At 67.5% G+C, this 57,671-nt stretch carries 50 protein-coding genes and 3 tRNA genes (2 of these 53 running past the window's edge); 29 read left to right on the top strand and 24 right to left on the bottom strand.

Annotated features, from left to right (window positions below):
• Positions 1-674 carry the 3' portion of a YncE family protein gene (locus BM355_RS12440; RefSeq protein WP_218154344.1) on the top strand. Its footprint begins 613 nt before the window's first position, so the window shows 674 of its 1,287 coding nt (coding positions 614-1,287); the start codon falls outside the window, past its left edge; the stop codon is at positions 672-674.
• Between the two features lie 111 nt (positions 675-785).
• Here BM355_RS12440 and BM355_RS12435 read toward each other — a convergent pair.
• Positions 786-869 (bottom strand) — tRNA-Leu (locus BM355_RS12435).
• A 231-nt stretch (positions 870-1,100) separates the two neighbouring features.
• Between BM355_RS12435 and BM355_RS12430 the strand changes: the two genes are divergently transcribed.
• Genes BM355_RS12430 through pknB form a run of 7 tightly spaced genes read left to right on the top strand, consistent with a single transcriptional unit; the run spans position 1,101 to position 10,951 of the window.
• Positions 1,101-1,979, top strand: coding sequence for an FHA domain-containing protein (locus BM355_RS12430; protein WP_091699094.1), 879 nt, complete (start codon positions 1,101-1,103; stop codon positions 1,977-1,979).
• A complete protein-coding gene (locus BM355_RS12425) occupies positions 1,976-2,503 on the top strand; it encodes an FHA domain-containing protein FhaB/FipA (RefSeq protein ID WP_091699092.1) in 528 nt (175 codons plus the stop codon). Before BM355_RS12430 ends, BM355_RS12425 begins: the two co-directional genes overlap by 4 nt.
• A gap of 4 nt (positions 2,504-2,507) precedes the next feature.
• Positions 2,508-4,205, top strand: coding sequence for a PP2C family protein-serine/threonine phosphatase (locus BM355_RS12420; protein ID WP_091699090.1), 1,698 nt, complete (start codon positions 2,508-2,510; stop codon positions 4,203-4,205).
• Positions 4,205-5,623, top strand: coding sequence for an FtsW/RodA/SpoVE family cell cycle protein (locus BM355_RS12415; RefSeq protein WP_091699089.1), 1,419 nt, complete (start codon positions 4,205-4,207; stop codon positions 5,621-5,623). The genes BM355_RS12420 and BM355_RS12415 overlap by 1 nt, the downstream gene beginning before the upstream one ends.
• Entirely contained in the window at positions 5,620-7,068 is a 1,449-nt protein-coding gene (locus BM355_RS12410; RefSeq protein WP_091699087.1) for a peptidoglycan D,D-transpeptidase FtsI family protein, read from the top strand. Before BM355_RS12415 ends, BM355_RS12410 begins: the two co-directional genes overlap by 4 nt.
• Positions 7,065-8,834: a serine/threonine-protein kinase gene (locus tag BM355_RS12405; protein WP_091699085.1), complete on the top strand. Its 1,770-nt coding sequence runs from the start codon at positions 7,065-7,067 to the stop codon at positions 8,832-8,834. Before BM355_RS12410 ends, BM355_RS12405 begins: the two co-directional genes overlap by 4 nt.
• 2 nt (positions 8,835-8,836) lie before the next feature.
• The gene (gene pknB / locus BM355_RS12400; protein ID WP_281247581.1) at positions 8,837-10,951 is read left to right on the top strand and encodes a Stk1 family PASTA domain-containing Ser/Thr kinase; all 2,115 of its coding nucleotides are present in this window, start codon (positions 8,837-8,839) and stop codon (positions 10,949-10,951) included.
• 17 nt (positions 10,952-10,968) lie between these two features.
• Here the strand turns inward: pknB and BM355_RS12395 are convergent, their stop codons facing one another.
• Complete coding sequence (locus BM355_RS12395) at positions 10,969-11,628, bottom strand: anthranilate synthase component II (protein WP_091699083.1); 660 nt, start codon at positions 11,626-11,628, stop codon at positions 10,969-10,971.
• A 123-nt stretch (positions 11,629-11,751) separates the two neighbouring features.
• On the opposite strand from BM355_RS12395, the gene BM355_RS12390 reads away from it, so the two are divergent.
• Positions 11,752-12,030: a cell division protein CrgA gene (locus tag BM355_RS12390; protein ID WP_091699081.1), complete on the top strand. Its 279-nt coding sequence runs from the start codon at positions 11,752-11,754 to the stop codon at positions 12,028-12,030.
• A 275-nt stretch (positions 12,031-12,305) separates the two neighbouring features.
• On the opposite strand, the gene BM355_RS14380 is transcribed toward BM355_RS12390, so the two are convergent.
• Together BM355_RS14380 and BM355_RS12380 are read right to left on the bottom strand one after the other, a co-directional pair.
• Positions 12,306-13,343 (bottom strand): rhomboid family intramembrane serine protease, encoded by a 1,038-nt coding sequence (locus tag BM355_RS14380; RefSeq protein WP_177227953.1) that lies wholly within the window; start codon positions 13,341-13,343, stop codon positions 12,306-12,308.
• 6 nt (positions 13,344-13,349) lie between these two features.
• Positions 13,350-13,895, bottom strand: coding sequence for a peptidylprolyl isomerase (locus BM355_RS12380; protein WP_091699079.1), 546 nt, complete (start codon positions 13,893-13,895; stop codon positions 13,350-13,352).
• A gap of 220 nt (positions 13,896-14,115) precedes the next feature.
• On the opposite strand from BM355_RS12380, the gene BM355_RS12375 reads away from it, so the two are divergent.
• Positions 14,116-14,967, top strand: a complete 852-nt coding sequence (locus BM355_RS12375) for a hypothetical protein (protein WP_143109500.1) — start codon at positions 14,116-14,118, stop codon at positions 14,965-14,967.
• Between the two features lie 86 nt (positions 14,968-15,053).
• Here BM355_RS12375 and BM355_RS12370 read toward each other — a convergent pair whose 3' ends face one another.
• The 11 genes from BM355_RS12370 to dnaA all read right to left on the bottom strand — a co-directional run bounded on the left by BM355_RS12370 (position 15,054) and on the right by dnaA (position 27,187).
• Complete coding sequence (locus BM355_RS12370; protein ID WP_091699075.1) at positions 15,054-15,554, bottom strand: GNAT family N-acetyltransferase; 501 nt, start codon at positions 15,552-15,554, stop codon at positions 15,054-15,056.
• Positions 15,555-15,638: 84 nt separating this feature from the next.
• Positions 15,639-15,711, bottom strand: a tRNA-Ala gene (locus BM355_RS12365).
• A gap of 8 nt (positions 15,712-15,719) precedes the next feature.
• Positions 15,720-15,878, bottom strand: coding sequence for a hypothetical protein (locus tag BM355_RS14375; RefSeq protein ID WP_177227952.1), 159 nt, complete (start codon positions 15,876-15,878; stop codon positions 15,720-15,722).
• A gap of 66 nt (positions 15,879-15,944) precedes the next feature.
• Positions 15,945-16,018, bottom strand: a tRNA-Ile gene (locus BM355_RS12360).
• Between the two features lie 76 nt (positions 16,019-16,094).
• Complete coding sequence (locus tag BM355_RS12355) at positions 16,095-16,604, bottom strand: DUF3566 domain-containing protein (RefSeq protein ID WP_091699073.1); 510 nt, start codon at positions 16,602-16,604, stop codon at positions 16,095-16,097.
• A complete protein-coding gene (gene gyrA / locus BM355_RS12350; RefSeq protein ID WP_425435632.1) occupies positions 16,601-19,348 on the bottom strand; it encodes a DNA gyrase subunit A in 2,748 nt (915 codons plus the stop codon). Before gyrA ends, BM355_RS12355 begins: the two co-directional genes overlap by 4 nt.
• 85 nt (positions 19,349-19,433) lie before the next feature.
• Entirely contained in the window at positions 19,434-21,626 is a 2,193-nt protein-coding gene (gene gyrB, locus BM355_RS12345; RefSeq protein WP_091699144.1) for a DNA topoisomerase (ATP-hydrolyzing) subunit B, read from the bottom strand.
• 354 nt (positions 21,627-21,980) lie between these two features.
• Entirely contained in the window at positions 21,981-22,541 is a 561-nt protein-coding gene (locus tag BM355_RS12340) for a DciA family protein (RefSeq protein WP_091699142.1), read from the bottom strand.
• 89 nt (positions 22,542-22,630) lie between these two features.
• A complete protein-coding gene (gene recF / locus BM355_RS12335; protein WP_091699071.1) occupies positions 22,631-23,854 on the bottom strand; it encodes a DNA replication/repair protein RecF in 1,224 nt (407 codons plus the stop codon).
• A gap of 19 nt (positions 23,855-23,873) precedes the next feature.
• Positions 23,874-24,995 (bottom strand): DNA polymerase III subunit beta, encoded by a 1,122-nt coding sequence (gene dnaN / locus BM355_RS12330; RefSeq protein WP_091699069.1) that lies wholly within the window; start codon positions 24,993-24,995, stop codon positions 23,874-23,876.
• A gap of 689 nt (positions 24,996-25,684) precedes the next feature.
• Positions 25,685-27,187: a chromosomal replication initiator protein DnaA gene (gene dnaA, locus BM355_RS12325; RefSeq protein WP_091699067.1), complete on the bottom strand. Its 1,503-nt coding sequence runs from the start codon at positions 27,185-27,187 to the stop codon at positions 25,685-25,687.
• A 384-nt stretch (positions 27,188-27,571) separates the two neighbouring features.
• On the opposite strand from dnaA, the gene rpmH reads away from it, so the two are divergent.
• The 8 genes from rpmH (at position 27,572) to BM355_RS12285 (ending at position 34,744) form a co-directional block, all read left to right on the top strand.
• Positions 27,572-27,709: a 50S ribosomal protein L34 gene (gene rpmH / locus BM355_RS12320; protein ID WP_091699065.1), complete on the top strand. Its 138-nt coding sequence runs from the start codon at positions 27,572-27,574 to the stop codon at positions 27,707-27,709.
• 47 nt (positions 27,710-27,756) lie between these two features.
• Entirely contained in the window at positions 27,757-28,143 is a 387-nt protein-coding gene (rnpA, locus tag BM355_RS12315) for a ribonuclease P protein component (RefSeq protein ID WP_091699063.1), read from the top strand.
• Between the two features lie 68 nt (positions 28,144-28,211).
• Entirely contained in the window at positions 28,212-28,535 is a 324-nt protein-coding gene (gene yidD, locus BM355_RS12310; protein WP_245760807.1) for a membrane protein insertion efficiency factor YidD, read from the top strand.
• Positions 28,536-28,541: 6 nt separating this feature from the next.
• On the top strand, positions 28,542-29,513 hold the full coding sequence (gene yidC / locus BM355_RS12305) for a membrane protein insertase YidC (RefSeq protein WP_091699060.1): 972 nt from the start codon (positions 28,542-28,544) through the stop codon (positions 29,511-29,513).
• Positions 29,510-30,091, top strand: a complete 582-nt coding sequence (locus tag BM355_RS12300) for a Jag family protein (protein WP_091699057.1) — start codon at positions 29,510-29,512, stop codon at positions 30,089-30,091. The genes yidC and BM355_RS12300 overlap by 4 nt, the downstream gene beginning before the upstream one ends.
• 52 nt (positions 30,092-30,143) lie before the next feature.
• Entirely contained in the window at positions 30,144-30,788 is a 645-nt protein-coding gene (gene rsmG / locus BM355_RS12295; protein ID WP_425435634.1) for a 16S rRNA (guanine(527)-N(7))-methyltransferase RsmG, read from the top strand.
• Positions 30,789-30,955: 167 nt separating this feature from the next.
• Positions 30,956-31,855, top strand: coding sequence for a ParA family protein (locus BM355_RS12290; protein WP_281247582.1), 900 nt, complete (start codon positions 30,956-30,958; stop codon positions 31,853-31,855).
• A gap of 1,725 nt (positions 31,856-33,580) precedes the next feature.
• Positions 33,581-34,744: a ParB/RepB/Spo0J family partition protein gene (locus BM355_RS12285; protein WP_425435633.1), complete on the top strand. Its 1,164-nt coding sequence runs from the start codon at positions 33,581-33,583 to the stop codon at positions 34,742-34,744.
• A gap of 77 nt (positions 34,745-34,821) precedes the next feature.
• Here the strand turns inward: BM355_RS12285 and trxA are convergent, their stop codons facing one another.
• The 5 genes from trxA to BM355_RS12260 form a co-directional block, all read right to left on the bottom strand.
• Positions 34,822-35,145: a thioredoxin gene (gene trxA / locus BM355_RS12280; protein WP_091699053.1), complete on the bottom strand. Its 324-nt coding sequence runs from the start codon at positions 35,143-35,145 to the stop codon at positions 34,822-34,824.
• A 44-nt stretch (positions 35,146-35,189) separates the two neighbouring features.
• On the bottom strand, positions 35,190-36,197 hold the full coding sequence (gene trxB, locus BM355_RS12275; RefSeq protein ID WP_091699051.1) for a thioredoxin-disulfide reductase: 1,008 nt from the start codon (positions 36,195-36,197) through the stop codon (positions 35,190-35,192).
• A gap of 155 nt (positions 36,198-36,352) precedes the next feature.
• Entirely contained in the window at positions 36,353-38,254 is a 1,902-nt protein-coding gene (locus BM355_RS12270) for a hypothetical protein (protein WP_143109499.1), read from the bottom strand.
• 169 nt (positions 38,255-38,423) lie between these two features.
• Positions 38,424-40,199, bottom strand: coding sequence for a murein biosynthesis integral membrane protein MurJ (murJ, locus tag BM355_RS12265; RefSeq protein ID WP_245760803.1), 1,776 nt, complete (start codon positions 40,197-40,199; stop codon positions 38,424-38,426).
• A complete protein-coding gene (locus BM355_RS12260) occupies positions 40,196-40,810 on the bottom strand; it encodes an NUDIX hydrolase (RefSeq protein WP_091699047.1) in 615 nt (204 codons plus the stop codon). Before BM355_RS12260 ends, murJ begins: the two co-directional genes overlap by 4 nt.
• A gap of 99 nt (positions 40,811-40,909) precedes the next feature.
• Between BM355_RS12260 and BM355_RS12255 the strand changes: the two genes are divergently transcribed.
• From BM355_RS12255 to BM355_RS12245, 3 genes are all read left to right on the top strand, one after another.
• Positions 40,910-42,481, top strand: a complete 1,572-nt coding sequence (locus BM355_RS12255; RefSeq protein WP_091699045.1) for a CCA tRNA nucleotidyltransferase — start codon at positions 40,910-40,912, stop codon at positions 42,479-42,481.
• Positions 42,482-42,605: 124 nt separating this feature from the next.
• Positions 42,606-44,444 (top strand): formate--tetrahydrofolate ligase, encoded by a 1,839-nt coding sequence (locus BM355_RS12250; RefSeq protein WP_091699042.1) that lies wholly within the window; start codon positions 42,606-42,608, stop codon positions 44,442-44,444.
• A gap of 314 nt (positions 44,445-44,758) precedes the next feature.
• A complete protein-coding gene (locus tag BM355_RS12245) occupies positions 44,759-45,460 on the top strand; it encodes a hypothetical protein (protein ID WP_143109498.1) in 702 nt (233 codons plus the stop codon).
• Positions 45,461-45,612: 152 nt separating this feature from the next.
• On the opposite strand, the gene BM355_RS12240 is transcribed toward BM355_RS12245, so the two are convergent.
• Complete coding sequence (locus BM355_RS12240; RefSeq protein ID WP_091699037.1) at positions 45,613-46,713, bottom strand: inositol-3-phosphate synthase; 1,101 nt, start codon at positions 46,711-46,713, stop codon at positions 45,613-45,615.
• A gap of 275 nt (positions 46,714-46,988) precedes the next feature.
• Here BM355_RS12240 and BM355_RS12235 point away from each other — a divergent pair, with 275 nt between their 5' ends.
• From BM355_RS12235 to rplI, 6 genes are all read left to right on the top strand, one after another.
• The gene (locus BM355_RS12235; RefSeq protein ID WP_143109497.1) at positions 46,989-48,638 is read left to right on the top strand and encodes a glycosyltransferase family 87 protein; all 1,650 of its coding nucleotides are present in this window, start codon (positions 46,989-46,991) and stop codon (positions 48,636-48,638) included.
• Positions 48,639-48,659: 21 nt separating this feature from the next.
• Positions 48,660-50,117, top strand: a complete 1,458-nt coding sequence (locus tag BM355_RS12230) for a M18 family aminopeptidase (protein ID WP_091699035.1) — start codon at positions 48,660-48,662, stop codon at positions 50,115-50,117.
• Between the two features lie 392 nt (positions 50,118-50,509).
• On the top strand, positions 50,510-50,824 hold the full coding sequence (gene rpsF, locus BM355_RS12225) for a 30S ribosomal protein S6 (RefSeq protein ID WP_091699033.1): 315 nt from the start codon (positions 50,510-50,512) through the stop codon (positions 50,822-50,824).
• Between the two features lie 88 nt (positions 50,825-50,912).
• Positions 50,913-51,485, top strand: a complete 573-nt coding sequence (locus BM355_RS12220) for a single-stranded DNA-binding protein (RefSeq protein WP_091699030.1) — start codon at positions 50,913-50,915, stop codon at positions 51,483-51,485.
• A 188-nt stretch (positions 51,486-51,673) separates the two neighbouring features.
• A complete protein-coding gene (gene rpsR, locus BM355_RS12215) occupies positions 51,674-51,913 on the top strand; it encodes a 30S ribosomal protein S18 (RefSeq protein WP_091699027.1) in 240 nt (79 codons plus the stop codon).
• A gap of 28 nt (positions 51,914-51,941) precedes the next feature.
• Positions 51,942-52,409: a 50S ribosomal protein L9 gene (gene rplI / locus BM355_RS12210; protein WP_091699024.1), complete on the top strand. Its 468-nt coding sequence runs from the start codon at positions 51,942-51,944 to the stop codon at positions 52,407-52,409.
• A 128-nt stretch (positions 52,410-52,537) separates the two neighbouring features.
• Here rplI and BM355_RS12205 read toward each other — a convergent pair whose 3' ends face one another.
• On the bottom strand, positions 52,538-53,527 hold the full coding sequence (locus tag BM355_RS12205; protein WP_091699021.1) for a succinylglutamate desuccinylase/aspartoacylase family protein: 990 nt from the start codon (positions 53,525-53,527) through the stop codon (positions 52,538-52,540).
• A gap of 3 nt (positions 53,528-53,530) precedes the next feature.
• Positions 53,531-54,040 (bottom strand): ATP-dependent zinc protease family protein, encoded by a 510-nt coding sequence (locus BM355_RS12200; protein ID WP_245760802.1) that lies wholly within the window; start codon positions 54,038-54,040, stop codon positions 53,531-53,533.
• Between the two features lie 26 nt (positions 54,041-54,066).
• Here BM355_RS12200 and rimK point away from each other — a divergent pair, with 26 nt between their 5' ends.
• On the top strand, positions 54,067-55,311 hold the full coding sequence (gene rimK, locus BM355_RS12195; protein ID WP_091699017.1) for a 30S ribosomal protein S6--L-glutamate ligase: 1,245 nt from the start codon (positions 54,067-54,069) through the stop codon (positions 55,309-55,311).
• A gap of 3 nt (positions 55,312-55,314) precedes the next feature.
• On the opposite strand, the gene BM355_RS12190 is transcribed toward rimK, so the two are convergent.
• On the bottom strand, positions 55,315-55,752 hold the full coding sequence (locus BM355_RS12190; RefSeq protein ID WP_091699014.1) for a DUF1801 domain-containing protein: 438 nt from the start codon (positions 55,750-55,752) through the stop codon (positions 55,315-55,317).
• Between the two features lie 681 nt (positions 55,753-56,433).
• Between BM355_RS12190 and dnaB the strand changes: the two genes are divergently transcribed.
• Positions 56,434-57,671, top strand: partial view of a replicative DNA helicase gene (gene dnaB / locus BM355_RS12185; protein WP_091699012.1) — the 5' portion only. Its footprint extends 139 nt past the window's final position; the window shows 1,238 of its 1,377 coding nt (coding positions 1-1,238); its start codon is at positions 56,434-56,436; its stop codon lies beyond the right edge, outside the window.

Genomic DNA, 57,671 nt, shown 5'->3' with positions numbered 1-57,671 from the left:
ACGCAGAGCAGGAGGACTGGGACCAGGTCATCCGGGTCGGCCGGGTGCCCAAGTACGTCGCGCTGACCCCGGACGAGTCCCAGCTGCTGGTCTCGAACTGGTGTGACAAGTCCCTGTCCGTGGTGGACACCGAGTCCGCCGAGGAGTCCAAGCGCATCCCGCTGAACTCGATGCCCCGCGGGATCGTAGTGCTGCCGGACAACCGGACGGCCTATGTGACCGCCATGTACGCGGATGAGGTCTACCGCGTGGACCTGGAGACCGGTGAGTCCGAGGTGGCCCTGCGCACCGGGAACCGTCCCCGTCACCTGACCCTCAGCGCGGACGGGGAGACCATGTACCTGGTGGTGACCGGCGCGGACCAGCTGCTGAAGATCGACCCGGACACCGCCGAGGTGCTGGACAGCACCGCCACCGGTGACGAGCCACGCACCATGGACATCTCGGAGGACGGCACGGCCCTGTACGTGGTCAACTACTTCGAGAACACCGTCTCCAAGTTCGACGCCGAGACCCTGGAGGAGCTGGACCGCCAGCCCGCGGGCTACCACCCCATCGGCGTGACCCATGATGCGCTGACCGGTGAGGTGTGGGTCGCCAACTACGGCGGCACCCTGAGCGTCTACGACGACACCGACGGCGCCGGCTCGGACGCGGCGGCCAACCAGGACTGATCGGGACTGAGGGGGCCGGCCCGGACTGACACGGGCCGGCCGCGCACAGCAGAAGGTCCCGGCCGGATGATTCCGACCGGGGCCTTCTGTGATCTCACATCAGATCTCGCGTGCGCGAGGGGGGACTTGAACCCCCACGTCCGTAAGGACACTGGCACCTGAAGCCAGCGCGTCTGCCAATTCCGCCACTCGCGCGAGTTGGTCTGTCTTCCCGGTCGAAAGGCCTGTACGGAATCCTCCGCACCGGTCAGAACAGCGAGAACCATCTTAGAACGACTTCCCCCGAATCCCCAAATCGAGCCCGAGGGGCGTTGCCGCGGCCCAGAACCGATACGTCATCGCAACCTCGAACCCCGCCGTTCTCATCGTTCCCTCAGGGTCCCCCGCGTACTATCGAGACGACATCTGCGGAAAGGAGAACCCCCCGTGGGTCTTCTGGACAACCTCGAACGCGGCCTGGAGCAGGCCATGCGCTCGGCCTTCTCCGCCGGCGGCCAACGCTCGGTGAAGCCGGTGGAGATCGCCAATGCCCTCCGCCTGACCATGGACGACGAGGCCATGGTCCTGGCCGAGGGTCGCACCTTCGTGCCCAACGTCTTCACCATCGGCTTCTCCGCTCAGGACTTCGTCCTGGCCCGCAAGTGGGGATCCACTCTGGCCGAGGAGCTGTGCGACGAGGCCATCCGCCATGCCCGCGAACAGGGCTACACCCTCCAGGGACCCGTGCGCGTGACGTTCGTGGAGGACGAGTCGCTGCGCCCGGGCCGTCTGGACATCGACTCCTCCACGGATCGCGGCGGTCAGGGCACCCGCCCGGCCCCACCCCCGCAGGATCATCACGACGACGGCCGGTCCGCACCCAGCGCGGCTCCGGCCCCAGCCCCCACGCCGCGTCCCTCTCCGCGGCCCGCTCCCACCCCTCCGGCCCGCACGCACCGCCCCCCCAAGCGGCCCGTCGGGACCTCTGCTCCCCTGCAGCCGGTGCTGGAGATCGAGGGACGCAAGTACGCCCTGAACGCCGATTCGATTATCCTGGGGCGTTCGGCCGACGCGGACATCCTGGTGGAGGACACCGGCGTCTCGCGCCGGCACCTGGAGATCATCACGCGGGGCAGCACGGTGACGGCCATGGACCTGGGGTCCACCAACGGCTTCACGGTCAACCACCGCCCGGTGGAGGGATCCACCGTGCTGCGGGACGGGGATCAGATCACCCTGGGACGGGTCACCATGACCTTCCGGATGCTGCCGGCACGCACAGGTTCTCCAGGCACTGACCGTGATGGACGAGGAGGCCGCGCTTGAGCGAGCTCGCTGTGGCCGCACTGCGGCTGGGACTGCTGCTGGTGCTGTGGATTCTGATCATCTCGATCGTCTCCTCCCAGGGCCGGGACCTGATGGTGGGACGCCGCAACAAGGTGCGCCCCCAGGCGGCCGCCGCCCCGGCGGCCCGCCCGGCCAGCTCCACCGCCGCGCCCGTGGCCGAGGCTCCCGGCCAGGCCACCCCCGGCGGCGGTCAGCAGGCGGCCCCGCGTCCACTGCCCCGTCAGCTCGAGGTCACCGAAGGGCCGCTGAGCGGACAGGTGATCGATCTCCACGGCGAGCCCCTGATGCTCGGACGGGCCCAGGAGGCAGACCTGGTGCTGGATGACGACTACGTCTCCGGCCGCCATGCCCGTCTCTTCCCCCAGGGCTCACGCTGGTTCCTGGAGGACCTGGGCTCCACCAACGGCACCTATGTCGGCGGCAGCCAGCTGGCCCGCACGGTCGCCGTGGACCCGGGCACCCCGATCCGGATCGGCAAGACCGTCCTGGTGCTGAGGCCCTGACCCCATGAGCCTCGTCCTCCACTTCGCCGCACGGTCGGATGTGGGCCGAGTCCGTTCCAAGAACGATGACTCCGCCTACGCCGGCCGTCACCTTGCCGTGGTCGCGGACGGGATGGGCGGACATGTGGGGGGCGATGTCGCCAGTGCCTCGACCGTGCTGGACCTGGCACCACTGGACGCCACCGGGTACCCAGACCCCTCCACGGTGCTGCCGGATGAGATCCAGAACGCCAACCTGATCCTGAACGATCTCGTCCACGCCAACCCCAAGCTGGCCGGCATGGGGACCACCTGCACCGCCGTGCTGCTGGCCGGGACCACCCTGCACCTGGCCCACATCGGCGACTCACGCGCCTACCGTCTCCGGGAGGATGAGTTCTCCCAGGTCACCAAGGACCACACCTTCGTCCAGCGCCTGGTGGACGAAGGCCGGCTGCACCCGGACGATGCCGAGTCCCACCCCCACAAGAATGTGCTCATGCGCGTGCTCGGAGACGTGGACGCCTCCCCCGAGCTGGACATCACCGCGCTGGAGGTCACCGCCGGCGAGCGCTGGCTGCTCTGTTCGGACGGCCTGACCGCGGTGGTGCCCCCCACCGTGATCGAGTCCAAACTGCGCCACGGTGGAGATCTGCGGGACGTGGTGGATGAACTGGTCGAGCTGACCCTGGCCGGCGGCGCGCCGGACAACGTCACCATCGTGGCGCTGGAGATCGTGCAGAGCGATCAGGTGGACGCTCTGGAGACGGAACCGTCCTCCGAGGTGCTCTCAGACGAGGCCCTGGCCGCGGCCACTCCGTCACGCACCGGCCCCGTCTCGGCCACCCTGCTGCGCGAGGACCTGCAGTCCCGGCCCCACGAACTGGTGGGCGCCGCCGATCTGGCCACCCAGACCGGGAAGATCCCGATCGTCACGCGGCGCTCCACGGAGAAGCGGGCTGCCGCGCTGCTCACCGGTGGGTCCCCCACCCGCATCACGGGCAGCGGTGGTCCGGCTGGACTGCCTGCCCCGGCGGCTGCCGCCACCGGCGCCGCACCAGGGGTCTCCGCACCGGCTGGGCAGGCCCCGGACCGGGGCCAGGAAGCAGCGACCCAGCACACCGCCCACCGTGCCGATGCACAGGACCTCACCGCGCAGTCCGATCTGGACGCAGAGCGCCGGGGCATCCCCCCGGAGGACCTGACCGGGGCCATCCCCCCACGTCGCCGCCGCTCCGTGTTCCTGCCGGTCTTCACCGCCCTGCTGGCCCTGACCTTCCTGGCCGTGCTCACCTTCGGCTACCTCTGGACGCAGACCCAGTACTACGTGGGCAACAACCGCGGGCAGGTGGCCATCTTCAACGGCGTCTCACAGCAGGTCGGCCCCATCAGCCTCTCCCACCTGGACCATGAGACCGACATCCCCCTGGACCGGCTGCCCGCCTACTCCCGGCAGCGCCTGCTCTCGGGACTGCCTGCCCGGGATCTGGAGCATGCCCAGGAGATCGTCGCCGAACTCGAAGGCTCCCTCACCCCGGAGGCCCCTCCCGTGTCCGACCCCTCCACCCAGCCCTCGCCCTCCCCGAGCGCGACCGCGGCACCCAGCCCGTCGCCGTCGGGAAGCGCCCAGAGCCCGTCCCCGAGCGGAACCCGCCCACCCGCCGCTGAGGTCAACGCCGTGGTGGACGGCGCCGCAGCCGGCGCCCTGGGAGGTCGACGCTGATGCCACAGGTCATCTCTCCCGCCCGCCCTCGGCGCACCACGGAACTGGTCCTGCTCCTGCTGGCCCTGGGCATCGGCCTGGGTGCACACCTGCTCTCAGCGATCGGCATGGACCGTGAGGTCACCGCCGAGTACTGGATCCAGACCGGTGTGCTGGCCATCATGGCCCTGCTCTTCCACCTGGTCCTGCGCCTGAAGGCCCGGTACGCGGACCCCTACATCCTGCCGATCGCGGTCACCCTGAACGGTCTGGGCATCGCCATGATCCACCGGCTGGACCTGGAGAGCGGGGACAACGCCGCTGACCGGCAGCTGCTGTGGACGGTGGTGGCCATGGGGGCCGCCCTGGTGGTGCTCTGGTTCCTGCGCGACCACCGACTGCTGCGCCGGCGCACCTATCTGTTCCTCATCGCCGCCGGCCTGCTCCTGGTGCTGCCCCTGATCCCGGGGCTGGGCATGGAGATCAACGGGGCCCGGATCTGGATCAACCTCGGAGTGGGCTCCTTCCAGCCCGGTGAGGTCGCCAAGATCATGCTGGCCATCTTCTTCGCCGGCTACCTCTCGGCCAACCGCGATCTGATCCTGCTGGCCGGCAAGAAGGTGGGACCGGTGACCTTCCCCCGGTTCCGGGACATGGCACCTCTGGTGATCGCCTGGATCATCTCCATGGGGGTCTTGGTCTTCCAGCGTGACCTGGGTTCGGCGATCCTGTTCTTCGGCCTGTTCATGGCCATGATCTACCTGGCCACCTCCCGGGTCTCATGGATCATCCTGGGGCTGGCCCTGGTGGGCGTGGGCGGACTGATCGCGATCAACACCATCTCCCACGTGGGCCTGCGCGTGAGCGCCTGGCTCAACGCGTTCGACCCCGAGGTCTACAACCGCACCGGCGGCTCCTTCCAGATCGTCCAGGGGCTCTTCGGCCTGGCCTCCGGTGGGCTGCTGGGCACCGGGCTGGGCGAGGGTCGGCCGGACATCGTGGCCTACGCCAACTCGGACATGATCGTGGCCTCCTTCGGCGAGGAGCTGGGCTTCGTGGGTCTGGCGGCCATCATCATGCTCCTGCTGCTGCTGGTCACCCGGATGATGCGGGCCGCCCTGGGCACCCGGGACACCTTCGGCAAGCTGCTGGCCGCCGGACTGGCCTTCACCATGGCCCTGCAGTGCTTCGTGGTGATCGGCGGGGTGACCATGGTGATCCCGCTGACCGGCCTGACCACCCCGTTCATGGCCGCCGGAGGATCCTCACTGCTGGCCAACTGGATCGTGGTGGCCCTGGTGCTGCTGGTCTCCCAGGCCGCCCGGCGCCCGGTGGTGGTCGGCCCCATGGTCAACGCCTCCGGGACCGGATCAGGCCACCAGGACCGGTCCGAGCCCACTTCACTCCCTGCACCCACCACCCCAGGAGGCGAGCGATGAACCAGGCCATCCGCAACACCTGGGCCGTCGTCGTCGCCCTGTTCCTGATCCTGCTGCTGGCCGTGTCCATCATCCAGGTGGTGGCGGCCGATGCTCTGAAGAACAACGACTTCAACTCCCGGCAGCTCTACCAGGAGTTCGGCGCCCCCCGCGGTCCGATCCTGGTGGACGGTGAGCCGATCGCCGAGTCCGTGGAGTCCTCTGACGACTTCAACTACCAGCGCGTCTACCATGACGGCCCGCTCTACTCCGGGCTCACCGGCTTCTACTCGCTGACCTTCGGTGCCACCGGCCTGGAGGAGAAGATGAACCGGTACCTGGCCGGCACCTCGGACGGACAGTTCATCGACCGGGTCGTGGAGCTCTTCTCCGGCACCCCCATGGAGGGTGCCCAGGTGGAGCTGACCATCGACCCACAGATGCAGCAGGTGGCCTATGACGCCCTGCCCGCCGGAGTGCAGGCCTCTGCGGTGATCACCGACCCGGCCACCGGACGGATCCTGGCCATGGCCAGCCGGCCCAGCTATGACACGAACCTGTTGGCCACGCACAGCGGCACCCGCGCTCGGGCCAACATGGAGGAGCTGCAGGGACTGCCCGGACTGAGCCCCTACATCAATCGCCCCACCCAGACCCTGGCCGCTCCCGGGTCCACCTTCAAGCTGATCGACACCGTGGCCATGCTCGAGTCCGGAGAGTACGCACCGGATCAGATGGTGCCCCTGCCCAGCCGCATCATCCTGCCCAACTCCAACACCCCCCTGGGCAACTTCGCCGCCGGCCTGTGCAACCAGCACTCCCAGCAGACCCTGGAGTGGATCTTCGCCCAGTCCTGCAACACGCCGTTCGCCGAGGCCGCCATGGAGCTGGGTCAGGATCGGATCCGGACCACCGCGGAGAACTTCGGATTCAACCAGAGCCTGGAGATCCCCCTGTCCGTGTCCGCATCGCGCTTCCCCGAGGACTTGGACGACGCCGCCCTGGCCCAGTCCTCCATCGGTCAGCGCGACGTGGCGGCCACCGCCCTGCAGATGAACATGGTGGCCGCGGCGATCGCCAACGACGGCACCCTGATGAAGCCGCAGCTCATCGACACCATCCGCGGTGCGGACCTGACCACCCTGGAAGAGCCCCAGCCTGAGGTCTACAAGAACTCCACCAGCCCCGAGGTGGCCGAGCAGATGACCCAGATGATGAAGCAGGTGGTCCAATCCGGCACCGCCTGGCAGGCCCGCTCCGACCAGGTCGAGATCGCCGCGAAGACCGGCACCGCTCAACTGGACCCCGAGTCCGGCAAGGTCAACTCCTGGATCACCGGCTTCGCACCGGCCGATGACCCGCAGGTCGCTGTCACACTGGTGTATCAGAACACGGACTATGAAGACGGTCACATGATGACCTCAGCCAATATGAAGAGGATCGTGGAAGCGGTGGTCGAACAGTGAGGCCGACATCAGGAATCACCCTCGGAGGGCGGTACCAGCTCACCGAGCGCATCGCCATCGGCGGGATGGGCGAGGTCTGGAAGGCCAAGGACCAGGTTCTGGGCCGGACCAATGCGGTGAAGATCCTCAAGGAGGAGTACACCGGGGACACCAACTTCCTGCGCCGTTTCCGCGCCGAGGCCCAGCACACCGCGCTGTTGAACCACCCCGGGGTGGCCAATGTCTACGACTACGGTGAGGAGGACGGCTCCGGATACCTGGTCATGGAGCTGGTCCCCGGACCGCCGCTGTCCTCCATCCTGGAGAAGGAGAAGGTCCTCTCACCGGACCGGACCCTGAACATCATGTCCCAGACGGCCCGGGCGCTGTCCGCCGCCCATGCACAGGGACTGGTGCACCGGGATGTGAAGCCGGGCAACCTGCTGATCACTCCCCAGGGACGGGTGAAGGTCACCGACTTCGGCATCGCCCGCCTGGCGGACCAGGTCCCGCTGACCGCCACCGGTCAGGTCATGGGCACGGCCCAGTACCTGGCCCCCGAACAGGCCACTGGGCAGCAGGCCACCGGCTCCTCGGACATCTACTCCCTGGGCGTGATCGGCTACGAATGCCTGGTGGGACACCGACCGTTCTCCGGTGAGTCCCAGATCGCGATCGCCTTGGCCCAGGTCAACGACCCGCCGCCGCCGCTGCCGGAGTCCATCCCGCAGCCGGTCCGCGCGCTGATCATGTCCATGCTGGCCAAGGACCCGAAGGACCGTCCGGCCAACGCCACCGCCCTGGCCGACGCCGCCGATGCCCTGCGCCGCCAGGACACCTCCAGCGCGGTGGCCGCCGTACCGGGAATGATGGCCTTCCTCACCGGTGGGGCCGCCGCAGGAGCAGACCAGCCCACCGAGGCCGTCACCCAGGTCCATCCGAGCGGCTCCGACGACTACTCGGGCATGACCCAGACCCATGCCACCGAGGTCATCCCCGGCGACGGGGCGTCCGGGGCCGGCGGGACCAGGACATCGGCGCTGCCCGTGGCCAGCGCAGCCTCTGCGGGCGGGGCAGCCCTGGCCGGGGCAGCCGCCGCCGATCAGTCCGGACGCATCACCGCCACCGGCAAGCTCGACCAGGTCGATCAGGCCGGGCGCTCCGAGCATGCCCTGTCCGCCGAGGACATGGACCACCCGGCAGACCTGGACCAGCCCGCACCGCGCCGCCGCAGCCCCTGGACCTGGCCACTGATCGGTCTGCTGCTGCTCATCGCCTTCACCCTGCTGGGCATGTGGCTGCTTCCGCTGCTCGCCGGGGACGAGAGTGAGGATCCGACCACCTCGGCCCCGCCGACCACCTCCTCAGCACCCACCAGCTCCTCGGCGTCCCCCACCTCGGAGGAGCCGACCACCCAGGCCCCCACCACCTCGGCGGCCCCGGCACCGATCACCTCGGCTCCTCCAACCACTCAGGCACCTCCTACTTCAGCACCGCCGGAGACCACCGAGGCCCCCACCACGTCCGCACCGCCGGAGACCACCTCAGCACCGCCGGAGACTACACCCCCTGCAGAGACCACCTCAGCACCGCCGGAGACCACACCCCCTGCAGAGACCACCTCAGCACCGCCGGAGACTTCACCCCCTGCAGAGACCACTGCCCCGCCCACGAACAGCGAGACGGCCAGCGCCGTCGAACCTCCTGCTCCCGTTCAGCCCGGTCAGCCCGGCGAGCCCGGTCAGCCCGGGCCGCCTGGTGAGTCGGCGCCCCCGGAGGTCGGCTGACGGTGTCCGGGCAGCAGCGCATCCTCAACGACCGCTATGAGGTCGGTGAGCTCATCGGTCGGGGTGGCATGGCTGATGTCCATCAGGGACGGGACCTGCGGCTGGGCCGGCGTGTGGCCATCAAGCTCATGCGCCCGGACCTGGCCCGGGATCCCCAGTTCCAGTCCCGCTTCCGCCGGGAGGCCCACTCCTCGGCTGCGCTGAACCATCCGAACATCGTCTCGGTGTTCGACACCGGCGACATCCGACTGGAGGACACCGCCCACCACGGGGTGATGTGCCCCTTCCTGGTGATGGAGTTCGTGGACGGCCAGACCCTGCGTGAGCTGCAGCGCCGCGGTGAGGTCGATCCGGAGTCCGCCGCCCGGTGGATGCGCGGCGTCCTGGAGGCGCTGGACTACAGCCACTCCCAGGGGATCGTGCACCGGGACATCAAGCCCGCCAACATCATGGTGACCCGCGGCGACGTGGTGAAGGTGATGGACTTCGGGATCGCCCGGGCCCTGGCCGACTCCGCCGCCACCATGACCCAGACCCAGGCCGTGGTGGGCACCGCGCAGTACCTCGCTCCCGAACAGGCCCGGGGAGAGAAGGTCGATGCCCGCTCCGACCTGTACTCCGCCGGCTGTGTCCTGTTCGACCTGCTCACCGGCCGACCGCCGTTCCAAGGTGATTCCCCCGTGGCCGTGGCCTATCAGCACGTGCGCGAGGACCCGCCGGTCCCGTCCACGGTGAACTCGCTGGTCACCCCGCAGCTGGACGCCGTGGTGGCCCGAGCCCTGACCAAGGACCCTGCAGACCGGTACCAGAGCGGCCGCGAGTTCTCCCAGGCCCTCCAGCGCGCCTCCGCCGGCCAGGATCCCCACCCGGAAAGGGACGACGACGCGACCACCGCCCTGCCTGCCGCCTCGACGAGCGCAGCGGCCGGTGCCCTGGGCGCAGAAGGCGCGGGAGCCGACGTCGGGACAGGGGGGATCTCCGCGGTCCAGGACCCCTACCCGGACCCTCAGCCCACCCAGGCCCTCCCCGGGCTGGAGGACGAGGAGCCGCCTCCGCGGCTGACCACAGGCCGTCACGAGGTGGTGCCGCCGCCTCCGCTGGAGTACCGCGACCCCCGGTCCCCCTCCACCGACCAGACCCGGGAGGCCGACCAGGACGCCGACCATCCGCTGCGGATGCGGCACGAGGACGACTCCCATCGGCGGCGTGGGGCCGGAGCCAAGGCTGTCGTCGGGGTGCTGGTGGTGCTGCTGGCGATCGGTGCCGTGATCGGCGGCTGGTTCCTGGTCCAGGAGTTGAACCGCCGCAGCGTCGAGGCCAACCAGGTGAGCGTTCCGACCGTGCGTGGACTGACCCAGATGGAGGCTCAGAACGCACTCACCCAGGCCGACCTGCGGCCCATCCTCACCGAGGTGTTCGACGACGAGATCGACCCGGGCCGCGCGGTCGGCACCGACCCTGCTGAGGGTTCCACGGTGACCCGGGACCGCGAGGTCACCCTGCAGATCAGCGGCGGCCCCGAGCAGGTCACCCTTCCGGAAGACCTGGCCGGCCAGTCCGAGGCCACGGTGCGGGACACCCTGGAGGGCCTGGGCCTGACCATCTCCTCGGTGCGGGATGTGGAGTCCTCCACGGTGCCTCGTGACCGTCTGGTGGAGACCTCACCCGCCCTGGGGTCCACGGTCCGCTCCGGATCGGCGGTGGAGCTGCACATGTCCAACGGTCAGGTGTCCGTGCCCTCCCTCACCGGGCTCACCGATGAGGAGGCCCTGGAGGCGGTGCAGGAGGTCGGTCTGCGTCTGAGCGTGGTGCCGGTGACGACGAGCTCCACCGAGGAGGGACGGGTGATCGAACAGGATCCTCCGTCCGGAGACCTGGTGGCCCAGGACTCGAGCATCACCGTCCGGGTGGCTCAAGCCCCGGAGCCGTCCCCGAGCCCCACCCCGAGCAGCCCCTCTCCCACGCCTACGCCCACCCCGACGAGTGAGTCGCCCAGCCCCACGCCGAGCGAGGAGCCCTCTCCGACCCCCAGTGAGGATCCCTCCTCATCAGCTGAGCCGACCGTCTCCGTGGAACCCAGCCCCGAGCCCTCCAACCCGGGCACGCCCTCGGACTGACTGCCCAGCGGCTGAGGTCAGCCCACCAGTGGGGAGAGCTGGGCGGCGCGCGCCGAGGCGCCGGCCATCCCCAAGGACTCCAGCCAGTTGCCGAGCATGCGGTAGCCGCCCTCGGTCAGCACCGACTCCGGGTGGAACTGCACACCCCACAGCGGTGCGGTGCGGTGCGCCACCCCCATGACCACGCCGCCGTCGGTCTCCGCCGTGATCTCCAGCTCCGACGGCAGGGTGGAGCGCACCGCGGCCAAGGAGTGGTAGCGCGTGGCCGTGAACGGATCGGACACTCCGGCGAACATGGTGTGGCCGTGATGCCGCAGGCTCGAGGTCTTGCCGTGCATCAGCTCCTCGGCGTGGGTCACCGTGGCGCCGAAGGCCTCGGCGATCGCCTGATGGCCCAGACACACCCCGTACAGCGGCATGCCGTGTGCGGCCGCCCAATGGACCATCGGCACGCACACACCTGCCTCACCGGGAGCACCCGGACCGGGAGAGAGCAGCACGCCGTCCCGCTCGGCTGCCAGTTCCTGGGCCTCCTCCAGCGTGACGGCGTCATTGCGGACCACCAGGGTGTCCGCGCCCAGCTCACGCAGGTAGCCGACCAGGGTGTAGACGAAGCTGTCGTAGTTGTCGATCACCAGGATGCGGGCGGCGGCTGAGGTGGCGGAGGAGTCGATCATGGCGTCGAGCCTATCGCTCCGCGGACCTCGCCGAGCCTGATGGACCGCCGGGGACATGGTGGGCCAGGACACAGCCGATAGACTGGTGCGGACATCCGCGCCCCTTCTCAGAACAGGAATCCCGTGCCCGAATCCTCCTCTCGCAAGTCCGGCAAGAACCACGTGGAGGCTGCGCGCGCCGAGCGCCGGGCGGACCGCCGGTCCGAGGACCTGGGCCCCGAGCCGCTGCCCACCTGGTACAAGGTGGTCATGTTCGGCCTGATGATCGTGGGCCTGATCTGGATCTGCGTCTACTACATCACCATGGGCGTCTGGCCCCTCCCACAGGCCGGCGGCTGGAACATCCTGATCGGATTCGGATTCGCCATGATCGGGTTCCTGATGACCACGCGCTGGCGCTGACCCGCTGTCCCCACAGCTGTGGACATCTTCACCAGGGCATCCCATCCCTTGCTGACCTGGGCAGATTCATTTTCACGGACAGCACGATCGGAATGACAGCGGTGTAGTTCATCCACACTGTGGACAACTCCTGTGGATAACTTCCGTGTGAATCACACGGGTGTCATTCCGTCCACACCTGTGGACAGAGGTGGGGACAACGACGACGGCCCCGCACCTGCACGGGGCAGGCACAGGGCCGTCGGGGTCAGCTCGGGGGCGGGTGCGCCCCGTCGTCAACCCAGGATCGCCAGCGGCGTGAGCCGGGCGGCGCCGATGGCGGTGAGCACCGCCAGGACCACCACGATCCCGGCGATCGCCGCCCACTGCAGCACCACGCCGCGGTCCACGCGGGAGGATCCCGGTCCGCCCGCCGGGCGACCACGGGGGATGAGCGTCATGGCGGCGGCCACGGCGGCACCGGTCACCAGGCCGCCGATGTGTCCCTGCCAGGAGATGTTCGACCCCATGAACGAGATGACCAGGTTCACCACGATCAGCGCCACGATCGAACTGACCTGGCCACCCGTGGCGCGCAGCACCATGAACAGCGCCGCGAAGAGCCCGTAGACGGCACCCGAGGCCCCGACGACCGGCACGGTCGGTTCGGAGAGCCACAGCACGGCCACCGATCCGCCCAGTGCTGAGACCAGATACAGCGTCAGGAACCGCACCCTGCCCAACGCCGGCTCCAGGGCCTGGCCGATCATCCACAGGGTGAACATGTTGAACAGGATGTGCATCGGCGTGCCCAGCGAATGCAGGAACGCCGAAGTGAGCATCCGGTATGGCTCCATCTCCAACGCCGAGGTGTGGGCGCCGGCGTACCAGAACTGCTGGGTGATGCCGTAGCGGTCCGAAGAGGTCATCCACTGCAGCACGTACACCACGGCACAGATCGCAATGATCGCGTAGGTCAGCCAGGGGGTGTCCGCTCCGCTGCGGCGGGCCAGCCCGGGCATGGCACGCCGTGCCGGCTGGCGGCCTGCCGGAACCGCTGTCCCCTGGCCCCATGCCGGACCGGAGGCATCCTGTCCCGGGTGACCGGCCGTCGTCGGGCTCTGGAGAGGCTGTCCCCAGGGATCCGTGGCGGTGGCCGACTGCACACAGTCCACACAGTGCACCCCGACGGCGGCCCGGCGCTGGCATTCAGGGCAGGCCGGTCGCGCACAGCGCTGACAGCGGACAAAGGACGGGCGGTCCGGATGACGGGGGCAGACCGGCAGCTGCTGGCCTGCGGCGTCATCCGAACCGCCCGGGGTGAAGAAGGACACGGAGGGTCAGACTTCCTTGATCTCGATGGTCTCGATCACGACGTCCTCCAGCGGCTTGTCCCGCATGTCGGTGGCGACGGCGTTCAGCGCGTCCACGACCTTCTGGGAGTCGGCGTCCTTCACCTCACCGAAGATGGTGTGCTTGCCCTGCAGCCAGGTGGTGGGCACGGAGGTGATGAAGAACTGGGAGCCGTTGGTGCCGCGGCCCATCTGCTTGCCGGCGTTGGCCATGGCCAGCTTGTAGGGAGCGGTGAAGTCCAGGTCCGGGTTGATCTCGTCGTCGAACTGGTAGCCGGGGCCGCCGATGCCCTGGCCCAGGGGATCGCCGCCCTGGATCATGAAGTCCTTGATGATGCGGTGGAAGATCGTGCCGTCGTAGAGCGGGGTCCCGGACTGGGTCTCGCCGGTCTGCGGGTGCACCCAGTCGCGCTTGCCGGTGGCCAGATCGATGAAGTTCTGGACGGTCTTGGGCGCGTGGTTGCCGTAGAGCTCCACCTGGATGTCGCCCTGGTTGGTCTTGATCGTCGCCTGATGAGTCGCAATGGCAGTCATGGGGTTCATTGTTCCATCCACTGAGTGGGACGCGGCGGCTCTGGGACAGGAAAGTCGGCGATCTTCGCGCAGGGCCGAATCACGCGTTCAGCCGAATCAGCCCCCTGCCCGTGCGCGAGAGGGCTACTTCACCGTAGGCTGAGAGGCGAACTGGTCCCCGTCGACGAGCAGTCGATCGCCCTGGAGGCCAGTAGACCCGCGTCTAATCATGGAGGATCAGATGGGCAAGAACCGCACCCCCGTTGTGGAGGACCGCCTGAGCGCCGGAGCCGACACCCTCATGCGTTGGGCCGCGCCGAAGTTCGAGAACATGCTCGCCTGGGCCGAGAAGGGCGCAGGCGAGGGCAAGGCTCGCGCGAAGATCGCCGCCAGCCAGGCCACTCACCAGATGGAGGACACCGTGGACAAAGTCACCCCCCAGATCCAGTCAGGCCTCGCCGCCGCCGGCACCGCACTCGCCGGTGCTGCCAACCGCGTCGTGAACAACGTGGACCAGGCCCGTCACCAGGTCCAGGACGACTACCTCCCCGCCGCCTCGAGCCGTCTGGCCGATCTGGCCGGACAGGCCAACAAGGGCATCCACCACGCCAAGGTGAACCCCGCGGTCGAGGACATCCTGGTGAAGCTGACCGGGGACAAGAAGGCCGTGAAGAAGCTGCGCAAGGCCGGTGAGAACTACACCAAGGTCGCGCAGAAGCAGCTCAAGAAGCACGGCAAGAAGAACTCCAGCGGCAAGGGCTGGCTGGTGGCCGGCATCGTCGCCGCCGCCGGTGCCGCAGCCGTCGCTGTGTGGCAGCTGACCAAGCCGGTCGAGGATCCGTGGAAGAACCCGGCTCCGAAGCCGCTGACCCCCACCGGTCAGGCTCCCCAGCCCGTCACCACCGGTGCCGCTGGCGCTCCCGTGACTGCACCGAAGCCCGCTCCGGTCGCCGGCACCCCCGCCGCCGCTCCGTCCGCAGGTGCGGCTGGCACCGCCGCCACTCCGGCTCCGGCCGCCGCCGGTGGCAACGCCATCGTGGACACCGCCGAGGAGAAGGTCCAGGGCGCCCCGGCCCCGAAGTCGGCCAACTGAGGACCCCGCTCAGCCGTCTGGGCTGAATGACCACGAAGGCCCGTCGTCCGTTCTGGACGGCGGGCCTTCGCGCATCGGGAAGGACCTCATCCATCCAGCAGGAGCCGGAGCGGGATCTGGCGCGGTTCCTGGAATCCCAGACTGCGGTACAGGTGCTCTGCGGAGCTGCTGGCCAACAGGTCCACCACCTCCGCACCCGCCGAGCCCAGCCAGTCGATCAGGTCCTGGGTGATCTTCCTGCCCACGCCCTGTCCCCGGGCGGAGGGCGCAACCACCAGATTCTGCACGACTCCCATCCGCCCGGTGGGGAAACCGGGTCCGGGCAGGCCCTGGACGAGGCTGGCCCGGCCCCAGCCGAACAGTTCGTCTTCAGGTCCCCGAGCGACGCAGTACCGGTGCTCAGGAGAGTCCAGTTGACTCTGGATCACCCGGCCAGCGGCGTCCTGCCATCCCGTCTCCCCGGCCGGCTCCGGGTGGGAGGCAGCGCCCTGACGCGCCAGATCGGGGAAGAGCTGGACGCGCAGTCGGAGCATGGTGGGCACATCCTCGAAACTGGCCGGTCCAAGGGTGAAGGGGCTGCTCGGCATGCTCGAAGTCTACGGATGACTGACCACCACGAGCTGGGATGCAGAAGAGCCCGGTCCATGGTGGACCGGGCTCTTCCTTCTCGGTGGAGGCAAGGGGACTCGAACCCCTAACCCCCTGCTTGCAAAGCAGGTGCGCTACCAATTGCGCCATGCCCCCGAGGGTGTTCAGTTGTCCTGGTCTGTCCGGGTGGTTCCGGATGTAGCCAGAGAGTCTGTGGCCGAACCCCAGACCTGCTTGCCCTGTTCGTTCTCGCGCCAGGCGCGGACTCCCAGGACCGTGACCACACCGGCTGCCAGAGCCGCGAACCGAATGATCGGCTTCATGTCCTGCCTTCCCCGGACCGGCCGGTTGGACTCAGGTCCGAGGACCCGTGCGTGGACTGTGTGGAGTGGGCGTACCAAGACTTGAACTTGGGACCTCTTCGTTATCAGCGAAGCGCTCTAACCGCCTGAGCTATACGCCCTCGATCGGAACCAGCGGGGCCGGAACCGATGATCAACGTTACCCCACCCTTCCGGGTGGAGCAAAATCGAGTCAGATCAGTCGTCGGTCAGGGTGACGCCGATGCCGCCGACCAGGGTCGAGGAGATGTTGTAGAGGACCGCGGCCAGCATGCTGAGCGCGGTCAGCAGCACGACATTGACCACGGCGATGATGGTGGCCACGGAGGCGACCTGTCCGAGTGAGACCAGCTGCTGGACGGTCAGTGCCCCGCCCTCGCTGCCCAGCACCTGTGCCATCAGGTCGTTGACCCGGCCGAAGATCCCGGTGAGATCCATGGTGGTCCACAGCACCACCGCACCCACGACGGTCACGATGCCGAGGGCCACGGACAGCAGGAACGCCATCTTCAGGACCGACCAGGGATCGATCTTGGAGACGAGCAGACGGGCCTTGCGCACCTTGGCCTTGGGGGCCGGACGCACCAGGCCCTTCTGCTGCGGACGCTGACCGGCGGGGCGCTGCTGAGTGCCCTGCGGGGTGGAACCTGCCGGCTTGCTGCCGGTGGGGCGCTGGCCCGCAGGCCGGGACGTTCCGGATGTGCTCACTGCTGTCCTCCGTCAAGGTCCGCGTCCTGATCACCTGAAGCGGTGTCCTGATCGGCGGAGTCGGTGGGGTTCTCGGTCATCGGGGCGTCGTCGGCAACAGCGACGGCGTCCGTCTCAGCCTCCAAGACTACGTCACCCTCTGACTCGCCTTCAGTGGCTCCGCCGTTGGTCAGGTACTTCTCATTGTTCAGGGTGACGGCCACGATCCGATCACCCTTGTCCGGCTTGGCGAAGATCACGCCCATGGTGTCACGGCCCTTGGCAGGAACCCCGGTCACCGCAGAGCGCACGACCTTGCCTGACTCCATGACCACCAGCACCTCGTCGTTCTCCTCGACCACCAGGCCGCCGACCAGGCTGCCCCTGTCCTCCACGAACCGTCCGACCTTGATGCCCAGGCCGCCGCGATTCTGGACCCGGTACTGGTCCACGTGGGTGCGCTTGGCGTAACCACCGTCGGTGACGATGAAGACGTAGGAGTCCTCCTTGACCACATCAGCGGTCAGCAGGTCGTCTCCGTCGCGGAACTTCATGCCGGTCACACCGGAGGTGGCGCGGCCCATGGGACGCAGTGCCTCGTTGGTGGCGTGGAAGCGCAGCGACTGCCCCTGCCGCGAGATCAGGATCATGTCGTCCTCTTCCGAGACCAGCTGGGCCGAGACGAGCTCATCCCCCTCACGGAGCTTGATGGCGATCACGCCGGCGGAGCGGTTGGTGTCATAGTCCTGCAGCGGGGTCTTCTTCACCAGGCCATCACGCGTGGCCAGCACCAGATAGGGAGCCCGGCCGTAGTCGTCGAGCTGCTGGACCTCGGCGATCCGTTCGTCGGGCTGGAAGGCCAGGATGTTGGCCACGTGCTGGCCCTTGGCGTCCCGTCCGGCTTCGAGCAGTTCGTAGGTCTTGATCCGGTAGACCCGGCCCAGGTTCGTGAAGAACAGGATCCAGTGGTGCGTGGACGTGGTGAAGAAGTGCTCCACCACATCGTCCCCGCGCAGGGAGGCCCCACGCACACCCTTGCCGCCGCGGTTCTGAGCCCGGTAGTTGTCGATCCGGGTGCGCTTGACGTAGCCGCCGCGGGTGATGGTGACCACCATCTCCTCTTCGGGGATCAGGTCCTCGATCGACATGTCGCCGTCGTAGCCGTAGAGGATCTCCGTGCGCCGATCGTCGCCGTGCTTCTCCACGATCTCGCGCAGCTCCTCGGAGATGACCTCACGCTGGCGGATCGGGGAGGCCAGGATCTCGTTGTACTCGGCGATGCGCTTCTGCAGCTCGTCGTACTCGTCCTGGATGGCCTGACGCTCCAGGGCGGCCAGGTGACGCAGCTGCATGTTCAGGATGGCCCGGGCCTGGTCATCGTCGATGTCCAGGAGTGTCTTCAGGGCCTCGCGCGCGGTCTCGGCGCTGGAGGAGGCGCGGATCGTGGCGATGACCTCGTCGAGCATGTCCAGGGCCTTGAGCAGACCCAGCAGGATGTGGGCTCGCTCCTCGGCCTTGCGCTTGCGGAACTCGGTCCGGCGCACGATCACGTCGATCTGATGCATCACCCAGTGGTGGATGAAGCCGTCCAAGGACAGGGTCCGAGGCACACCGTCCACCAGGGCCAGCATGTTGGCGGAGAAGTTCTCCTGCAGCTGGGTGTGCTTGTAGAGGTTGTTCAGGACCACCTTGGCCACGGCGTCGCGCTTGAGCACGATCACCAGGCGCTGGCCCGTGCGGCCGGAGGTCTCGTCACGCATGTCGGCGATCCCGGAGATCTTGCCGTCGCGGACCATCTCGGCGATCTTGGCGGCCAGGTTGTCCGGGTTGGCCATATAGGGAAGCTCGGTGACGACCAGGCAGGTCCGGCCCTGCAGCTCCTCCACGTTGACCACAGCGCGCATCGTGATCGAGCCGCGGCCGGTCCGGTAGGCCTCCTCGATCCCCTTGCGGCCCAGGATCTGGGCGCCGGAGGGGAAGTCAGGGCCCTTCACCCGCTGCCGCAGGGCCTCGAGCAGCTCCTCACGCGTGGCCTCGGGGTTCTGCAGGTACCACTGGACACCGTCGGCGACCTCACGCAGGTTGTGCGGAGGGATGTTGGTGGCCATGCCCACGGCGATGCCGGAGGAGCCATTGACCAGCAGGTTCGGGAACCGGGCCGGCAGTACAGTGGGCTCCTGCTGTTTGCCGTCGTAGTTGTCCTGGAAGTCGACGGTGTCCTCGTCGATGTCCCGGACCATCTCCATGGCCAGCGGGGCCATCTTGGTCTCGGTGTAACGCTGGGCGGCGGCACCGTCGTTGCCTGGCGAGCCGAAGTTGCCCTGTCCCAGGGCCAGCGGATAGCGCATCACCCAGTCCTGGATCAGCCGGACCAGGGCGTCGTAGATGGCCGAGTCACCGTGCGGGTGGTAGTTGCCCATCACCTCACCCACCACACGGGCGGACTTGTTGAAGGAGCGGTCCGGACGGTAGCCGCCGTCGAACATGCCGTAGAGCACGCGGCGGTGCACGGGCTTGAGGCCGTCGCGCACATCCGGCAGGGCTCGTCCGACGATGACCGCCATGGCGTAGTCCAGGTAGGACCGCTTCATCTCGGTCTGCAGGTCGACCATCTCGACCTTGTCCCCCGGATCCAGCGGTGAGACGACGACGCCCTCGACGGCCTCGGTCTCGGGGGTCGGCGTCGTCTCTGAGCTCTCAGGATTCTCAGGCTGAGAGTTCTGGGCCTCAGTGTTCTCGGGGTTCTCGGGGGTCTGGTCGCTCACGCGCGGTGTCCTCGGATCGTCTCAGTGGTGCAGGGTGCGTGCACCGGTGATGGCACGGTGTGGTGCACGGGTGACGGGGGGTGGGTCAGATGTCCAGGAAGCGGATGTCCTTGGCGTTCTGCTGGATGAACGAGCGGCGCGACTCCACGTCCTCGCCCATGAGCATGGAGAACACCTCGTCTGCGGCGGCGGCATCGTCCATGGAGACCTGCAGCAGGGTGCGGTGCTCGGGATCCATGGTGGTGTCCCACAGCTCCTGGTAGTTCATCTCGCCCAGGCCCTTATAGCGCTGCACGCCGTTGTCCTTGGGGTGGCGCCAGCCCTTGGCCTGGCCCGCGGCGATCGCCTCATCCCGCTCGGTGTCGGAGAAGACGTAGTCGTGCGGGGCGTTGGACCACTTGATGCGGTACAGCGGGGGCTGGGCCAGGAACACGTGTCCGTGTTCGATCAGCGGGCGCATGTAGCGGAAGAGCACCGTGAGCAGCAGCGTGGTGATGTGCTGGCCGTCCACATCGGCATCGGCCATCAGCACGATCTTGTGGTACCGCAGCTTGGCCAGGTCGAACTCCTCGCCGATGCCCGTGCCGAACGCGGTGATCATGGACTGGATCTCCATGTTGGACAGCGCCCGGTCCAGGCGCGCCCGCTCCACGTTCAGGATCTTGCCGCGCAGGGGCAGGATGGCCTGGGTCTCGGGGTTGCGGCCCTGCTTGGCCGAGCCGCCCGCGGAGTCACCCTCCACGATGTAGACCTCGCAGCGCGAGGGGTCCTTGGACGAGCAGTCCGCGAGCTTGCCGGGCATTCCGAAGGACTCCAGCGGGGACTTGCGGCGGGCGTTGTCCCGGGCCTTGCGAGCGGCCATGCGGGCGTGCGCAGCCATGATGGCCTTGCGGATGACGTCCTTGGCCGGGCCGGGGTTGCGCTCGAGCCAGTCGCCGAGCTGATCGGTGACGATCTTCTGCACGAACCCGCGGGCCTCGGAGTTGCCCAGCTTGGTCTTGGTCTGTCCCTCGAACTGCGGCTCGGAGAGCTTGACCGAGATCACCGCGGTCAGGCCCTCGCGGATGTCGTCGCCGGAGAGGTTCTCGTCCTTGGCCTTGAGGATCTCCTTCTCGCGCGCATAGCGGTTGATGAGGCTGGTCATGGCCGCGCGGAATCCCTCTTCGTGGGTGCCGCCCTCGTGGGTGTTGATGGTGTTGGCGTAGGTGTGCACCGACTCGGAGTATGCGGTGGTCCACTGCATGGCCACCTCGGCGGCCATCTTGCGGTCGGTGTCCTCGGACTCGAAGGAGATGACGTCCTCATGGACCATCTCCACCTTCTTGCCGGAGTTCAGGTGCTTGACGTAGTCCAGCAGGCCGTTCTGGTAGCAGTAGTCGACCATCCGCTTCTTGCTGGTCCCCTCGGCGGCCTGCAGCTCCGCTGGGTTGGCGCCACCGGTGGACACCAGCTGCTCGCCGTCCTCGGCCACCTCCACCAGATTCCCGACGACGGCGCCCTCGCCCTCCGCTTCCTTCGCGCCGGAGGCCTCGCCCCCGGCGATCTCATCCTCCTGCACCTCGTTGTTCTCGAGGGAACGCTCATCGGTGAGGGTGATGCGCAGGCCCTTGTTGAGGAAGGCCATCTGCTGGAAGCGGGCGCGCAGGGTCTCGAAGTCGAACTCGGTGGACTCGAAGATCCCGGCATCGGGATAGAACGTCTGAGTGGTCCCGGTGCGGTCGGCCTCCTCGCCCTTGACCAGTTCGGTCTGGGGCACACCGCCGTGGGCGAAGCTCATCCGCCACACGTGGCCCTGGCGCCGGATCTCGGTCTCCACGCGGGAGGAGAGGGCGTTGACCACGGAGATGCCCACGCCGTGCAGCCCACCGGAGACGGCGTAGCCGCCCCCGCCGAACTTGCCGCCGGCGTGCAGGATGGTCATGACCACCTCGACGGTGGGCTTGCCCTCGGTGGGGTGCATGTCCACGGGGATGCCGCGGCCGTTGTCCTCCACGCGCACGCCGCCGTCGGCCTGCAGGGTCACGTGGATGGTGTCGCAGTACCCGGCCAGGGCCTCGTCCACGGAGTTGTCCACGACCTCGTACACCAGGTGGTGCAGTCCGCGCGGCCCGGTGGAGCCGATGTACATGCCCGGCCGCTTGCGCACGGCCTCCAGGCCCTCCAGCACGGTGATGTCATCAGCACCGTAGGCGTGCTCGACCCGGGTCGAGGGCTTCTCCGGAGCCTGCGGGGCACCGGCTGCGGCGGGATCCGTGGACTCGGTCGGCGCCGCGTCGATCGGCTCGGTCGGTCCAGTGCCGTTGTTCTCTGCGGCTTGCTCTTCGGCCACGTGCGGTACGGCTCCTCAGGTCGATGTCCTCCCGTGCGCGCCGGTGGGCGGCCTCGGGACAGACGGACGGGCAGGACCGCAGGAGAGGGACGCCGCAGTGGGCGCGCCGAAGCCTGCGGCACAGTTCCTTCACATTCTACGCCAGCTGCGCCCATCTCGCGGGATTCTGAGGGACGCTGTGGGCAGAACATGCCATGAGCGGGACAGAATCGCAGATCCCGCGCACCAGGGCACCCTGATCCGGACCCCGATCCGCCTCCTGGGGTCCAGAGGCCTCAGAACGGCGTCTGACGGCTCAGCGTCTCATCCGTAGGTGTCCCGCGGTCCGCGGCCCTTGACCACGCGCGGACCCTTACGCCAGGACGGTGCAGCCGGGCCGTGGATCTGCAGTCGCGTGACGATCCCCGGACCCAGTGCCTCTTCGAACCGGCCCAGCAGGACCGGGGTGAGCAGCTTGAGCTGGGTGGCCCAGGCAGTGGAGTCACAGCGCACCACCACCACGGTGTTCTCGAAGCTCTCCGGCCGGCAGTGCAGGGCGATGTCCGCTCCCACCAGTTCGCTCCATCGCGAGAGGACAGATCCCACGGCCACCGGTGAGGACCAGCCCCGGTCCGCCACCAGGTTGCCGAAGACGTCGCCGAGCATGCGCGGATCCCGCGCATCGCCCAGCCAGGCGGTGCCCCCACGACGACGGCCGCGTGCGGTCCCGGCACCGGCTCGCCCGGTCCCGCCCTCACCGTCACGGGCGGCCGATCGACCGGTGCCCGGCAGCAGCCCCCGTCCGGGCCGCTGGCGCACCTCTCCTCGGCTGACCGCAGCCTGACGGACCCGGTTCAGCGCCACCAGGGCGGCGTCGGGCTGCACGTCCTCGGCCGTGTCTGCCGGGTCGGCGGGACGGTCTCGGTCGTCGGCGGGGCCGGTCTCCGTCCGGCGCCCACGCTGCGGGGCGCTGCTCACTGAGGTGCCTCGCCGTCGTCGGGACGCTCTTCTGGAGCTGCCCGCTCGGCGTCATGTGCCGGGTCAGCGAGGGTGACCAGGCTGCCGTCCTCCGTCAGCCGCACCCCGATCCGGTTCCCGGCCAGTTCCTGGGGGATGTCCTCCGCCACGGCAGCGGTCACCAGCAGCTGTTCGGCCCCGTCCACCAGGGAGGCCAGGCGGGAGCGCCGCTGGGAGTCCAGCTCGGCGAAGACGTCGTCCAGGATCAGCACGGGGCGGGCGTCCGGATCCGGATCGTCCTGGACCATCACCTGGTAGCTGGCCAGTTTCAATGCCAGAGCCAAGGACCAGGTCTCACCGTGAGAGGCGAATCCCTTGGCCGGCGCCGGTCCGAGCTCCAGGATCAGCTCGTCCCGGTGCGGCCCGGACAGGGTCAGGCCACGGTCGCGCTCAGCCTTGCGTCCCTCGGTCAGCTGGCGCAGCAGCGCCTCATAGAGCTGCTGCTCGTCCGGCACGGAGCTGTGCCGACCCGCGGCCTCGGGGACGGTGGACTCGTAGGTGTAGCCTGCGTCCTTGGAGCCGTCCGTCAGGGCACGGTAGGCCTGGGTGAGCGGTTCAGCCAGCAGCTGCAGCACGTGAAGTCGGCCGTTGAGCAGCCGTGCCCCGGCTCGGGAGAGATGCTCATCCCACACCGCCAGGGTGTACTCGTGCTCTTCAGTCCAGGACCGGGACTGCCGGGCGTTCTTCAGCAGCGCGTTGCGTTGCCGGAGCACGCGGTCGTAGTCGGACCGGGCTCCCCCCAACGCGGGCCGGAGCTGGACCATCAGCTCGTCCAGGAATCGCCGCCGGCCGGAGGGGTCCCCGGTGACCAGGTGCAGGTCCTCGGGGGCGAAGATGACACACCGCAGCAGGCCCAGTGCCTCCCGCGCCCGTTGAGGGGAACCCCGGTTGATCACGGCCCGGTTCGACTTGCCCGGGTTGACCTCCAGCTCCACGGAGACCGCTCGGTCTCCGCGGTGGATCCGCCCGCGCACTCTGGCCTGGTGGGCACCGAAGCGCACGAGCGCCGAGTCCTGGGACACCCGGTGGGAGTCCTGGAAGGCCAGGTATCCCACGGCTTCGGCGATGTTCGTCTTTCCGACGCCGTTGGAGCCGACCAGGACGGTGGGACCCGGCTCCAACGGCAGCTCGAGCTGAGCGTAGGAACGGTAGTCCGTCAGGGACAGATGCGAGAGGTACACCGAGGTGCGGCCGCCCGTCTCAGTGCGTCAGGCGGACCGGCATGACCAGGTACCGGTAGTCGTCCTGCTCCTCGGACTCCAGGTCCTGCTGGGCGGTCATCAGGGCCGGCTTGGGCGGAGTGGTGAAGGAGAACCGCACGAACGGTGTGTCGATCACGTTCAGACCCTCGCTGAGGTAGGAGGGGTTGAAGGCCACGGTGATGTCCTCGCCCTCGAGCTGTGCATCCAGGGTCTCGTTGGCCGAGGCGTCGTCCCCGGCACCGGCGTCCAGGGTGACCTGGCCGTCGGTGAAGACCATGCGCACGGCCGTGTTGCGTTCGGCCACCAGGGCCACACGCTTGACGGCCTCCACCAGCGGTGCGGTCTGCACGGCGGCGTGGATCGGGCTGCTCTCCGGGAACAGGGCGCGGATCTTGGGGTAGTCCCCGTCCACCAGCAGGCTCGTCGTGCGGCGTCCGCCGGAGGAGAAGCCGACGAGATCGGATCCTTCGGCCAGGCGCAGTTGCAGGTCTCCGCCACCGGCCAGGGACTTGGCCACCTCGGTCAGGGTGCGGGACTTGACCAGCAGGGACTGGGAGATCGAGGGGTCGGCCGGCTGCCAGGTCAGTTCCTTCATGGCCAGCCGGTAGCGATCCGTGGCGAGCAGGGTGATGCGATCTCCCTCGATCTCCACCTTCACGGCGGTCAGGATCGGGAGGGTGTCGTCCTTGGAGGCGGCCACGGTCACCTGAGCGACCGCGTCGGCGAAGGCATCTCCGTGGATCGTGCCAGCAGAGTCGGGCATCTGCGGCAGGGAGGGGTACTCGTCCACCGGCATGGTGGCCAGGGAGAACCGGGAGCTGCGGCAGGTCAGCACCACCTTGGATCCGTCGGTCTCCACGGTCACCGGTGCGGCCGGCAGGGAGCGGACGATGTCATTGAGCAGTCGACCGGAGACCAGGATGCGGCCTGTCTCCTCGATGTCGGCCTCGATCTCGAGCTGCGCAGAGGTCTCGTAGTCGAAGCTGGCGATCGAGACCAGTCCGTCTTCGGCGGTGATCAGCAGTCCGGACAGGACCGGCACCGGCGGGCGAGGGGACAGAGATCGTGCGGCCCAGGAGACGGCGTCCGTCAGGATGTCGCGCTCAACGGTGAACTTCACGGATGGATCCGCCTTTCGCAGGACTGCTCGGGCCCGGTCGGGTGCTCAATGGTGCCCCGGCCGAGGACAAGCAGGTCTGCTGTGCAGGTGTCCGGTGAGCTCGTCACCATGTACCACACGAGAGCCCAGAATCCTGTGACGGTCGAGTGCTGTGTCAGCTTACCGTGTCGTGGAGCACTCGCTGTCCGGGTGTGGATGGGAGCGAGGGTGGGCGGAGGAACCGAGGACAGGAGGAGCTCATTGTTCTCGGGAGATGTCATTTAACAGGGGTCAGTAGTATTAATAACTGCTGTGGAAACTGTGGACAAGTGCCTGGATCGGCGGGTGCAGGCTGTTCATCCTGTGGATCCTGAGGTGGACGACGTTCGTCGGCGGTGTGGGGCTGGTGGGGAGAAGTGGAATCACATCCATGTGGTCTGTCACCAGGTCTGGAGGGGTTCTCCAGAGGAAGTGCCCCTCGATCCACTTAACGATCCACAGCTCTGTCCACAGGTGTGGGTTCCGTCTCTCGGGTGATCGTCCACAGTTTGTGGATATGTGGGCAATGCTGTGGACAGAGGGGATGACGACCTCCGGAGACACAGTGATCGTGCTGTGGAGAACCCAGCTGCACGTCGCGGTGGACAGTGTGGACGAATGGCATCCGTCCACACGGGAGCTTTCCCGCGGACCCGGGTGGGGCCGCGAGGTCAGCGTCCTCCGGCTTGGGCTTTCTTGATCTTGTTCGTGAGTTCGGTGACCTGGTTGTAGATCGTGCGACGCTCGGCCATCAGTTCACGGATCTTGCGATCGGCGTGGATGACGGTGGTGTGGTCGCGCCCGCCCAGTTCGGCACCGATCTTGGGCAGGGACATCTCGGTGAGCTCACGCAGCAGGTACATGGCGATCTGTCGCGCGGTGACCAGCGTCCGGGTGCGTGACTTGCTGGTCAGCTCCTCCATGGTCAGGTTGAAGTACGCCGTGGTCTCATTCAGGATCGTGGCCGCGGTGATCTCGTGGGCGCCGTCGTCGGTGATCAGATCCTTGAGCACGTGCTCGGCCAGCTGGATGTCCACCTCCTGCTTGTTCAGCGAGGCGAACGCCGTGACGCGGATCAGCGCGCCCTCCAGTTCACGGATGTTCGTGGAGATGTGCGAGCCGATGTACTCCAGGACTTCAGGCGGGGCCACGAGCCCTTCGGCCTCGGCCTTCTTGCGCAGGATCGCGATGCGCGTCTCCAGGTCCGGCGGCTGGATGTCGGTGATCAGGCCCCACTCGAAGCGAGAACGCAGTCGTTCCTCGAAGCCGGAGAGCTGCTTGGGAGGCAGATCCGAGGTGATGACCACCTGTTTGCTGTTGTTGTACAGCGCATTGAAGGTGTGGAAGAACTCCTCCACGGTGGCTTCCTTGTCCGCGAGGAACTGGATGTCATCGATCAGCAGGATGTCCACATTCCGGTAGATGTGCTTGAAGCTGGCACCCTCGTCGTGACGGATCGAGTTGATGAAGTCGTTGGTGAACTCCTCGGAGTTCACGTACCGCACCCGCAGCCCGGGGTACAGGTCGCGGGCATAGTGACCGATCGCGTGCAGCAGGTGGGTCTTGCCCAGTCCGGACTCCCCGTAGATGAACAGGGGGTTGTAGGCCTTGGCCGGTGCCTCGGCCACCGCGTTGGCCGCGGCATGGGCGAAGCGGTTCGACGAGCCGATCACGAAGGTCTCGAAGTGGTAGCGCGGGTTCAGCCGGCTGGTCTCATCCGAGGTCGAGGGAGGCGAGGGTGCCGGGGTGGACTGTGCGCCGCGGGCCGGGGCGGACAGGGAGCTCCGAGACGGGGTGAAGGACTCCTCGGAGTCCTCGACCCGCAGCGGTGATCGATCACGGAACGGCTCGTCGGAGAGCTGGGGGACGGGCGGGACAGGCCGCGGGGGGACCTCGTCTTCGGAGGACTTCAACGACGGGTCGATCGAGAAGCCACAGCTGATGGTGGCGCGGAAGACGTGCTGGACGGCCCGGGCGAGCTGATCGCGCAGCTGGGTCTCCAGGACGTCGCGGGTCAGCTCCGTGGGGACGGCCAGCAGCAGGGTGGAGCCCAGCAGGCCCAGCGGCTGAGCCAACCGGACGTGGCCCATCTGACGTGGACTGACGTGGTCGTCCTCGTCCAGGGTCAGCACGACCTTCCGCCAGGAGCTGCTGACTTCCTCGTCGTCGACCACGGGTGTCCTTCCGGCGCGAGTACATGTGGACAGTCGAGAACCCGGGGACAGCCGATCGCATCGGACCCGTGGCTGGATGAGGCCTCGAGATCCAGGCGAATCCGCCTGGGAAGCCGAGTCTAGCCTTAATCCACAGTGTTATTCACAGGCGGTGGATAACCGTGGACAACCCGGGAAGGCCCTCAGGGATTTGACGCTCTTCCCGGCGCCTCCGTAAGATTGGTCAGTCCCCTGGGTCGATGTGGCATGCCTGCACCCCGGGGGGTTCCTGCCAGAGCGCCGCCGACCCTTCCCCATTCGGTCGGTGACACCCACGGAGACGGCCCACATCACGGGCCGGTCATCACGGTGCCGGCGCGATACACACGTTGTGGAGAGATCAAAGTGAGCAAGCGGACCTTTCAGCCGAATAACCGCCGCCGGGCCAAGAAGCACGGTTTCCGCGCACGCATGCGCACCCGCGCCGGCCGCGCCATCATGGCCGCCCGCCGTGGCAAGGGCCGTACCGAGCTCTCCGCCTGAGCGGACCTGAGCCGGACGGACCAGTCAGCAGACAGGACATCATCGGCGTGCTGCCCCGGAAGAATCGGGTCCGCACCCCAGCGGAGTTCTCCGAGACACTGCGTTCCGGCGCCCGAGCAGGGCGCCGGAACGTTGTCGTGTCTGCACATCTGACCGACGAAGGGCTCAAGGCCGGATTCATCGTCTCCAAGGCTGTCGGCAACGCCGTCACCCGGAACAGGGTCAAGCGGCGTCTGCGTTCAGCAGTGGCTGAGGTGTTCGCCGGCCCACTGAAGGGGCACTCAGGTGCCCAACTGGTCATCCGCGCCCTGCCGTCGTCGGGAGAGGCCGACTGGGCCACACTCCACGCGGAGGTCACCTCCGGGATCCGCTCCGCTCTGAAGAAGGCCGACGGAGCTGGGGCGACCTCCTCGGCCACCGGAGGACGTCGGTGACCAGCACAGACCCGGGACGGACACCGCATCCCACGGAGAACCCGTTCACCACCCTGCCGGACCCGCAGATCTGGGGGCCGGTGCGGGCACTGCCCTCGGCCCTGCTGGGCGGGGCGCTCGTCTCCTATCGGACCCTCATCTCCCCCCTGTACGGTCAGGTGTGTCGGTTCTTCCCGTCCTGCTCGGCCTACGCGCTCGAGGCGGTGCAGGTGCACGGGGCGGTGCGGGGCAGCTGGCTGGCCGCTCGCCGACTCGGACGATGCCACCCCTGGACCGACGGCGGTGTGGATCCAGTGCCGCCCGGGCGGAGGATTTGGCCCGAGGGTCGACACCCCAGGATCATTGAACTCAACCACCCCCCGATTCCCCCGGACCTGCCGGAGGAGCAGTAGGAGACCATGAACTTCTTCGACATCATCCTGTGGCCGTTCAAGATGGCGGTGTCCTGGGTCCTGGGTGCCTTCCACACGCTCCTGGACTGGATCGGCATGCCGCCGGAGTCCGGCTGGACCTGGACCCTGGCGATCATCCTGCTGGTGGTGCTGATCCGCACCCTGCTGATCCCGGTCTTCGTCAAGCAGATCAAGGCCCAGCGCGCCATGCAGGCTCTGCAGCCGGAGATCCAGAAGCTGCAGGCCAAGTACAAGGGCAAGAAGGACCAGCTCTCCCGTCAGGCCATGGCCATGGAGCAGCAGGCGCTGTTCAAGCAGCACGGCACCAGCCCGTTCTCCGCCTGTCTGCCGATGCTCGTGCAGATGCCGTTCTTCTTCGCGCTGTACCAGGTGCTCATCGGTGCCAAGGGTGCGGCCGAGCGCAACGAGGGGATCTCTGCGCTGAGCGCGGACCAGGTGCGCTCCTTCGAGAACTCCGAGCTGTTCGGCGCCAAGATGTCGGACACGTTCCTGGGCTCCACCGGGGACAACCTCAACGTGAACGTGCTGATCGTCTCCGTGGTGATGATCCTGCTCATGACAGCCTCGATGTTCTACATGCAGAAGATGCTGATGAGCAAGAACATGTCCGAGGCCGCGATGACCGGACCGTTCGCCCAGTCGCAGAAGATGATGCTGTACGTGCTGCCCCTGGTCTTCGGCATCGGCGGCATCAACTTCCCGATCGGCGTGCTGGTCTACTGGACCGCCACCAACTTCTGGGCCGTGGGGCAGCAGACCTGGATCATCCGCAACAACCCCACCCCGGGTTCGCAGGCTGAGCGTGAGCTGAACGAGCGCCGTGCCGCCAAGGGACTCCCGCCCATCGGCAAGGCCGCACAGGAGGCCGAGGAGGCCGCCGCGAAGGCGGAACTGAAGGCTCAGCGTCAGCAGGGCCAGCGTCAGCAGCCGGCGCGCAAGAACAGGAGAAAGAAGTGACCGAGCAGTCAGATCCCACCCCTGAGGTCGAGCAGGCCGGCGCACCGTCAGCAGGGCTCGAGGAACAGACCACGACGACGGCTGCAGACTCCTCGGACAGCCAGGCTTCCAGCCGGCTCGAGGAGGAGGGCGACATCGCCGCCGACTACGTCGAGGAGCTGTTGGACATCGCCGATCTGGACGGTGACATCGACATCGAGGTGCGCAATGGTCGCACCTATGTCTCGGTGGTCGCCGAGGAGGGTGAAGACCGGCTGCGCGAGCTCAGCGGCGCCGACGGAAAGGGTCTGGATGCCCTGCAGGAACTGACTCGACTGGCCGTGCTGGCCTCTACGGGCAACCGGTCACGACTGGTGCTGGACATCGCCGGTCGCCGAGCCGAGCGTGCCGGGCGGCTGGAGAAGTTGGCGCAGGAGGCCGTCCAGCGCGTGCGCGACGGCGAGGCAGCCGTGCACCTTGAGCCGATGGGTGCCTATGAGCGCAAGCTGGTGCACGACGTCGTGGCCGATGCCGGCCTGGTCAGCGAGTCCGAGGGCGAGGGCGCCCGCCGGCATGTGGTGGTCACGTCCGGTGACTGAGGCCAACGCCGAACCCCGCGAGGGGATCCCCTCGGAGGACAGCGCACGCCCGGTGGAGATTCCTGCGCTGACCGGAGAGACGCGGAAGGCAGCTGAGACGATCTTCGGTGATCGTCTACCACTGGCTGAGCGGTTCGTGGAGCATCTGGCCACCACCGGCATCGAGTGGGGGCTGTTGGGTCCCCGCGAGGTCCCGCGTCTCTGGGAACGGCACGTGCTCAACTGTGCCGTGGTCGGAGATCTGCTGCCGGAGGGAGCTCTTGTGGCCGACGTCGGCTCCGGGGCAGGGCTGCCCGGTCTCGCTCTGGCCTTGGCCCGTCCTGACTGCACCTTCATCCTCATCGAACCGCTCGAGCGACGGGTCGCGTGGCTGGACATGGTGGTGGAGGACCTGGAGCTGGACAAGGTGGACGTGATCCGTGGCCGGTCCGAGCAGGTCTCTGAGAACCTGGATGTCGATGTGGTGACGGCCCGCGCTGTCTCCGCGTTGAAGACGCTGATCCCCCTGACAGTGCCCCTGGTCAAGGGTGAGGGTGAGCTGATCGCCATCAAGGGCCGCTCGGCCGCTGAGGAGATCACTGCGGCAGCCAAGGTCCTGAAGAAGTTCCGGATGACCACGCCGACGGTCGAGATCGTCGGTGAAGACCTGTTGGAAGAGCCGACCACGGTCGTGCGCGCGCCCATCCGTCGTCGCTGAGCGCACCGGTGACCGCCGCACTGATACAGCTGACTGACCCAGTAGTCTGAAGAGGCTGCCGAACACCACCAGCAGACTGCTGGTGGTGATCCGACATAGGGAGGATCTGTCCTGTGGAGCATGACTCGGACACCACGCCGACGGCTGAGACCGGTGAGTTCGGTGGAGTGTCGGTGAACGCCAGCACCCCGCTGGCTCGTGAGCTGGCTCAGGAGAATCGTCGACGCGAGAAGCTGCGCGGCAAGAGGCTTCCCCATCCTTCATCGACCCGCATCATCACTGTGTCGAATCAGAAGGGTGGTGTCGGCAAGACCACGACCACGGTGAACCTCTCCGCAGCGCTCGCCCGTGCTGGGATGAACGTGCTGGTGGTGGACATCGACCCTCAAGGCAACGCCTCCACTGCTCTGGCCATCCCGCACAGCTCTGAGGTGGACAGCATCTACGACGTGTTGATCGATGAGCTCCCCCTGGCGGAGGTCGTGCAGGACTGCCCTGATGTGGAGGGGCTGGTGGTGGCACCGGCCACCATCGATCTGGCCGGGGCGGAGATCGAGCTGGTCTCCTTGGTGGCTCGTGAGCAGCGGCTGTCCAGGGCGTTGAAGGAATACTTCGCTCACCGCGAGAAGCAGGGGATGCCGCGGATCGACTATGTCTTCATCGACTGTCCCCCGAGTCTGGGGTTGCTGACGGTGAACGCGTTCGTTGCCGCCGGTGAGGTCCTGATTCCCATTCAGACTGAGTACTACGCCCTCGAGGGTCTGTCTCAGCTGCTCAAGAACATCACCATGATCCAGAAGCACCTCAACTCTTCACTTGAGGTGTCAACCATTCTGTTGACGATGTACGACGGGCGTACCAACCTGGCATCTCAGGTCGCCGACGAGGTCCGGGAGCACTTCCCCGACCAGGTCCTCTCAGCTGTCATCCCCCGGAACATCCGTATCTCCGAGGCCCCCAGTTTCCAGCAGACCGTGCTGACCTATGATCCTCAGTCGGCAGGCGCTCTCTCCTACCGCGAAGCCGCTGCTGAGATTGCCGAGAAGGGCGCCGCGGCCGGTCGTTGATCCGGGCCTTCCGTGGGCTCAGATCAACGGATTTTGGGTGTCTCCATCATCCAGGCGCTGTGCTGAATGGATCGACCCTGGACCCATTGCAGACCTCGTCGGGTCTCGTGGCCGATTCCACAACGCTGGATCTTGGTGAGCGCGTCGCACGTCCGCAGTGACGGTATGCCCGTATGTCGGCAGGGCAGCTGTGACGTCCTCGTCGGCTACGGGTGGGTCGGGTCGGTGGGTGGCGGATCGTGGTCTTGTCGTCCACGTGGCCAGGTTCCTCTCCGGGCAGACGGCTTTCCACTGGGCGAAGCACCTGCCACTGTTGCCTGCCGATGGATGTCACCTCATCCGAGATTCCGCCGATCTCTCGGTTTCACGTGGAACGGCCGCCCGCGGTCTGATCTCGTCGAGTTAAGGCGCAGGGTTTTACGTGAAACGCGATACCGCAGTGTCTTTGTCGAGGGTTCTTCAGGCCCTATGGGTTCGAGACCAACGTATGGATTGATGCTCCGTTTCACGTGAAACACACGACCACAGCACTGCCGGCTTCAGGCGGTTCTCACACCGGGAGCGTAGTCCGTGATTGCCCGGCGATGGGTGAAGGCATCTGGGGTGATCAGCCCATTCGAACGAGCGGATGGTTGGAGAGGGCATCCTTGACGACCTAGTGAGGCCGGGGGCACACGGTGCTCTAGGGTCCTGCTGTCTCTCACGAGGACTGACGATAGGGTTTCACGTGAAACGGTCAGGCCAAAGCTTCACAACGTCGGTACATTGCCCTGACCCTGGTCGTCACCTTACGCATGACACTGATTGCGCGTGATGCCTCGTGTTCGAACAGCTCTCCAACATGAGGAGCCACCCGCTAGTGCTGAAGTACATTCCATGACACTCCATGTCTCGTTCAGTTTCACGTGAAACGGTACTCGCGTCCACTACACGACGCCGTTGTTCTGGCGCACTGCATCAGTGATGTCCCCTCACCTCCGAATGCACGCCTGATAGTGGAGGAGGAGATCTGTCGACCGCCTGACAGGAGTTCGGAGTGACGTGAGCGTGTTTCTCGTGAAACCGCCGAATGTGGCGATGTGTTCGTAGGGGCAGCAGATGACTTCGTTCAGAGCATCTGGTCGCCGCGGAGAACGGTCGACGAACGTGTGCAGGAAGCAGTGGAGTGTTCACTCAGTTGCCAGTCGCCTCTCCGTCGCCGGTCCAGCTTCCACCCGTTCCACGTGAAACATTCTCACCATGAGTACGAATGCTCTGACAGCATCCAAGGTGCTGGATGAGGGATGGAGACCGACAAGGCCAGCTGCTTCGAGCCCAGACTGCCTGCCTGCTGCGAGGAAGAACAATCACGGATACTACGTCGTCGACGAAGTCCAGAAGTGATCAGTGCTAGTTCCTTTCCTCAACCGAATAACACTGTCGCTCCGTATCAATGGGTGCAGTTTCACGTGAAACAGACGTAGACTGGAACAGTCGTTGATCGAAAGAGGAGTATCTGTGTCCGTGAAGAAGAATCGTCGTGGCCTGGGGCGTGGCCTCAGTGCCCTCATCCAGAACACGGAGGAAGCGACCCCGCCTCTCGAGGACGCTGACACGAGTGACGCCGGCGGCACGAAGCATACTCCGGAGACCTCTCCTGCTGACCCGACGCCCGAGCACGTTGAGGAGCAGGTCGAGGCAGTAGACGAGCATCCAGGAGCGCCTGAGGGGTCCACTCAAGCTGAGGTGCATGAGGTCGCTTCGCGATACTTGAAGCAGGGCCAGTCGGGAGCAACGAATGTTCCACGTGAAACGAGACGGCCGGTGGACGTGTTCTTCCCGGAGCGGGTTGATGGCGATTCCCGAAGTGGACAGCAACGGACCACAGCTGCCGAAGGGACCAAGTCCAGAGGACGGCGATCAGTTCCCGACATCAGCATCCCCCGGAACAGGACCTCTGCGGCTGCGGACGCCCTGCTCTCCGGGGGCCGCAAGACGAACAGGAACACTGAAAAGGTTGATGTTGACGAGGGCGCGACGTCGTCAACGAGCAGAGACACTGTCGGATCGGGTCAGGGCGGGGTTCTACCGGATGGTTCGGAGCTCCGCTCTCTCCCGGTCGGCGACATTCATCCGAATCCGCGACAGCCACGCGAGGTCTTCGACGAGGACGACATGGATGAGCTGGTCGCCTCCATCAGGGAGGTCGGCCTACTTCAGCCTGTCGTCGTCAGACCTGTCCCAGGAGATAACCCTTACGAACTGGTCATGGGCGAGCGCCGTTGGCGGGCCTCCCAGAAGGCCGGCCTTCAGGAGATTCCGGCGATCATCCGGCACACCTCGGATGAGGATCTGTTGCGAGATGCACTCCTGGAGAACCTTCACCGCAGCCAGCTCAATCCCCTGGAAGAGGCAGCCGCCTACCAACAGCTGTTGGAGGATTTCGACTGCACGCAGGATGAGCTCTCTGCCCGCATCGGTCGTTCTCGGCCGCAGATCTCCAACACTCTGCGCCTGATGAAGCTGCCCCCCTTGGTCCAGCGCAGGGTTGCGTCTGGAGTCCTGTCTGCGGGGCACGCTCGGGCACTGCTGTCCCTGACCGACCCGGCAGAGATGGAACGTCTGGCCCAGAAGATCGTGTCTGAAGGGCTCTCGGTCCGTGCCACGGAGGAGATGGTGGCGATGGAGAGTGGCCTCCGTCAGCCGAAGACCCCTCAGCGTGCTCGGTCCACTCAGCGGCATGAGCGTCTGGACTACTGGGCGAACTCCTTGACGGACGAATTGGACACCACGGTCAAGATCACGCTCGGTGCACGGAAGGGCAAGATCGCCATCGACTTCGCCTCGGTGGAGGATCTGCACAGGATCATGGGGCTGATCCAGCCCTCGAGCCGAGACAGCCAGGACTGACCTCAGACCACGCAGAGAAGGGACCGCTCCGGAGAGCGGTCCCTTCTGCTGTGGAGATCCTGGTCTGGATCAGATGATCAGGCCAGGTACTGGGCGAACTCGGACTCCAGGGCCTGCTGTGGCTTCGCGCCGATGGAGGTGGCGACCTTCTCTCCGCCCTGGAACACCAGGACGGCGGGGATGCTGGTGATGCCGTAGGTGGAGGCGGTCTGAGGATTGTCATCCACATTCAGCTTGGCCACGGTGATCTTCTCGGCGTGCTCCTCGGACATCTTCTCCAGGACAGGTCCCAGCATGCGGCAGGGGCCGCACCACTCGGCCCAGAAATCGACCAGGACGGGCTTGTCCGAGTTCAGGACCTTCTCCTGGAAGTCCTGATCGGTGACGTTGATGGTGCTCATGGTTCCTCCTGTGGAGATGGGGTGCTGATGCCGGTGTGGCGTGGTCAGTGGGCGACGGTCTCCTGGGCCGGATCCGGGACGACGCCCGCAGATTCGGCGTCCTGGAGATCAGCCAGGTAGTGCTCCACATCCTGGGCGGCGATGCAGCCGGAGCCAGCCGCCGTGATGGCCTGACGGTAGGTGGAGTCGGTGACATCACCGGCGGCGAAGACACCGGGGATGGACGTGCGGGAGCTCGGGTGCTCGATGCGGATGGTTCCCTCATCGGTGAGCTCGACCTGGTCCTTGACCAGGTCGGTGCGCGGGTCGTTGCCGATGGCGACGAACAGGCCGGTGACCTCCAACGAGGACTCCTCGCCGGTGACCAGATCCTTCAGGTGGACGGTCTTGAGCTTGTCCTCCCCGTCCAGGGAGGTCACAGCAGAGTTCCATCGGAAGGTGATCTTGGGGTGCTCCAGCGCGCGGTCGGCCATGATCTTGGAGGCACGCAACGAGTCTCGGCGGTGGATGACCGTGACCTGGTCGGCGAACTTGGTCAGGAACAGGGCCTCCTCCATGGCGGAGTCACCGCCGCCGACGACGGCGATGTTCTGGTCCTTGAAGAAGAAGCCGTCGCAGGTGGCGCACCAGCTGACTCCGTGCCCGGAGAACCGCTTCTCCCCGTCCACGCCCAGCTCGCGGTAGGCGGATCCCGTGGCCAGGATGACTGCTCGCGCGTGGTGCACGGTGCCGTCGCCGAGCACGATGCGCTTGGGCTGAGCCTCCAGGTCCACCTCGGTGACGTCCTCATAGCGCACGTCGGCGCCGAAGCGGCTGGCCTGCTGCTCCAGGTTCCCCATCAGCTCGGGGCCCATGATCCCTTCGGGGAAGCCCGGGAAGTTCTCCACGTCCGTGGTGTTCATCAGCTCGCCGCCGGCCGTCACCGAACCGGCGAAGACGATGGGGCTCAGATTGGCCCGGGCCGTGTAGATGGCGGCCGTGTAGCCGGCCGGGCCGGAGCCGATGATGACGACGTCATGGACATCAGGGGTGGCGGGAGAAGCCTCGGTCACAGCAGTTCCTTCGGGGTCGGGGACACGGCGAGGGCGGACTGGCCTCGCACAGTGCTCTCACTGGGAGGGAACAGCCCGCCGTCGGGTTGTATTCCACCACTGAATCGGCAGGGCGAATCCTGCATGACCTGCCGGCTGGATGGACGACGTGGAGATCAGTTGACCTGGACCTCAGCCACACGCAGTCCATACGGCAAGGTCCCCGTGCCATTGGCCAGACGCGGCAGCTCCGTGAAGTTGATGAAGACGTACTGTCCCTCAGCAGGACCGCCGTCCTGGGTGATCGGGATGCTGATCTGCGGTCCGGTGAAGGAGCCCTCGGCGATCTGTGTGGCCTCGGAGATGTCTTCGCTCGGCCCCACCAGGACCGAGAAGGACCCGCCCGAACCGCTGTTCTGGGTGATCGCCAGCTCATTCACGGCGCTGGGCTCCTCCAGCTCGACCACGAGCGCCATGGAGGTGGCGTACCCGCCGAAGGTCGGCTGAGCGAAGGAGTAGGTCTGCCAGGCCGTGGCCGGGTTGCCGTCGATGGCGTTGGGCAGCGTGGAGTCGGTGTCCGCGCTGAGGGTCGGCGAGTCCGGAACGAATCGGCTCACACCGGCGATGGCCGGGGCGGGCAGATCGGAGGTCGGTGCCTCCTCGGAAGAAGTGGGGGTGGGCGACTCCTCGCTCTGTGTGGGCTGATCGGTGGGCCCCGCCGTGGGCGAGAGGTTGCTGCCCAGGAGGTTGAAGGCGATGATCCCTGCCAGCACGAGCAGCAGGGCCAGGATGCCAGCCATCAGCCACCGTGCGGCACCGGGCCGATCCCGGTCCTCGTCATCGGCGTACTGGTAGTCCTCATCCGTGTCCTGAACCGGGGCGACGGGCCGGTCAGGCTGCTCCCCGCTGTGCTCGGGGCCGGAGTCCTCCACCGTCTGGGCATCCTGCTCGGCAGAACGTTCCGAGGAGGAGCCCCCACGCAGGAAGTCGCCCCAGGACGCACGCGAAGACCCGGCTCCCGCGGCAGCGGCCCCTGCGGCCAGCGCGGTCCCACCGGCAGCGAGCCCGACACCGTCCTCCGTGGGGCGCTGGGCACGGTCCGTGGTCTGGTCCTCGTCCGGATCCGGGTCTGAGCTGACCTCAGGTGCACCGTGGACGGCTGGCGCCTCCGGCGCAGGGTCGATCACCGACTCGTCGAAGGAGTCGTCCTCGGCCTGCCGGTCCGGCTCAGCGGCCAGACCACCGTCCTCGGCGGACTCGGGTGCGGCCTCCGGTTCGTCCTCCCACACGGTCACCTTGTCCGAGTGGTCCTTCTGGCGGGGCAGCTCGGCGTCCTGGTCCGGCGTGTCCGGCTCGGTCTGCTGGGCGTGCTCGTCCTCGGCGGCAGCGTCGATGTCATCCTCGACCTGCTCCGGCAGTGGGAACTCCTCGTCGTAGCGCCGCTGCGTGGCACCCGAGGCGAGCGGGTGCTCTCCGGTGACCGAGCCGTCGTCGGGAGAGGACGTGGAGGCGGCAGCAGCCGCGGTCCCCGCTCCGGCGGCGCCGGCCCCGGCCGCGCCGTCAGCGGTGCCGAGCCGACGGTTGAGCTGCTCGGAGATGCGATTGAGGAACTTGGGACGACGCTGGGATGTCTCCTCCTGGGCGACCGGAGCGTCCAGGTCCGAGTAGTAGTCGTCGTCGTCCTCGTAGACCTGCGGTTCATAGGTCCGGGACTCCCCGAAGAGCTCAGAGCCCAGGGTGTCCGTGTAGAAGGGCTCCACATAGACCTGCTGGGCCTGAGCGAGATCGAGCATCTCCTGGGTGCGCGAGTCCCCGCTGGCGATCAGGTAGGTGCGGCCGTCGCTCAGACCCAGGTCCAGGACCTGGATCTCCCCGGTCCGTTCCCCCGTGGCCAGTTCGCGGGCCGAGGTGGCCACCTGAGCAGCGTGCTGGGCAGAGGCCACGAGGATGGTGACATCGCGATTCAGGACCTGGTCGCGGCCCTCCAGGACCATGTCCTGATCCGCTGAGGTGACCACATGTCCAGTGACCCGGTAGCGGCCTCCGAGTACGGTCCCCTCTTCAATGGGCTGCGGCACGATGCTCCTCCAGTGGGTGGCCCGGGCTGGGCCCATGCGCTGGTGCTGGCACAGGGCGGCTGACCCGGGAGTACGGTCGGGTCCATGCTACGGCGCAGGGACCTTGAGGTGGCCGGTGAACCGCCGACACGCCTGAGGGGCACCGCAGAAATCTGCGGCGACGAGGGCCTCAGCGGCCAGAGAGTGCTGGCACGCGCCGCAGGAGCGGCCCCAGGAAGGACATCAGCTCCGGCAGCCGGATCAGCCGCAGGATGACCAGGTACACCACCAGCATGACCAGCCCGACGACGGCGCAGGTCACCACGGCGGTGAGGATGGAGGTCCACGCGAATCCGTTGGAGAATCCGCCCATCAGCCACAGCACAGCCCCGCCGGCCACCCCTGAGACGAGGGCCACCAGGCCGGTGCGGACGTAGGTGTCCACCACCTGACCGAAGCCGTAGTCCCCGAAGTGACGCACCACCAGGGTGTGGGTGATGGCGAACTGCACCACGTGGAAGACGGTGAAGATGCTGACCATCAGGTAGGCCAAGGACCAGTTCGGCAGCATCAGGGAGGCCACGTAGGCCAGGATCAGGCTGATGCCGGCGATCAGGACCTGGATGATCATGGGCATCCGGGCGTTCTCCGCGGCGTAGAACACCCGGGTCAGATAGATGTGGGCGGACCGGAAGGGCATGCCCAGGGCCAGCAGGACCAGCAGCTGGCCGATGGCCACGCCCGAGGCGGTGGCGGTGGAGGCCGAGCTGGCGAAGATCCGGCCCATGGGACCGGCCAGGACCAGGACGACCACCAGCGCGAACATCATGGGCACGGCAAACGTGCGCAGCCCCTGGCTGGTGGTGCGCCGGGCGGAGTCCAGGTCCCCGTTGTCCATGGCCCGGGCCAGCTGGTTGAACAGCACCGTGGCCACCGAGAGCACGAACACCGAGTGCGGCAGCACGGTGATCAGCTGGGCGGTGTTCAGGGCGTACAGGCCGGGGATGGCCGCCTCCGCCATGGCGGTGGACGCCTCAGGCCCGGGAGTCTCACCGGCGGACCGGGCCGCCGTGGCCCCCGTGACGAGCCGGTTCAGGGCCAGGTTCACCACATTGCCGACCACCATGGTGATCAGGGTGTACCCCGCCAGCCGCCCCGTGGAGCGCAGCCCCATGCCCTTCCAGCCGAACTTCGGGCGCAGCCCCAGGCCCAGGCGCTTGAGCGGCCCGAACAGCACCAGCGCCTGCAGGACCACCCCGAGGGTGTGCCCGCCGGCCAGGATCACGGTCTGCTGGGTGGACCACTCGGTGAGCTGGTCCTGCCCGGCGGCGTACCGACCGAACATGACCAGGTAGGTGGCGATCACGGCGATCGCCACGATGTTGTTCACCACCGGGGCCCACATGTAGGCGCCGAAGCGTCCGTGGGCGTTGAGCACCTGGCCGATCACCGCGTACAGCCCGTAGAACAGGATCTGCGGCAGCGTCCACAGGGCGAATGCGGTGCCCAGGGCGAGCATGCCGGGCGTCCAGTCCTTGGTCAGCACGCTCATCAGCGGTGCGGCGCACAGGGTGATCACCACGGTGAACCCCAGCATCACCAGGGCGGCCAGGGTGACCAGCCGTGAGGTGTAGTCCGCTCCCCGGTCCGGTGCCTTGGCGGCCTTGATCAGCTGCGGGACCAGCACCACGTTGAACACGCCGCCGGCCAGCAGCATGTAGATGATGTTCGGGATGGTGTTGGCCGACTCGAAGATGTCCGCCACGAGCGCGGTGGAGCCGATGGCCACGGCCAACAGGGCGTTGCGCACGAATCCGAGCACCCGGGAGATGAGCGTGCCGGCGGCCATGATCGCGCTGGCCTTGGCGGTGGCCTTCGCGGAGTGGTTCCCGGGATCGTACTGTTCGGTGGCGCGTTCAGCAGTACCGGGTCCGTCCTGCCGACCCGTGGAGGAGGTGGCGGTCACCGCGAGGTGCCCTGGCCGTCGTCTGGAAAGGCCTCCAGGTGGTCCGGCAGGACCTGGCGGGCCAAGTCCACGATCCGGCGCTCGTTGGGGAAGGAGAGCTTGGCGTTGAGGCGATCCAGCTCGACCCAGGCGACGTCCACGGCCTCGTGGTCAGGATCGTTCTCCGTGGTGAGTTCGCCGCCGGTGGCCTGGAGCAGGAAGTGGTGCACGGTCTTGTGCACGCGATGGCTGGTCACGGTGAACCAGTAGTCGATGGAGCCCAGCGGGGCCAGGATCTCCCCGGCGATGCCGGTCTCCTCCTCCACCTCGCGTACGGCCGCTTCCTCGTGGTTCTCCTCACCCTCCGGATGGCCCTTGGGCAGGCACCACTCCAGCCGTCCGCCGCGGTTGTACCGGGCGATGATGGCGACCTCCAGACGGCTGTTCTGGCGGCGGATCACCAGGCCTCCGGCCGAGACCTCCTCCACCGTGGGAAGAGAGCTGTGCTGGCCGGACCCATGGTCACCTGAGCCGCCGTTCGGGCCGTTCTGGTCAGGCCGACGCGGCACACGACGACCCACCGCGGCGGTGAGTGGCGTGCGCTTGGGAGCGCTGGGAACGGGCCTGGACATGCGTTCCACTCTAGCGGTCTGCCTTCAGAGTTCCTGGGGAGCGACCGGGGCGCGCGTGCCACACGCGGAGGGGTCCGGATCTGGCACTCTGGTTACACCATGAGCAACCCCTCCCCGTCTGACCCCTCGGACCGCGCCGCCCAGACCTCTGCAGGCGGGGGCGGATCCGCGTCCACCGTCGCCCTGCCCGCCGGCTTCCCCTCCGGTGCGCGGCTGCCTGCCGTGGTCCTGGAGCTGGGCGAGCTCTTCGCCGCCGCCGGACATGAGCTCTCCCTGGTGGGCGGACCGGTGCGCGACCTGTTCCTGGGGCGGGTCTCCCCGGACCTGGACTTCACCACGGACGCCGACCCGGACACCACGCTGCGGATCGGCAAGAAGTGGGCGGAGGCGCACTGGGACATCGGGAAGAAGTTCGGGACGATCGGCTTCTCGAAAGGCGGCTGGCAGCTGGAGGTCACCACCTACCGTGCGGAGAAGTATGACCCGGAGTCTCGCAAGCCGCAGGTGGCGTTCGGCGACTCCCTCGAGGACGATCTGCTGCGCCGGGACTTCACGGTCAACGCCATGGCCCTGCGGCTTCCCGGGATGGAGCTGGTGGATCCGTTCGGCGGGGTGAAGGACCTGGCCGCTGGGCGGCTGCGCACCCCCGGCACTCCGGAGGACTCCTTCTCGGACGACCCCCTGCGCATGATGCGCGCCGCCCGGTTCGCCTCCCAGTTGGGCGTGGGTGTGGACGAGTCAGTGGTCACTGCCATGACGGCCATGTCCGACCGCATCACCATCATCTCCGCCGAGCGGGTGCGCGACGAGCTGGTCAAGCTGATCAACGGCGCCGATCCCCGCGCCGGCCTGACCCTGCTGGTGGACACCGGCCTGGCCGAGCACGTGCTGCCCGAGCTGCCGGCCCTGAAGCTGGAGACGGACGAGCACCACCGCCACAAGGACGTGTACGAGCACTCCCTGATGGTGCTGGAGCAGGCCATGGGCCATGAATACGAGCGGGCAGAAACAGAGGCAGAGGCAGGGCCCGACGACGGCCCCGCACCCCAGCCGCGGGCCGGCGCCTATGTGCCCCGTCCGGACTTCATCCTGCGCTTCGCCGCGCTCATGCACGATGTGGGCAAGCCCGCCACGCGCCGCTTCGAGCCCAGCGGCGCCGTCTCCTTCCGCCACCATGACGCCGTGGGCGCCAAGCTGACCCGGCAGCGGATGCGTGCACTGCGGTTCGACAAGGACACCATCAAGGCCGTGGCCCGGCTGGTGGAGCTGCACATGCGGTTCTACGGGTATGGGGACGCCGGATGGACGGACTCGGCCGTGCGCCGGTACGTCAACGACGCCGGGGACCTGCTGCCGCGGCTGCACGCGCTGACCCGATCGGATGTGACCACCCGCAACCGCCGCAAGGCCGAACGGCTGGCCCACGCCTACGACGACCTGGAGCGGCGGATCGTGGAGATCGCCGAGCAGGAGGAGCTCAACGCGGTCCGTCCGGACCTGGACGGCACTCAGGTGATGGAGATCCTGGGCATCCGCCCGGGTCCCGTGGTCGGCCGCGCGTACAAGCACCTGCTGGAATGGCGGCTGGACGAGGGCCCGCATGAGGAGGACGTGGCCCGCGCCGAGCTGCTGCGCTGGTGGGCCGAGCAGCCCGAGAGCTCTGCCGAGTAGGGCCTGACCCCGAGCCCTCTTCATCTGCAGGTCAGTTATCACCGGCACGACCCGTCGGATCGGGGTATGCCGGTGATAACTGACCTGCAGTTGCGTAGGGGTGGTCAGGTGGGAGGATCGGGGCATGACTCCTGCGCTCACTGATGCCCAGATCTCCGCCGCCGCCACGCTGAAGCCGATCGCCGTCGTCGGGAAGGATGCCGGAATCCCGGACGAGGCGCTCATCCCGTATGGACGCAGCATGGCCAAGGTGGAGGTGCGCGCGCTGCCGCAGCAGGCGGGGCGGAACGGCCGGGTGGTGCTGGTCACCGGGATCAGCCCGACGCCGGCCGGTGAGGGCAAGACCACCGTCACCGTGGGCCTGGTGGACGGGATGAATGTGCTGGCCGGGCGCGAGGACGCACCTGCGCAGGTGGCCGGGTCGGTCACGATGGCGGCGTTGCGTGAGCCTTCGCTCGGCCCGGTGTTCGGCAAGAAGGGTGGGGCGACCGGCGGCGGGCATGCCCAGGTGGCGCCCATGGAGCAGATCAACCTGCACTTCACCGGGGACTTCCATGCGATCACCTCGGCGCACAATCTGCTGTGCGCGCTGATCGACAACCACATCCATCAGGGCAACGAGCTGGGGATCGATCCGCGCACCATCACCGTCAAGCGGGCCCTGGATGTCAACGACCGCTCGCTGCGGCACACGGTGATCGGACTCGGCGGCAAAGCCCAGGGCGTGCCGCGGGAGAACGGCTTCGAGATCACCGTGGCCACCGAGACCATGGCGGTGTTCTGCCTGGCGCGGGACCTGACCGACCTGAAGGAACGGCTGGGACGGATCACCGTGGGACAGACGTTCGGTGGTGAACCGGTGACCGCGGGGATGATCGGGCCGAACGGGGCGCAGGGTGCCATGGCGGTGCTGCTCAAGGACGCGCTGAACCCGAACCTGGTGCAGACGCTGGGCGGATCGGCGGCGCTGGTGCACGGCGGGCCGTTCGCCAACATCGCCCACGGCTGCAACTCCGTGATGGCCACCCGCACGGCACAGCGCCTGGCGGACTGGGTGGTGACCGAGGCCGGCTTCGGGGCGGACCTGGGCGGGGAGAAGTTCATGGACATCACCGCCCCGGCCGGCGGGTTCGAACCCGCGGTGTCCGTGGTGGTGGCGACGGTACGGGCACTGAAGCTGCAGGGCGGGATGACGCTGGCTGAGGTGCAGGCCGGGGCTGATGCCGCGGTGTCCGCCGGAGATGCTGGGGCCGCGGAACGGCACCTGCAGGCACTCGAAGCGGGCGTGGTGAACCTGCAGCGGCATGTGGAGAACATGCGCCGGTTCGGGGTGCCCGTGGTGGTGGCGGTGAACCGCTTCGGTCAGGACACGGATGCCGAGCTGGCGTGGCTGCGCGGGTGGTGCGAGCATCACGAGATTCCCGTGGCTGTGGCGGATGTGTGGGCGCAGGGCGGCAAGGGTGCGGTGGAGCTGGCCCGGCGGGTGGTCGAGGTGGTGGAGCAGGCCGAGGCGGTGCGCGCGGAGGCTGAGGCCCGGATGGCTGATGCAGCCGCCCTGCTGACCACGGAGGATCCCCACGAGGTGCCCGGGTGGGCGCCCCTGTACCCCGCTGACCTGCCGGTGGCGCACAAGATTGAGACGATCGTGGAGCAGATCTACCGGGGCGCTCGGGTGGAGTACGCCCCGCTGGCTCGCCGACAGCTGGCCGAACTGGAGGCCGCCGGACTGGACCGATTGCCGGTCTGCATGGCGAAGACCCCGTACTCCTTCTCGGACGACCCGTCGGTGCTGGGCGCACCTCAGGGGTTCACGGTGACCGTGCGCGAAGTGGTCGCCCGGACGGGCGCTGGGTTCGTGGTGGTGCTCACCGGCAACGTGATGACCATGCCCGGCCTACCGGCCAGCCCGGCCGCCGATCAGATGGACGTCGGAGTGGACGGAACGGTCACCGGGCTGTTCTGAGTGACTGGACGGTCACGATGCGATGAACACCGTGTGACGTGGGCCGATGCTCATTCGGCTGTCGAGGGGCTCGACATCAGCGTCAACACGCCGATTCGGGTCTGTCTGGACACGATTGCTCGAGGATTGCACTATTACAACCTCGATTGACTCACTCTGAACCGTGTGTGATCGGGTTTCCTACGTTTCAGGATGGTGCCGTTCGGGTTCTGTCGGAGGGGTTCTGTGCAGGTCTCGCCCGGACACGTGTGCCTCCCCCCGCGCACGGCCACCACATCCCATCGTGTGCACCCCCATACGGCAAGGACCGTCTCTTGTCTTCCCGATCTTTCCCGACGTCGTCGTCCCCGTCCCGCCGCACCATCGTCAAAGGTGCCGCCTGGTCAGTTCCCGTCATCATGACCGCCGCTGCCGCGCCGGCGTTCGCCGCGTCACGGAACAGCTGCCGCACCGCCTACCTGGACTGGGGCACCGCCACCTCCACCAAGTTGACCAACGGCACGGTCTACACCATCACCGGCACCCAGACGGTCTACGCGCAGGTGACGTACACGGAGTCTGCCGGCGCCTACAGCACCAGTTCCAACAGCACTGCGAACTATCAGCTGAGAATCGGGAAGCGTGCGTTCGGTGAGGTGGGTCAGTCGTGGGGACGGATCACCGTGAGTGAGTACGGCATCGCGACCACAGGTGGGTACAACGACCTGATCCTGAACCAGAAGTCCGGCTCCGGTGCCACGACGGTCACCATCAAGTTCTTCAGTGACGCCGCCCTGACCAGCCCGTACAACGGAACATCAACATTGGCCAACGTCGCTGGCTCCGGGACCCTTGCCGCTCCGTGGTATTTCCCCACGTCCCTCACCAACACCAGCCGGAACCAGGTGGGGGGCAATCTGCGGACTCGGTTCTCTCATCCGGTCAGCTCCGTGACGGTGACCTACGGCAGCAGCTCCTCGATGTCCGGCCCTCAGGGCGCTGGCCTGGGCCGACTCACCATGTGTGTGAGGCACTGAGCCCCACGGCATGACGAAGACCCGGAGCCCCACAGGGGTCCGGGTCTTCTCTCGTCTGCACACCAAACGACGACGGCCGGTGACGATTCACGCGAATCGTCACCGGCCGTCGTCGGGAACTACTAGGTCCTGCTGCCGCTGAAGCTGGAGCCTCAGCGCTCGATGTCGCCGCGGATGAAGGCCTCGACGAGCTCGTGGGCGTCGTCGTCGTGGTGCTGCACCGGCGGGGACTTCATGAAGTAGGAGGAGGCCGAGAGGATCGGGCCGCCGACGCCGCGGTCCAGGGCGATCTTGGCGGCGCGCACGGCGTCGATGATCACGCCGGCTGAGTTCGGGGAGTCCCAGACCTCGAGCTTGTACTCCAGGGAGACGGGGGCATCGCCGAAGTTGCGGCCCTCCAGGCGCACGAAGGCCCACTTACGGTCGTCCAGCCAGGCCACGTAGTCCGAGGGCCCGATGTGCACGTCCTTCTCACCGAGTTCGGCCGAGGTGTTGGAGGTGACGGCCTGGGTCTTGGAGATCTTCTTGGACTCCAGGCGCTCGCGCTCGAGCATGTTCTTGAAGTCCATGTTGCCGCCGACGTTCAGCTGGTACGTGCGGTCCAGGGTCACGCCGCGGTCCTCGAACAGCTTGGCCATCACGCGGTGGGTGATGGTGGCGCCGATCTGGGACTTGATGTCATCCCCGACGATCGGCACGCCGGCCTCGGTGAACTTGTCCGCCCACTCCTTGGTCCCGGCGATGAATACCGGCAGGGCGTTGACGAAGGCGACCTTGGCGTCGATGGCGGCCTGTGCGTAGAACTTGTCCGCCTCCTCCGAACCGACCGGCAGGTAGGAGACCAGCACGTCCACCTGGGCGTCCTTCAGGGCCTGCACCACATCCACGGGCTCGGCGTCGGACTCCTCGATGGTCTCGCGGTAGTACTTGCCCAGGCCGTCCAGGGTGGGGCCGCGCAGCACCTTCACACCGGTCTGCGGGACGTCGGCGATCTTGATGGTGTTGTTCTCCGAGGCGAGGATCGCGTCAGCCAGGTCCAGTCCGACCTTCTTGGCGTCCACATCGAACCCGGCCACGAACTCCAGGTCGGAGACGTGGTAGTCGCCGAACTGCACGTGCATCAGGCCCGGAACGGTGTCCTCCGGGGAGGCGTTGCGGTAGTACTCCACACCCTGGATGAGGGAGGTCGCGCAGTTGCCTACGCCCGCAATGGCCACTCGAATCTTCTGGGACACCGATACTCCTTGGTTCATGATCAGCTGCAGTTGCGCATCGCGCGGTCGCGCTGGCCGGCAGACGCCCCCCTGGCGCGCTCGAACACCGCCGACACGGCGGAGGCATGAAGAGGGCGTTGCGCCGGACTCGGCACAACCCGATCCACTTTACGCCGGATGACGCATGAGGACCGTACTGATGTCCAACCCGGTGGTCTGCCCTGCTATTCCCGCGCGTTGAGGAGGTGACGCGACCTCCGGCGTCTCCGGCCGTCGTCGGGACCGGTCAGGGTCCCAGCCCCTAGGCTGGAGCCATGAGCCAGCCGTCACCCAGCGCGGTGCGCCCTGAGGGGACCCCTGAGAGACATCCCGACGGCGGCGCCCCCCTTCCCGTGTCCCTCCCGTCCCGCACGGACGGGCTGGTGCGCCGCCTCAGTGAGGGGCTGGGCGGGCCGATGGGCCGCCACACGGTGCCGGGCCGGGTCGGCGGGGGATTCTGGACCCCGATGCGGATCCTGATCCTGCTCACCACCCTCTCCGCCGTGGTCGCGGTGCTGCTGAAGTCCCCGTGCCGAATGGGCGGCTGGGGGGCACCGAACGTCTACTACGCCGGCTGCTATTCGGACTGGGCCGCCCTCTACTCCGCACGCGGCTTCGCCGAGAACGCCTTCGCGCCGTTCGCCGCGGGCGCCAGCTTCGAGTACCCGGTGCTGATGTCCGTGGTCGCCTCGCTGGCCGCGGTGGTGGCCCAGAGCCTGCCCGGGCACGACCTCAACCCCTCCCTGGCCTACTGGGACGTGAACTTCCTGTTCACCGCGGTGCTGTGGATCATCACCGTGGTGGTCACCGCTCGCACCGCCGGGCGCAGGATTTGGGACGCGGCCATGGTGGCCGTGGCCCCGGGCATCATCCTGGCCGGCTCCATCAACTGGGACCTCTGGGCCGTGGCCCTGCTGGCAGTGGGCATGTGGCTCTTCGCCGGGCGCCGACCCCTGCTGGCCGGCATCCTGTTCGGCCTGGGTGCGGCCATGAAGCTCTATCCGCTCCTGATCCTCGGTGCGCTGCTGATCCTGGCGGTGCGGACCCTGCGTTTCGCCCCGTTCCTGTGGGCGCTCGCGGGCACGGCCGGTGCATGGCTGGCAGTCAACATCCCCCTGATGGTGGGCAACGTCGAGGCGTGGAAGGTCTTCTTCACCTTCTCCGGCGAACGGGGTCCCGGACTGTCCAGTGTCTGGCACGCCTGGAACGTGACCATGGGCCAGATCGGCGGACCCCAGATCCCGGACGGACGCCTCTCCCTGCTCGCCTACGGCGCGTTCTTCCTGTGCTGCTGCGCCATCTTCGTCCTGGGCGTGCTCTGCCGGGACCGGCCCCGGGTGGCCCAGCTGACGTTCCTGATCGTGGCCGCGTTCGTGCTCACCAACAAGGTCTACTCCCCGCAGTTCGTGGTCTGGCTGATCCCGCTGGCCGCGCTTGCCGTCCCCCGCTGGCGGGACTTCCTGATCTGGCAGTTCTTCGAGGTCCTGCACTTCTGGGCGATCTGGATGTACCTGGCCAAAGGCGCCTCCGGGTCCATGTCCCAGCACTCCATGGACGACACCGTCTATGTGCTCGCAGTCCTGGCCCACATGCTCGCCACCGCCTACCTGATGTTCCGGGTGGTGGAGCAGATGCTGCAGCCCGCGCATGACCCCGTGCGCGCCTCCCTGCCCGGCGGGCAGGTCTGGAGGCTGCGCGGACTGGAGGCCCCGGAGCGGCGGGAGGTGGCCGCCCGGCGGCTGGCGGGCGTGGGCGTGGACCCGGCTGAGGTGGACCGGGTCGCCTTGGATGACCCCACGGGCGGACACTACGACGGCGCCGCAGACCGAGCCCCCTGGCTGGCGGTGGGTGCTGGGTCGGCTGACCGTCCGGAACCGGTGGCCCCAGCTGCACCGGGGCGCCGTTACGACTCGTCTGGGAGCTGAGCCCGCCGTACGGTAGTGACCATGACCACTGCCGATCGCGCCGCTGACTCCACCGCACACTCCACGGCTTCTTCCGGTTCGGGCTCTGGCTCGGGCTCTGCTGCCACGCTCGAGGACCGCCCCCATCTGGCGGACCTGGCCGACTTCGTGATGGCCAGCCCCTCCAGCTACCACGCCGCCGCGGAGACCGCTCGGCGGCTCGAGGCCGCGGGCTACACCCGCCTGGACGAGCGTGAGGAATTCCCGTCTGCCCCGGGTGGATACGTGATCGTGCGGGACGGCGCCGTGCTGGCCTGGCGCATCCCGGAGGGTGCGGCGGAAGGTGAGGGGCCGTCGTCGGGAACGGCCCCGGTGTTCCGCATCCTGGGCGCCCATACCGATTCGCCCACCTTCAAGCTCAAGCCCCACCCCACCTCCGCGCGGGACGGCTGGCTGCAGGCCGGCGTGGAGATCTACGGCGGGCCGCTGCTGAACTCGTGGCTGGACCGCGAGCTGCGCTTCGCCGGACGCCTGGTCACCCAGGACGGGACCGAGCACCTGGTGGCCACCGGGCCCATGGCGCGCATCCCGCAGCTGGCCATCCACCTGGACCGTGAGGTGAACTCCGGACTGACCCTGGACCGGCAGAAGCACATGCTGCCGATCTGGGGTGCGCTGACCGAGGGCGGCGTCGGCGGGGTCGAGACGGAGGGCGCCGGCCCGCGGGACATCCTGGCGGTCCTCGCGGGGCTGGCCGGCGTGGACGCCGAGCAGGTCCGCGGCGTGGATGTGGTCATGGCCGACTCCCAGCGCCCGGCACTGTTCGGGGCCTCCGGCGAGTTCTTCGCCTCCGGACGGCTGGACAACCTCTCCTCCGTGCACGCCGGGCTGGTGGCCATGGAGCAGGCCGGTCAGGGTGAGGGGCCGCGCGTGGCGCAGGGTGTGGCCGGTGAGGCTGCCGGTGCCCCGGTGATCCCGGTGCTGGCCGCGTTCGACCATGAGGAGCTGGGTTCGGCCTCCCGGTCGGGTGCAGCCGGGCCCGTGCTGGAGGACGTGCTGCGGCGCGTGCTGGACGCCCTGGGTGTGAGTGGTCAGGGGGTGGCCCGGTCCTTCAACGGGTCCTGGCTGCTCTCGGCCGATGCCGGCCACCTGGTGCACCCCAACTACGCCGAGCGGCACGACCCGGTGAACCACCCGCGCGTGAACGCCGGACCGCTGCTGAAGATCAACGCCAACCAGCGGTACTCCACCGACGCCCCGGGCATGGCCGCCTTCGCCCGCTGGTGCGCGGACGCCGGAGTGCCGTTCCAGGAGTTCGTCTCCAACAACGCCATGCCGTGCGGCTCCACGATCGGGCCGATCTCCGCCACCCGGCTGGGCATCCGGACCGTGGACGTGGGCATCGGGCTGCTCTCCATGCACTCGGCACGCGAGATGTGCGGTGTGGAGGATCTGGAGCACCTCACCGGCGCCGTGCGGTCCTTCTTCGCCGGGGTGTGACGGGGCCGGGGTTGCCGCACCGTGGATCTGGGTCGCACTTGTCGTCGAGGATCCGTTCCCTGATGCAGGATCTGTCCCTCTGCGGGCGGATTCTGGACAAGACGTGCAACTCACCGGCTGATCACGGCAAGGGATGCATCAGGGACCAGGTCGGGACTGGCCTCCCTGGGCTTCCTGGCCTCTCTGGGCGCATGCGTGGCCATGAGCCGGTCGAGGATGAGCTCTGTGTCCACAGGCACGTTCCGTCCGATGGGGCGGCTCGGGTACGATGGGTGAGGTTTTCTGCGTGCCGTCACCTGGCGGTCTCCTCCGGGAGCATGGCGCAGGACCACTGCACAGAACCTCCTGTCACGGAGAGACCGTGACCATTAGTCCGAAGGAGGTGGGTTCGCATGCGTGCATATGAACTGATGGTGCTGATTGATCCCGACGTGGATGAGCGCACCGTTGAACCGACCGTGAAGAAGTACCTGGAGGTCGTCACCAAGGACGGCGGCTCCGTGGAGAACGTGGACATCTGGGGCCGGCGTCGCCTGGCCTACGAGATCCAGAAGAAGGCAGAGGCCATCTACGTGGTCGTCAACTTCACCTCCACCCCGGAGACCTCCAAGGAGCTGGATCGTCAGCTCTCGCTGAACGAGACCATCCTGCGCACCAAGATCATCCGCCCGGAAGAGCAGAAGATCTCCGCTGCCGCAGCTGAGTGATCGTCCACTCCCTGAACACCTGCCACACCCGCTGACGCTGACCAGCTGAAGCACACCAGAGACACAGCACGGAGCACAGGAGGCACCCATGGCTGGAGAGACCGTCATCACGGTGGTCGGAAACCTCACCAACGACCCGGAGCTGCGGTTCACGCCGTCCGGATCTGCGGTGGCCAACTTCACCATCGCCTCGACCCCTCGCACGTTCGACCGTCAGTCGAACGAGTGGAAGGACGGGGAGACCCTGTTCCTGCGTGCCTCGATCTGGCGCGAGGCAGCCGAGAACGTGGCCGAGACGCTGACCAAGGGCACCCGCGTGGTGGCCCAGGGTCGGCTCAAGGCCCGCAGCTACGAGACCCGTGAGGGTGAGAAGCGCACCTCGTACGAGCTGGACGTCGACGAGATCGGCCCCTCGCTCCGTTACGCCACGGCCAAGGTCACCAAGTCCAACCGCTCCGGCGGTGGAGGCGGCGGCTTCGGCGGTGGCCAGCAGGGCGGCGGCTTCGGCGGCGGCCAGGGTGGTCAGGGAGGCTACTCCCAGGGTGGCGGAGGCAACTCCGGCAACGACTGGGGTGGCGGCGCAGGCTCGAACGACCCGTGGGGCGGCTCGCCGTCCGCGGGGTCCTGGGACACCCCGGGCAGCAACGAGCCTCCGTTCTGATCCAGCACTGCATCCCGTTCTGAACTGAACACACGGCCGAAGGTGCCCTTGAGGCACCCACCGGCCGGACGTCGTCGGGAACCGTTTCCCGTATGACACCCCCAGCAGACGGCACCGGACGGTGACCGACTGCGATCCCATCCCGCAGAACCGTTCTGCGGGCTCCCGAATCACGAAGGAGCACCACGATGGCGAAGGCTGAAATCCGCAAGCCCAAACCAAAGTCCAACCCGCTGAAGGCCGCTGACATCACCGTCATCGACTACAAGGACGTTGCACTGCTGCGCAAGTTCATCTCGGACCGCGGCAAGATCCGTGCCCGTCGCGTCACCGGCGTGACCGTGCAGGAGCAGCGCAAGATCGCCCAGGCCATCAAGAACGCCCGCGAAGTGGCCCTGCTGCCCTACGCCGGCGCTGGCCGCGGCTGATCGAGCGAGTCGAGGAAGGAAGATACAGATGGCAAAGCTCATCCTGACCCAGGAAGTGACCGGTCTGGGCTCGGCTGGCGACGTCGTTGACGTCAAGAACGGCTACGCCCGCAACTACCTGCTGCCCCGTGGCTACGCCACCCTGTGGACCAAGGGAGGGGAGAAGCAGGTGGAGTCCATCCGGGCCGCCCGCGAGACCCGCGCCGTGAAGTCCCTGGAAGAGGCTCAGGCACTGTCCGCCAAGCTGCAGTCCACCCCGGTGAAGCTGGAGGTGACCGCCGGTGAAGGTGGTCGCCTGTTCGGCGCCATCAAGGCTGCTGACGTCGCCGACGCTGTGGAGGCCGCCGGCCTGGGCAGCATCGACAAGCGCACCGTGACCCTGCCGCAGAACATCAAGTCCGTGGGCAGCTACCAGGCCCACGTGCGTCTGCACGAGGACGTCGTGTCTGTGGTCGACCTGCAGGTCGTGCCGGAGAAGACCAAGAAGAAGAAGTGACCTCGCGCTGATCTGATCAGCTCGAACGCTTCACCCACAGGGGCGGGGACCATCACGGTCCCCGCCCCTGTGCTGTGTCTGGGGGTGTGCCCGAGGCGGCAGAGCGTGTGGGCCCAGGTGCCCTGTGCTCAGCCGTCCTGGGCGATGTGGACGAGTGCGTCACCGCGGTGGACCAGGGGTGCCTCGGCCCGGCCGATCACGATTCCCGGCCGGTCGGCCTTCACGGTGGCCTGCCGGCGTCCGAAGGAGTCGTAGAGGGCACCCAGTCGGTCGCCCACGGCCACCGTCTGACCCAGAGGCACATCCAGCTGCAGCAGGCCGTCCCGGCGCGCCCTGACCCAGCCTGAGGTCCAGCAGACGGCACTGGGCTGCTCCGGTGGAGACGGTGCCTGCTCGGCGGGGATCATCTCCAGCGCGGCCAGCACCCGCAGGACGCCCTCCACCCCGGGCTGGATGGCCCACTCGTCGAACCGCCAGGCCTCCCCGCCCTCGTAGAGCAGCACACGGGCACCGGCCTCGCGGGCGGCCCAGCGCAGGGAGCCGTCCCGCAGCCTGGCGTGGTTGAGCACGGGGGCTGCGAAGGCCTCGGCCAGGAACCGGGTCTGCGGGTCCTCCAGGTCGCACCGGATCTGGGGCAGGTTGGTGCGGCGGTCGGCGGCGGTGTGCAGGTCGATCCCCACATCACATCGGGAGACCACCTCGGTCATCAGCAGGTGGGCGATCCGTCCGGCCAGCGGCCCGCGTGCCGAGCCTGGGAAGCTGCGGTTCAGGTCCCGCCGGTCTGGCAGGTACCGGTCCCCGGTCATCACGCCGATCACGTTCACGATCGGCACGGCGATCAGCGTCCCGCGGATCTGCTTCGGGTCCAGCAGGCCCATCACCCGTCGGACCACCTCGATCCCCACGACCTCATCGCCGTGGATGGCCGCGGACACCCACACGGTGGGACCCTCCTCACGGCCGTGCAGCACGTGGACGGGCAGGGAGACCTCGGCCCCGGTGACGAGCCGGGAGATCGGCAGGGAGACCTCCTTGCGGGACCCGGCACGGACCTTGACCGGTCCCAGGGCGAAGGAGGGACGGGCCCGACGACGTCCGGCACCTTCTCGAGTCTCCATCCCTCAGCCTCTGCCCCAGTTGCGGCGGCGGACCTCCCGCGGCGGGCGGCCACCGAGGTAGGAGGCGGCAGGGTCCACGAGGAACCCCTGGGCCAGGGCCTCGCGTCCGATGAGCATGCGGAAGCCCATCTCGTCCCGGTCGGTCAGGGTGATCTCGGCCAGGATTTCCCGCCCGACCAGGGAGATCGGCATCTGCACGACGATGCGGTCCTCCTCATGACCGGAGGAGGAGCGGATGGAGCGGCGGTCATGCACGGGCAGCTCGAGGGTGACCTCGTCCTCCGGGGTGGCCTGCCAGGGGTGGATGGTGAACCGCACCCAGTCGTGGCCGTCGCGGTCGACGGTGCGCAGATCGAAGGCGTGCAGGGAGGAGGTCTTGGCGCCGGTGTCCACCTTGGCCTTGATCCAGGGCACCGGAGCCGTGGGCAGGGCGACCCACTCCCTCCACCCCACGTGGGTGGAGGCCGGGTGGGTGTGGGATGACCCGGGAGTGTGGTGATATTGCTCTGGCACGTCCCCCATCTTGTCAGGAAGAGACCATGAAGCTGGCCATCCTCTCCCGTTCGCCACGGGCCTACTCCACGCAGCGACTGCGCACTGCCGCCCTGGACCGCGGTCACCAGGTCAAGGTGCTGGACACCCTGCGGTTCGGGATCGACCTGTCCACCGAGGAGCCGGACCTGCGCTTCCGCGGAAAACCGCTGTCCACCTACGACGCCGTGCTGCCGCGCATCGGTGCCTCCGTCACCTACTTCGGGACTGCCGTGGTGCGCCAGTTCGAGCAGATGGACGTCTACACGCCCAACACCGCCAACGGGATCATGAACTCCCGGGACAAGCTGCGCGCCACCCAGATCCTCTCCCGGCACAGCATCGGGATGCCGGCCACCGTGTTCGTGCGCAACCGGGCGGAGGTCTCCAGTGCGATCGACATGGTGGGCGGTGCGCCCGTGGTCATCAAGCTGCTGGAGGGCACCCAGGGGATCGGGGTGATCCTGGCTCCCACGAAGAAGGTGGCCGAGGCGATCATCGAGACCCTGCACGGCACCAATCAGCAGGTGCTGATCCAGAAGTTCGTCAAGGAGTCCAAGGGCAAGGACGTGCGTGCCCTGGTGGTGGGCGACCGGGTGGTGGCCGCCATGCGCCGCACCGCCCAGGGTGACGAGTTCCGCTCCAACGTCCACCGTGGCGGGACCGTGGAGAAGGTGGACCTGGACCCGGAGTACGCCGATGTGGCTGTGCGGGCGGCCCACATCATGGGTCTGCGCGTGGCCGGTGTGGACATGCTGGAAGGCGCCGATGGCCCCCTGGTGATGGAGGTCAACTCCTCTCCGGGACTGGAGGGCATCGAGGCGGCCACCAAGCTGGACGTGGCCGGGGCGATCGTGGACTTCATCGCCGACCAGGCCGGATTCCCGGACATCGACGTGCGCCAGCGCCTGGCCGTCTCCACCGGATACGGGGTGGCGGAGATCGCCGTGATGTCCGGCTCCGAGATGGTGGGCAAGGCCCTGAAGGACTCCGGGCTGCCGGAGAAGGACGTCCAGGTGCTCACCCTGCACCGTGGCACCAAGGTGGTGCCCAACCCGTCCGCGTCCAAGGTGCTCGAGGACGGCGACCGGCTGCTGTGCTTCGGCCGCCTGGAGAACATGCGCTCGCTGATCCCGGCACGCTCCCGCCGTCCCAAGCGCGTGCGGAAGCTGCCCAAGACGCCCATTGTGGAACTGCCGGCCGAGGACTCAGGTGCCGCGCCGTCGTCGGGAGAGAATCCGGAGGAGAAGTAGGACTCAGCCCTGGTCCAGGTGGTCCTTGGTGTACCGATAGGCGGTCTGGACGAGCTGTTCGAGCACGTCCAGGTCCACGTCGGACAGCTTGTTGATGTAGAGGCAGGCCACGCTGGTGCGGTGCTTGCCCAGGCGGGCCAGCAGGTCGGCCTGGTCGGGGTGGTCTGAGAGGACGTAGAGGGTCAGGTTGGCCTTGCGAGGGGAGAACCCGACGGCGGGTGCGTCGCCCTGCCGGCCCGAGTCGTAGACGTAGTGGTACTGCCCGAATCCGATGATGCTGGGTCCCCACATCACCGGTTCCTCACCCGTGACCCGCGTGAACATCTCCAGCAGCGTCTCGGCGTCGGATCGACGCACGGGGTGCTCCACGCCGGCGACGAACTCCTCCACCGGGACTGCAGTGGGCTGGGTCTTGTTGGCGGAGCTCGCAGACGCAGACATGGATTCATTCTCGCTGTCCGGCGGGGGTTGTCCAGCAGAGATTCTGAAGTCTCGTGAGGGGGTCTCGGGTTCAGGGGTGACCGGCGGGGCCGAACTGCGCCGGTGGTGCAGGTGGACGGGGCTGGATGAGCGGTGTGGGGATGGACAACGCCTCACACATAACCCGTGGAGTACCTGTGGATAACTTTGAAGAGAGTGGGTGCGGAGTTGCGCTGTCCACGGGTGTGGTGTTAGTAACTCCCCGCGAAATCCCCAAGGAAAAATCTTTCTGTCCACAGGTGGAAAGTCAGATACTGCCTAGTCAACCAGGGGTAGTGCGCTCTGAGGAGTCGTCATCCCCACAGTTGTCCCCACGCAGTGCACACAACACGCCGCGCAATCCACACGTTGTCCACAGGTTGGGGGTGACACGCGGTTGAGTGGGGGTCCGACCGCAGAGTAGTGTCCCGTGGTATCCCCTTCGGGCGGACCAGGGTATTGGCCTGCAGAAGACGGTCCTCGGACCGTTCTCAGCAGGCGCGCATCCAGGTCGCACCGTCTGTGGAGCCCGCCGCATCAGGGCTCGGTGCGGTCCCTTGAGGATCGACGCGGAGCACCCCTGGTGCGGCGGGCTCTTAGAGGGGTCATCACCGCAGAAGAGTCGCCGGGCCGTCCGGCGCAGGGAAAGGGAATCAACCGAACGTGGCATCCGATCGATTTGATTCCGCCGACGGCACCGGTGACTCTCGCGGTGGTTTCCTGCCCCCGCAGGACCTGAACGCCGAACAGTCCGTCCTGGGCGGCATGATGCTCTCCAAGGACGCGATCGCCGATGTGGTCGAGGTCCTGCGCGGCCATGACTTCTACAAGCCCGCGCACGAGATGATCTACGAGGCGATCATCGACCTCTACGGACGCGGCGAGCCGGCCGACGCCGTCACCGTGGCCGACCTGCTCAACAAGCGCCAGGAGCTCTCCCGGGTGGGCGGTCCGGCAGTGCTGCACGAGCTGATCCAGTCCGTGCCCACGGCCGCCAACGCCGGGTTCTACGCCGAGATCGTGCATGAGAAGGCCGTCCTGCGCCGACTGGTCTCCGCCGGCACCAAGATCGTCCAGCTCGGTCAGCAGCAGGACGGCGAGGTCGAGGAGATCGTCAACGAGGCCCAGGCCGAGATCTACAAGGTCGCCGAGAACCGCCAGTCCGAGGACTACGTGGCCCTGTCCGGCATCCTCGAGCACACGGTGGACGAGATCGAGGCCGCCGGTTCCCAGGGCGAGGGCATGTCCGGCGTCCCCACCGGGTTCTACGAGTTCGACGAGCTCACCCAGGGTCTGCACGGCGGGCAGATGATCGTCGTCGCCGCCCGTCCTGCGGTCGGCAAGTCCACCCTCGCGCTGGACTTCGCGCGCTCGGCCGCCATCAAGCACAACATGACCACCGTGTTCTTCTCCCTCGAGATGGGCAAGAACGAGATCGCCATGCGCCTGCTCTCCGCCGAGGCGACCATCGCCCTGCAGGATCTGCGCAAGGGCACCATCCGCGACGAGCAGTGGTCCAAGATCGCCGCCACCGTGGGCCGGCTGAACGAGGCCCCGTTCTTCATCGACGACTCCCCGAACATGTCCATGATGGAGATCCGCGCCAAGTGTCGCCGCCTGAAGCAGAAGCACGACCTGAAGCTGGTGGTGCTGGACTACCTGCAGCTGATGAGCTCGGGCAAGCGCGTGGAGTCCCGCCAGCAGGAGGTCGCCGAGTTCTCCCGTGCCCTGAAGCTGCTGGCCAAGGAGCTGGAGGTCCCGGTGATCGCGCTCTCCCAGCTGAACCGTGGCTCCGAGCAGCGCACCGACAAGAAGCCCCAGGTCTCCGACCTCCGTGAGTCCGGCTCGATCGAGCAGGACGCGGACATGGTGATCCTGCTGCACCGTGAGGACATCTACGA

The organism is Micrococcus terreus, assembly GCF_900116905.1.
Taxonomy (GTDB): domain Bacteria; phylum Actinomycetota; class Actinomycetes; order Actinomycetales; family Micrococcaceae; genus Citricoccus; species Citricoccus terreus.
This window is presented reverse-complemented; position numbering and strand designations above follow the sequence as displayed.

Bases quoted from the DNA above. Each gene is read 5' to 3' on its own strand.
- rimK (WP_091699017.1), top strand. From the start codon at position 54,067: ATGAAGCTGGCCATCCTCTCCCGTTCGCCACGGGCCTACTCCACGCAG.
- BM355_RS12235 (WP_143109497.1), top strand. From the start codon at position 46,989: ATGAGCCAGCCGTCACCCAGCGCGGTGCGCCCTGAGGGGACCCCTGAG.
- BM355_RS12205 (WP_091699021.1), bottom strand. From the start codon at position 53,527: ATGGAGACTCGAGAAGGTGCCGGACGTCGTCGGGCCCGTCCCTCCTTC.
- BM355_RS12370 (WP_091699075.1), bottom strand. From the start codon at position 15,554: ATGCCGAGCAGCCCCTTCACCCTTGGACCGGCCAGTTTCGAGGATGTG.
- BM355_RS12395 (WP_091699083.1), bottom strand. From the start codon at position 11,628: ATGATCGACTCCTCCGCCACCTCAGCCGCCGCCCGCATCCTGGTGATC.
- BM355_RS12410 (WP_091699087.1), top strand. From the start codon at position 5,620: ATGAACCAGGCCATCCGCAACACCTGGGCCGTCGTCGTCGCCCTGTTC.
- BM355_RS12250 (WP_091699042.1), top strand. From the start codon at position 42,606: ATGACTCCTGCGCTCACTGATGCCCAGATCTCCGCCGCCGCCACGCTG.
- BM355_RS12420 (WP_091699090.1), top strand. From the start codon at position 2,508: ATGAGCCTCGTCCTCCACTTCGCCGCACGGTCGGATGTGGGCCGAGTC.
- BM355_RS12415 (WP_091699089.1), top strand. From the start codon at position 4,205: ATGCCACAGGTCATCTCTCCCGCCCGCCCTCGGCGCACCACGGAACTG.
- trxA (WP_091699053.1), bottom strand. From the start codon at position 35,145: ATGAGCACCATCAACGTCACCGATCAGGACTTCCAGGAGAAGGTCCTG.
- BM355_RS12190 (WP_091699014.1), bottom strand. From the start codon at position 55,752: ATGTCTGCGTCTGCGAGCTCCGCCAACAAGACCCAGCCCACTGCAGTC.
- BM355_RS14375 (WP_177227952.1), bottom strand. From the start codon at position 15,878: ATGAAGCCGATCATTCGGTTCGCGGCTCTGGCAGCCGGTGTGGTCACG.
- BM355_RS12220 (WP_091699030.1), top strand. From the start codon at position 50,913: ATGGCTGGAGAGACCGTCATCACGGTGGTCGGAAACCTCACCAACGAC.
- rplI (WP_091699024.1), top strand. From the start codon at position 51,942: ATGGCAAAGCTCATCCTGACCCAGGAAGTGACCGGTCTGGGCTCGGCT.
- BM355_RS12230 (WP_091699035.1), top strand. From the start codon at position 48,660: ATGACCACTGCCGATCGCGCCGCTGACTCCACCGCACACTCCACGGCT.
- yidC (WP_091699060.1), top strand. From the start codon at position 28,542: ATGAACTTCTTCGACATCATCCTGTGGCCGTTCAAGATGGCGGTGTCC.
- BM355_RS12375 (WP_143109500.1), top strand. From the start codon at position 14,116: ATGGGCAAGAACCGCACCCCCGTTGTGGAGGACCGCCTGAGCGCCGGA.
- BM355_RS12260 (WP_091699047.1), bottom strand. From the start codon at position 40,810: ATGTCCAGGCCCGTTCCCAGCGCTCCCAAGCGCACGCCACTCACCGCC.
- BM355_RS12240 (WP_091699037.1), bottom strand. From the start codon at position 46,713: ATGAACCAAGGAGTATCGGTGTCCCAGAAGATTCGAGTGGCCATTGCG.
- rpsF (WP_091699033.1), top strand. From the start codon at position 50,510: ATGCGTGCATATGAACTGATGGTGCTGATTGATCCCGACGTGGATGAG.
- BM355_RS12380 (WP_091699079.1), bottom strand. From the start codon at position 13,895: ATGACTGCCATTGCGACTCATCAGGCGACGATCAAGACCAACCAGGGC.
- rpsR (WP_091699027.1), top strand. From the start codon at position 51,674: ATGGCGAAGGCTGAAATCCGCAAGCCCAAACCAAAGTCCAACCCGCTG.
- BM355_RS12255 (WP_091699045.1), top strand. From the start codon at position 40,910: ATGAGCAACCCCTCCCCGTCTGACCCCTCGGACCGCGCCGCCCAGACC.